The following is a 57671-nucleotide window of genomic DNA, read 5'->3' as shown; positions in this document are numbered from 1 at the left end:
GACGAGGTCCTCGTCGATCTAGGAACCAGTAGTCTTAAAGACGGATCAGCAAGCACGCAGTCTTCTCCCCGAGCGCCCTGATACTGACCGCGATTGTTTACAAAAAGCTTTTCAAGCAGCATCAAATTTAATGCCTCAAAATGACGAGCTTTTTAATCGTTTTGTGATTGACTGCTCATCGCGCAACGCTTGCCGATGCAAGGTTGGCAATCGAACTCTACGTCAAGGTGATTGGTATGTTGCGATTTGAATCTCTCTATCGGTCAAAGTTCTTCGCATTTGCTTGCGCGGCCGTTGTTGCGGTCGGTATTGTCGAGCCTGTCCGGGCTGCGGAAAACGATAGAATCCGCATAGCTGTCGAGGGCGCATTTCCTCCTTTCAACTATCTCGATTCTAATAACCAGCTTCAGGGCTTCGATGTCGATATCGCCAACGCCCTTTGCGAGGCGGCGAAATTAAAGTGCGAATTTGTCATCCAGGAATGGACGGCGATGATCCCGAACCTGCTCGACAACAAGTATGACGCAATCATTTCGTCGATGTCGATGAGCGCAGAGCGGCGCCAAAAGGTTGCCTTCACCCAGAAATATTATGACAGCCCCACGGTCTTCATCGCGCCCAAAAAATCAAACATCACCGGCACGTCACCCGATGATCTGAAGAAACTGCGGCTCGGCGTGACGGCTGCGACCTCACAAGAATCCTACGCCAAGAAATTCTATGGCGATCTCGAAACGACCGTGTTTCATGCGTCTCCGGATCTTTACAAAGGTCTTGCCGACGGCAAGGTCGATATCATCCTGGAAGACAAGCTCGCGGTCTACGATTGGTTGGCAAACACAAAGGCCGGGAGCTGCTGCGAATTCAAGGGCGAGGATATCAAGAACACCGAATATTTCGGTGACGGAGCCGGCATCGCCGTGCGCCCGACCGACAAGCCGTTGCTGGACAAGTTCAATGCTGCGCTTAAAGAGATCGAGGCTAACGAGATCTACGATACGATCAACGCGAAATACTTTCCGTTCAGCATCCGTTGAGGGCACCGGGGCGAGTTACCTTCATCCCTGCGGCTGACCCAAGATCTGCCGCAGCATTGTCTGCCGCTTACGAGCCATGTTCCCACTGTTTGCGGGCGCGCCACAAAACCGTCTCGTCCGCATAGCCCAAGATTTGCGCCACTTCTTTCATTCTGACCGCGCCGTTCTGTCTCTGCAGCTGAAGGATACTCTGGCGGTATTCCCGCATTAGATCCCTCAATGAGGTTCCCTGCTCGGAGAGCCGTCGTTGCAAGGTTCGCGGCGAAAGGGCGAGTTCCTGCGAAAGTCCGACGAGCGTGATCGGTTTGTGTCCCAGATAGATTCCGATCAATGATCGCACATGATCGACAGTCGAATCCGACTGCAACAGCTTGCCGCTCAGATCCTCGATATGGCGCTCCAGGACCGCCGCCAAGTCGGGCTGCTCCTGCCGATAGATGCGGCGTGCGTCTTGCCCTGAAACCACGATGCGATTGGCAGACTCGCCAAATTTTAAGGGCGCACGGAAGATCCGTTGCAAGGTCGTCAAGTCACGAGGCGCACGATGTTCGAAATGAACTTCGACGGGTCTCCATCCGCGTGCGAAGCAGGCGCGGACGAGCTGGCAGGATGCGGCAAGCGTGAACTCGCTGTCCTGCCGCCTCGGCCAGAGCCTGGTATCGTCGAGGCGATAGCTCCAGACCAGATTGTCGTCTTCCTGAAAGACACCGGAATTGGTGCCGCTCTGGACGGTGTTCACATATTTCGCCAATCGTTCGAAGCCGGCGCGGATGGTGCTCGATATGGAAAACAGCACGCCGATCGGCCCGATGTCGCTCGGCTTAAACAGGGTTCCAAGCAATGCCCCGATCGCCGGATCTCCGACGATCGATGCCGCATCTTCGAAGATAGCCATATATCGGTTCATGGGGATCATGGCATAGGGATCGTCAAACTGGCTGCGCAGAAGACCGTGAAGGGCGAGTAAAACGTCAGCCTTGCCGGATTTCCGGTCGATTTGTTCGATGAGCGGCAGCAGCACAGAGGCGCGAATTGAAGCAAATATCTGCGCGGATGTGCCGGTTTGCTGGGCAGATGACATGTTTTTGTTCCCCGCCGTCAGTGATGGCGCAAATTATCGATTCATTGGCATGAACTGCAATTTCGAGGCCAATCGGCCGTGGCTACCGTGTTGATGAAAATCAAAAGCAGGGGTTCTCATGACATCGCACACCACTTTGGGAGGTCCTCCCGACCGCCTCGCCAAAAACTCCGTCGGCCTTGCCCATATCGTCTTCTTCGTTGTGGCAGCGGCAGCACCGCTCACCGCCGTTGTCGGCGCGACGCCCGCCGCTTTTGCTTTCGGCAATGGACCCGGCGTGCCGGGTGCCTTCGTTCTGGCGGGGATTTTCTATCTCATCTTCTCGGTCGGCTTCACGGCGATGAGCCGGCATGTCGGCGGAACAGGCGCCTTTTATACCTACATCACGCATGGCATCGGCAAGCCGGCCGGTGTCGGCGGTGCGCTGATGGCGCTTTTGACCTATTCATCGGTACAGATCGCCATCTACGGATTGTTCGGTGTCTTCATCAGCGGCGCCGTTGAAACGATTATGGCGCTTCCGTGGTGGGCGTGGTCGTTTGCGGCGCTGGTGGCAGTCCACCTTTGCGGCCAGCGAAATATTGCCTTTTCAGGCACGATCCTCGGCATCTGCATGCTGGCTGAGGTCGCAATCCTGCTGCTTCTCGACATCGCCATCATGCTGACCGGCGGTGGGCCGGAAGGCTTCAGCCTCTCCTCCTTCAGTCCGACAACCGTGTTTTCGCCGGGCCTCGGTGTGGCGCTGGTCTTCGTGGTTGGCTCATTCATCGGTTTCGAGGCCACCGCCATCTTCGGAGAAGAGGCGGAAAACCCGGAAAAGACGATCCCGCGGGCAACCTATGCCGCCGTCCTGCTGATCACGGTCTTCTACGCGCTATCGACCTGGGCCATCGTGCAGTTCTATGGCCCTTCGAAGGTGCAGGCGACTGCCGGCAGCGGCTTGGAAACTTTCTATTTTGTCGCCTCCGACGCCGTCCTCGGGCAATGGTCGTCGCAAGTCATGAATATCCTGCTGATCACCAGCCTCTTTGCCTGCATCCTGTCTTTCCACAACATGCTGAACCGGTATTTCTACGCGCTGGGACGCGAAGGGCTCGTTGTAAGGGCACTGGGCAAGGTTCATCCTGTTCACGGCTCGCCATATATCGCGGGCGCCGTCCAGAGCGCCATTGCTGCCCTTGCGCTTGTCTGCTTCATCGCAGCTGGTGCCGATCCTTATACGGTCGTCTTTGCCTGGATGTCTGCTCTGGCCGTTCTCGGGATCCTGGCTGTTCAGGCCCTCGTCTGCGTGGCAATCGTTCTGTTCTTTCGGGGATTGCCGCATCGCTACGGTCTATGGACCACGGCGGTGGCACCGGTTCTGGCGCTACTCGGTATCCTCGGCGCGATCGTCCTCGTCATCGTCAACCTGCCGCTCTTATCGGGATCGGAAAGCGTGATCGTGAAATCCTTTCCGCTGCTGGTAGTGCTGACCGGCCTGATCGGGGCGGCCTTTGCGGTGCGCATCAGGACCGTGAAGCCTGAACTCTATGCTTCGCTCGGGAAGGCATTCGAATGACGAGACTTCAACCTTTGACCCTCGTCGACCGAATGTCGTTGATGACGCTTATGGTATTAACGACAGCCACAATCCTGGTGGCGGCAGAGGCACACGTAATTTGCTCTGTCTTCTGTATCCATGGTGATCGCACCCTCGAAATGGATATCTGCTCCGGCCGCTGACGGCTGAGCCCAGCAGTGTGTGCAGCCAGATGCGCACTGTCCACCACCCAAAGCATATGAAGGACTGACAATGGACGCCGTTGTAGAAACGCTCGCCTATCCGCTCCACCCGCTGAGCCTGACCGAGATCTCGGAAGCCGTCGCAATACTGAAGGACGAAAAGCAACTGCCACAATCGATCCGCTTCCCGATCATTCGTCTGGAGGAGCCGACCAAATCCGACATGGCCATGCACCGCGAAGGAAAGAAGCTTCCCCGGCTGGCATTTGTCCTGTCGCTGGATTCCAGCTCGGGCGAGGTTCATGAATCGATCGTTGACCTGTCGAAAAAAGCTGTTGTCGAGCACAGGAGGCTGCCGCTTGGATCAGCGCCTTATGGGCAGCCCCCGGTCATGCTTTGCGAGTTCGAGACCGTCGAGGCAACCGTCAAATCGGACCCCCGCTGGATTGCCGCGGTCAAGAAGCGCGGTATCACCGAGGAGGATATTCCGCTCGTCCAGATCGACCCGTTTTCCTCTGGTTTTTTCGGACGGGAGTTCGAAAAGGGCGCCCGGATCGTTCGCGCCGTCTCCTATTGGCGCGGGGATATTCGTGACAATGGCTACGCCCATCCGATCGAAGGGGTCGTCGCCGTCGTCGACCTGATCAGCAACAAAGTGGTCGATCTCGTCGACGACGAGACCGCCATCCCGGTTCCGAAGAAGAAGCGGAACTACGGGCAGGAGTCCTTTCGCGATGTCCGTCAGGATGTAAAGCCGCTCAACATCGTGCAGCCGCAGGGACCGAGCTTCTCGGTCGATGGCTGGACGGTGCAATGGCAGGACTGGTCGTTTCGTGTCGGCTTTACGCCCCGCGAAGGTCTCGTCTTGCACGAGCTTGGTATTAACAACGGTGGCAAGCTGCGTCCCGTGATCTTCCGCGCCTCGGTGACCGAAATGGTCGTGCCCTATGCCGATCCGACCGCCAACCACTATTGGAAGAGCGCTTTCGACGCCGGGGAATATGGGCTGGGGCGGCTCGCCAATAGCCTTGAGCTCGGCTGCGATTGCCTAGGCCAGATACATTATTTCGATATCCCGTCGGCCGATGATTTCGGTCGGCCGGTGATCATGAAGAACGCCGTCTGCATGCATGAAGAGGATTTTGGGATCCTCTGGAAGCACTACGAGTTCAGAAACGGTATTTTTGAAGTGAGGAGATCGCGCCGTCTCGTCATTTCCTTCTTCGCGACTGTCGGCAATTATGACTATGGCTTCTACTGGTATCTCTATCAGGATGGCACCATCCAGCTCGAAGCAAAATTGACCGGCATCATTCAGACGGCGGCTGTTGCAAGCGGTCAAAAATATGCCTGGGGCGGGATGGTCGACGACAATCTCGGTGGCCCGACCCACCAACATTTCTTCAATGCGCGCCTGCACATGGATATCGATGGCGGCGGGAACACCGTCAGCGAACACGAGTTCCAGCCACGCCCATGGGGCGAGGACAACCCTTACGGCAACGTCTTCGATACGAAGACGAGAATCTTGAAACGGGAGCTCGATAGTCCTGCTGTCGCCAATGGCGAGACCGGCAGGTATTGGAAGGTCCAGAACCCCAACGAGCAAAATTCCGTCGGCAATGCGCCAGGCTATAAAATGGTGGTCATGCCAAGTCCGCTGATGCTCGCCCAGGACGGGTCGACCGTTGCTCAGCGTGGCGGCTTTGCCAAGAAGCACATCTGGGTGACGGCGTTTGACGCGAAGGAAAAATATGCGTCCGGCGATTATCCGAATGTGCATGCAGGTGGGGACGGCTTGGCGAAATACGTCGAGAACAACCGGAATATCGAAAACGCCGATATCGTGCTTTGGCACTCCTTCGGGCATACGCATGTCTGCAAACCGGAGGATTTTCCGATCATGCCGGTGGAATATGCAGGCTTTACCCTGAAACCGAACGGTTTCTTCGACAGCAACATCGCCATGAACCTCCCTGCTGCCCGCAACGAGCACAGCCGCGACAATCACAGCTCGGCTCCCTTCGATCAGGGGGACAAAGCCAGCGCCAGTTGCTGCGGGCATTGACGGGGGATCGGATGCAGCGTTGAGGGCGACTGTAAAGGTCGCACCTTAACTGCAATCTACCCCTAACTCTCCGTCATGCGCCGATCCTCGTCGGATCCGACGGAGAGCTGCTTCCAGTCCAGGTCTTCCTGCAATTCCAGATATTGCGTCGGGCCGATCTTATCGTTGTCGCGCAGCTCTTCGAGGCGCTGGCGCTGGGCGATGACGGCCGCGATCGTCAGCTTGCGGCGTCTCTCGATCGGTGAGGTCCGGCTCGGGTTCGGCGCTGCGGTCCAATGATCCCGGCAGATCGTGCGGATCGCTTCAGCTTCCGCGCCTCCTTCCTTCTCCAGCCGTTGAAATGCGGCCTCGGCGAGTGATCGCCTGGCCGCTTCCAGTTCTCGGCGGCTCTCTGATTGCCGTCCGAGTTTCAGGAAATGGATCATCGGGGCAAGGCTCGCCCCCTGGATGACAAGGGTTGCCAGTACCACTGAAAAGGCCGTCAGCACGACGAGGTTTCGTTCGGGAAAATCGGCAGGCAGGGCAAAGGCGGTTGCAAGTGTCACGAGGCCGCGCATGCCGGACCAGCCGACCAGAAAGGTCTCCCCATGCCTGAAAGGTGCGAGCAGCTTGCCGCGCCGGTGGCGCAAGATGACGTATGCATGCAGCAGGAAGGCCATTGCCAGGCGCGCAAGGATGACACCAACCACCACGATGGCGGCAAAACCGAGCGCTCTTTCAAGTTCGCTCGCGGACATGGATTCGAGGATGCTGCGCGCCTGCAGGCCCATAAGCAGGAAAGCCACGACATTCAGCAGGAAAACCACCGTCGTCCAGACGGCGAAAGAATGCACGCGCATGCGCGGCGAATCCTCCACCGTCGACAGCCTGGCGATGGTCATGGCGCTCGCGACTGTCGCGAGCACCGCTGAAAGGTGCAGATGCTCGGCGATCAGCCAGGTCGAGAAGGCATAGACGAATTGAAGCAGCGTTCCGCCGACGGTATTTTCGGTCACCGGCCGAAGGCGCGAAACGAGGAAGCCGAAGACGATGCCGAAGATGATACCGCCGGGAGCGGCAAAGCCGATCTGAAGCGCGGTCGCGATATCGAGCCCGCCACGCGCCTGAACCGTGAGAGCCGCACCGAACAGCAACAGCGCCGTCGCGTCGTTGAAAAGGCTTTCGCCCTTGAGCAACGTATCCACGCGGCGGTCTACCGGCAGAGTGGAAAGAACGGCTGTCGCCGCCGCAGCGTCCGGTGGCGCAACGATGGCGCCAAGCGTGACGGCTACCGCAAGCGGCAGCCCGACAGTCAGGATGCTGATCGACACGACCACGCCTGTCGTTACCAGAACCGCGATAACGGCATAGAAGACCAGCGGCAGCAGCATGCGCCGCGCCGCGCCCGTGGGGAAGTCATAGGCCGAGTCGACGAGAACCGGCGCGATGAACAGAGCAAGCGCTGTTGGCGGATCGATCGGGATGACAGGCGCACCCGGCAGCATCGCCACGGCGACGCCGCCGGCAGCCAGAATGCCGGGATAGGGCAGGTGCGTACGTCGGGTGATCTGCAAGAGCAGGATAGCGACAGCCAGAAGTGCAACGAGCGTTTCAAAGAAGGTCATGCGAGCATAGTAGCAGGCTTTCGGACGCATTGAAGCGGGTGCAGCTCCCGTGTAAAGCTTAAGCCTATCAAGATGATGACGAAGCGCGGGGCGTGGCGGTGGCGATGGACTACGATGTGGCAGTTATCGGCGCCGGTGCGGCGGGCATTGCCGCGGCGCGAAAACTGGCAGACGCCGGACGCTCCGTCATCATTCTCGAAGCCAGCAACCGCGTTGGCGGTCGGGCCTGGACGATCGACCTATCAGGCATGCCGCTCGATATGGGTTGCGGCTGGCTGCATTCGGCCGAGCGCAATCCGCTCGTTGCCATCGGCCGCGAGGCCGGCTTCACGATCGAGCGCGGCCAGACGGCCTGGCAGAACCAGTGGCGTGATCTCGGATTCTCACCGGATGAACGGCTTGCTGCCGCTGCCGCGTGGGGGGCTTTGGAAGAACGCTTGCGGGCCGATCCACCGCCGAGCGACCGCGCTTCGGACGCGCTGGAGCCGGATGGCGAATGGACCGCCTATTGCCAGTCGCTGAGCGGCTACCTGAACGGCACTCCGCTGGAGCGGCTGTCGGTCGCCGACTTTCTTGCCTACGATAATGCCGCGACCGATGCCAACTGGCGGGTCCATGAAGGCTATGGAAGCCTGATCGGCGCTGCCGTTCCCGATGTGACACTGCGGCTTTCAACGCCGGTCCGTCGCGTTGCACTGACCGGCAAGCACGTCAGGCTGGAGACCGACCGCGGCCCGATGACTGCGGATGCGGCGATCGTTACGGTCTCGACCAATGTTCTTGCCCGCGGCACCATCGCCTTCGACGCCGGGGTGGATGATCATTTGCACGCCGCCAGCCAGCTGCCGCTCGGCCTTGCCGAAAAGCTGTTCATGCAGCTCAGCGGCAATCATGGCCTCGAACCGGAAACCCATCTGCTTGGGGATGCGAGGAACGACGAGACCGGCAGCTATTATATAAGGCCGCTCGGTCGCCCGGTCATTGAAGGTTTTTTCGGCGGAAAGGGCGCCGTCGTCATTGATGAGGCCGGTCTTGTCGACGCCTTCGCATTCGCGCTCGACCAGCTGTCATCACTTCTTGGAAACAGTATCCGCCGCCACCTGCGGCCCTTCGCAGCGTCCTCCTGGTGTCATACCGATTGGGTTCGCGGTTCCTACAGCCATGCGCTTCCGGGCCATGCGGGGGCGCGACTGACGCTGGCGCGACCGGTCGGCGACCGGCTGTTTTTTGCCGGCGAAGCGACCCACCAAACCGACTTCTCGACGGCGCATGGGGCCTGGGAAAGCGGAATAAGGGCCGCGGACGAGGTGATTGAAGTGTTCGTCTAGATCTGCTTCATGCGCATATTGACGATCTTCCGACTTTCGCCCGTGCCGGCGCCTCACTGCAGCGTGCGGGTCTGCTCTTTTATCGGCGCAAACTCCTGCACGGCGGCCGCCTGGCCGGCGCCGTCAAGGCCAGTTGCGACGACCGAGACGCGGAACCTGCCGTCCAGGCTGCGGTCGAAGATCGCGCCGACGACGATTTCGGCATCGTCCTGCACTTCGTCGCGAATCCGGCTTGCGGCTTCGTCGACCTCGAAGAGCGTCATGTCCGAGCCGCCGGAGATCGAGATCAGCACGCCTTTAGCGCCCTTCATCGAGATATCGTCGAGCAGCGGGTTGGCAATGGCAGCTTCCGCAGCTTTCATCGCCCGCGCCTCGCCGGCTGCTTCGCCCGTGCCCATCATTGCCCGGCCCATGCCGCGCATGACGGATTTGACGTCGGCGAAATCGAGATTGATCAGGCCTTCCTTGACGATGAGATCGGTAATGCAGCCGACACCGGAATAGAGCACGCGATCTGCCGTCATGAAGGCATCGGCGAAGGTGGTCTTGGCGTCGGCAATGCGGAAGAGGTTCTGGTTGGGGATGACGATGACGGTATCGGCCGCCTGGCGCAGCGCCTCGATGCCGGCTTCGGCCATCTTCATGCGGCGGTTGCCTTCGAACGTGAAGGGCTTGGTGACGACGCCGACCGTCAGGATACCGGCCGAGCGGGCTGCATGCGCGATGACGGGTGCTGCACCCGTGCCCGTGCCGCCGCCCATACCGGCTGTGACGAAGCACATGTGCGAGCCGCTCAGGTGATCCATGATCTCGTCGAGCGATTCTTCCGCCGCGGCACGCCCGACCTCCGGCAGGGAGCCGGCGCCCAGACCCTCGGTGACATGGGCGCCGAGCTGGATGCGGCGCGTCGCCTTAGAGGTTGCTAGTACCTGGGCATCCGTGTTGGCGGCGATGAAATCGACGCCCGCCAGTTTCTCGGCGATCATATTGTTGATCGCGTTTCCGCCACCTCCGCCGACGCCAATCACCGTAATCTGCGGCCGCAGCCCCGTAATGCCGCTTTTGGCGTCTGTCATCGAACTCTCCTTTTGTCCCTCGTGCATGCTCGCCCCGTCGCGGATAGCGAATCGCATCATACGTTAAGCGCGCAACAAGGCAGAGGCGGGGCGGGTTTTGCAATATCCAAAGGGATTTCAGCACTCGATCATGTTTCGATGGAGCGCATGTCGCGATTGCCTTTAGCCTCGCACCAGCAGCGATTGCTTTGCCATAAACCGAAGTTTCGCTAAAGATGAAAACGAAACGAAGGAGGGCGCGCATGTTTCTATCGGATCGTCAGGGGAAGATCGTGGCGCTTGCGAAATCCACGGGCCGAGTGCTGGTCGATGATCTGGCAACGCAGTTTGCGGTGACACCGCAGACTATCCGCAAGGACCTGAACGATCTTTGCGATGCGCAGCTCCTGACGCGCATCCACGGCGGCGCAACTTTCCCGCGCGGCACGGAAAACGTCCGCTACGATGCGCGGCGCCAGATCGCAGCGACCGAAAAACAGGCAATTGGCATTGCTGCCGCAGATCTCATCCCCAACAATAGCTCCCTCTTCATCAATATCGGCACGACGACGGAAGCAGTGGGCGAAGCCCTCTCCAATCATCATGAACTGATGGTGATTACCAATAATATCAACGTTGCCAATAGATTGCGCCTGATTGACAATATCGAGGTGGTGATTGCCGGCGGCGTGGTGCGCCAATCAGACGGCGGCATCGTCGGCGAAGCGGCCGTGGATTTCATAAGGCAGTTCAAGGTCGATTATGCCGTGATCGGGGCTTCGGCGATCGATCCGGATGGTGCGCTTCTCGATTATGATTTCCGCGAGGTGAAGGTGGCACAGGCCATCATCGCAAATGCCAGGCACGTCATTCTGGTTGCGGATTCGACCAAGTTCGAACGCACAGCACCGGTGCGGATCGGCCAGATTTCGCAGGTCCACACCTTCATTACCGATCAATGCGATTCACCATCCATCCGCAATATCTGTCAGCAGAGCGGCGTCGTTCTGGTCGAGGCGGCGAAAGCAAACCGCTGATTTCGGCGGCGGAAAACATTCGTTTGACATTCGAAAAATTTTCGATTTAATCGCTCTCACTTTCGGGTTTGGAGGGAACCGTTGCGCTGCCCTGGTGCAACGAGGGGGAATATGGACGGTATCCACGATATTTTCGTCATCGGCGGCGGGATCAACGGCTGTGGCATTGCGCGCGATGCGGTGGGTCGCGGATATACGGTGGCGCTTGCCGAGATGAACGATTTCGCCTCCGGCACCTCGTCAGGCGCCACCAAGCTCATCCACGGCGGCCTGCGCTACCTCGAACACTACGAGTTCCGCCTGGTGCGCGAATCGCTGATGGAGCGCGAGATCCTCTGGGCCATGGCTCCGCACATCATCTGGCCGCTGCGCTTCGTGCTGCCCTATCACAAGGGGGGGGTAAGGCCGGCCTGGATGATCCGCCTTGGCCTCTTTCTCTATGACCACCTCGGCGGCCGCAAGCTGTTGCCGCCGACTTCGGTGCTTAACATGCGCACCGATCCGGCCGCCAAGCCGCTGAAGGCACTCTTCACCAAAGCTTTCGAATATTCCGACGGCTGGGTCGACGATGCCCGAATGGTGGTGCTGAATGCGCGGGATGCCGCCGACAAGGGGGCGCTGATCATGCCGCGCACCAAGGTCGTCTCTGCCCGACAGGAGGGTGGCGTCTGGCAGATCAAGACGATCAATAGCCTCACGGGCAAGAGCGAGACCCATCAGGCCCGCATGCTGATCAATGCCGCCGGTCCGTGGGTCGACCATGTCATCCGTTCCACTTTCGGCCAGAATGAGGCCCACCATGTGCGCCTCGTCCAGGGCAGTCACATCATCGTCAGGAAGAAGTTCGAAGGCCCGCGCGCCTATTTCTTCCAGAACCCCGACAACCGCATCATCTTTGCCATTCCCTACGAGACCGACTTTACCCTGATCGGCACGACCGACCGCGACTACACAGCCGATCCGAAGGATGTGAAGATCTCCGAGGAGGAAATCGTCTATCTCTGCAATGCGGCGTCGGAATATTTCAACGAGCCGGTGAAGCCCGAGGATATCGTCTGGACCTATTCGGCGGTCAGGCCGCTCTTCGATGACGGCGCCTCGAAGGCGCAGGAAGCGACCCGTGACTACGTGCTGAAGGTCGAGGGCAAGGCGGGCGAGGCCCCGCTTCTCAATGTCTTCGGCGGCAAGCTCACCACCTATCGGCGGCTGTCGGAACATGCGCTCGAAAAGATCGGCGAAGCGATCGGCGTCAAGGGCCGGCCGTGGACGGCGGGCAGCCACCTGCCGGGCGGGGATTTTCCGGTGCAGGGCTATGAGGGTGAAGTGGCCAAGCTCAAGGCCCGCTATCCGTTCCTGGCCGACGCCCATTCCCGAAGGCTTGTTCGCCGATACGGTACGAAGGCAACCACGCTTCTCGGCAATGCCGCAAAGATCGACGATCTCGGAAGGCTGTTCGGAGCCAACCTCTACGAGGCCGAGGTCCGCTACCTGATCGACAATGAATGGGCCGTTTCCGCTGACGATGTGCTCTGGCGGAGAACCAAGGCCGGTTTGCACATGACACCACAACAGATGCATATTTTGGAGGAGTACATCGCCGCTCTGCCCGCAAAACTCGCAGGCTAAGCCGGCATGTGGTCCCCGTCTTGAGGAGGCACGGGAACCGGAATGCTCGAATTGCGCAATGCCGCAAAGATGGTCGGCGGTGAATATCACATCCACCCGACGGACCTGACATTTGAACGGGGATCGCTGAACGTCCTGCTCGGACCGACGCTCTCCGGCAAGACATCGTTGATGCGGCTGATGGCCGGTCTTGATCGGCCGACCAGTGGTTCGATCTATTTCGACGGCGCCGATGTTACCGGCATGCCGGTGCAGAAGCGCAATGTCGCGATGGTTTACCAGCAGTTCATCAATTATCCCGCACTCAGCGTCTACGAGAATATCGCCTCGCCGATGCGCATTGCCGGACGAGACCAGAAGACCATCGATTTCGAAGTGCGCAAGGCGGCCGAGCTTCTGAAGCTCACGCCCTATCTGGACCGCACGCCGCTCAATCTCTCCGGTGGTCAGCAGCAGCGCACGGCCCTTGCCCGCGCACTCGTCAAGAATGCAAGCCTTGTTTTGATGGATGAGCCGCTCGCCAATCTCGATTACAAGCTGCGTGAAGAACTACGGCAGGAATTGCCGCGAATCTTCGCCCAGTCCGGCGCGATCTTCGTTTATGCCACGACGGAACCCTCCGAAGCGCTGTTACTCGGCGGCAATACTGCAACGCTCGCCGAGGGCCGGATCACGCAGTTCGGCCCGACGATCGAGGTCTATCGCAATCCCCTCGATCTCACGACGGCGAAAACATTTGCCGATCCGCCACTGAATTTTATCGACCTCGTCAAATCGCAAGGCACTTTCCTCCGCGACGGCGCTGTGATTTTTGCCGTGCCGCCGCACCTTCAGAATGTGCCGGACGGGCCGGCAACGATCGCGTTTCATCCGCATCATCTTGCACCGACCGCCCAGACAGCCGATTCGGCGCGGCTCACAGCACGGACACAGATTTCAGAGATCACAGGGTCGGAAAGTTTCGTGCATCTGCAATTTGTCGACACCCGCTGGGTGATGCTTGCGCATGGCATCCACAATATCGACCCGGACGCGGACCTCTCCGTTTTCATCGATACGCGCCACCTGATGGCGTTCGGCGCGGACGGCCGGGCGATCACCACCGCTAGGCACGGGGGCTAGGAGAAAATCATGGCACGTATCACCCTCGATCATATTCGACATGCCTATGGGCCAAACCCGAAGAGCGAGAAGGACTACGCTCTCAAGGCAGTTCACCACGAGTGGAACGATGGCGGCGCCTATGCGCTGCTCGGCCCTTCAGGCTGCGGAAAGACCTCGCTACTCAATATCATTTCCGGCCTTATTCAGCCGTCCGAAGGTCGGATTCTTTTCGACGGACGGGATGTTACGAACCTGCCGACGCAGCAGCGAAATATTGCCCAGGTATTCCAATTTCCGGTGATCTACGACACGATGACCGTCTATGACAATCTGGCTTTCCCCTTGCGCAATCGCGGAGTGGCGGAACCCGACGTTGATCGTCGTGTCCATGAAATATTGGAAATGATCGATCTTGCAGGCTGGGCCAAGCGGCGTGCTCGCGGTTTGACGGCGGACCAAAAGCAGAAGATTTCGCTCGGCCGCGGCCTCGTGCGCTCGGATGTGAACGCAATTCTCTTCGACGAGCCGCTCACTGTTATCGATCCGCATATGAAATGGGTGCTGCGATCGCAACTGAAGCGGCTCCATAAGCAGTTCGGTTTTACGATGGTCTATGTCACGCATGACCAGACGGAGGCGCTGACCTTCGCCGACAAAGTCGTGGTGATGTATGATGGCGAGATCGTGCAGATAGGCACGCCGGCCGAGCTCTTCGAGCGTCCGAGCCATACTTTCGTCGGATACTTCATCGGTTCGCCGGGCATGAACTTCATGCCGGCCAAGGTGGAAGGCCGCACCGTTCGGGTCGGTGAACACGCGCTGACGCTCGATTATGCGCCAAAGACTTCGGCCGCGGCCAAGGTAGAGCTCGGAATCCGGCCAGAGTTTATTCGGGTCGGTCGCGTGGGCATGCCTGTCACCGTCAGCAAGGTGGAGGATATCGGCCGGCAGAAGATCCTTCGCGCGCAGTTTGCCGGCCAGCCGATCGCGATTGTCGTTCCTGAAGACGGAGACATTCCGGCTGATCCACGGGTCACCTTCGAGACGTCGGGTATCAGTATCTATGCCGACTCTTGGCGCGCCGGACCGGAGGCTTGATCATGGAAAAAACCTGGAACAATAAAGGCTGGTTTCTGGTCCTGCCGGTCCTCGTGCTGGTGGCATTCTCGGCCGTCATTCCCTTGATGACGGTTGTGAACTATTCCGTTCAGGACACTTTCGGAAACAACCAGTTCTTCTGGAACGGAACGGACTGGTTTACCCAGGTCCTGCATTCCGATCGTTTCTGGGCCGCCCTGCAGCGAAATTTGATTTTTTCGTTGATCATTCTCGCTCTTGAGATCCCCCTCGGTATCTTCATTGCACTCAACATGCCGAAATCGGGCATCGGCGTGCCCGTGTGCCTGGTGTTGATGGCGCTACCGCTGCTGATCCCGTGGAACGTTGTCGGCACGATCTGGCAGGTGTTCGGCCGCAACGACATTGGTTTGTTCGGCTATTACCTCAATGCCATCGGCATCGATTACAACTACGTGCAGGATCCGCTCGACGCCTGGGTGACGATCATCATCATGGATGTCTGGCATTGGACGAGCCTGGTTGTGCTTCTCTGCTATGCCGGTCTCGTTTCCATCCCTGATGCTTTCTATCAGGCAGCCAAGATCGACGGAGCGTCTCGTTGGGCTGTGTTCCGCTATATCCAGCTGCCGAAGATGAAGCGCGTTCTTCTGATCGCCGTGCTGTTGCGTTTCATGGATAGTTTCATGATCTACACTGAGCCCTTCGTCGTCACCGGCGGCGGTCCGGGCAATTCGACCACGTTCTTGTCGATCGATCTGGTCAAGACCGCGCTCGGACAGTTTGACCTCGGTCCCGCCGCCGCCATGTCGCTGATCTATTTCCTGATCATCCTGCTGCTTTCATGGGTGTTCTACACCGTCATGACAAGCCACGACGCGGAGAATTGAAATGAGCGCCTCCAACGAAACGACAGCGAGCCGAAAGATTTCAGGCATTACCAGTGTCGCAAGCGGTCTGTCTTCGGACGAAGTCAGTCGTCTGATGCGCCGGCGCGGGGAGGAATCGCGCTGGTGGTGGCTGGTTCCGACGATCTACATCATCGTGCTCCTGCTGCCGATCTATTGGCTCGTCAACATGAGCTTCAAGACCAACGCGGAGATCGTCAATTCCCTGACGCTTTATCCTCATAACCCGACGATCGCCAATTACGTGACGATCTTTACGGAGAAGGCGTGGTATTCCGGCTACATCAATTCAATCACCTATGTCGTGATCAACATGGTGATCTCGGTGGCAGTCGCGCTGCCGGCGGCCTATGCTTTCTCCCGTTACCGGTTCCTCGGTGACAAGCATCTTTTCTTCTGGCTGCTCACCAATCGAATGGCGCCCCCAGCCGTGTTCGCGCTGCCGTTCTTCCAGCTCTATTCAGCCTTTGGGCTGATCGATACGCACATCGCCGTTGCCTTGGCGCACTGCCTCTTTAACGTGCCGCTTGCGGTCTGGATCCTTGAAGGCTTCATGTCGGGCGTGCCGAAGGAGATCGACGAGACGGCCTATATTGACGGCTATTCTTTCCCGCGCTTCTTCGTGAAGATCTTCATGCCCCTGATTGCAAGCGGCATCGGCGTCGCTGCCTTCTTTTGCTTCATGTTCTCCTGGGTGGAACTGCTGCTTGCCCGCACTTTGACGACGACCGACGCAAAGCCGATCGCTGCCACCATGACCCGCACCGTCTCTGCATCCGGCATGGATTGGGGCCTGCTTGCCGCCGCCGGTGTTCTGACCCTGATCCCAGGGGCGCTTGTGATCTGGTTTGTCCGCAATTACATCGCCAAGGGCTTCGCCCTGGGGAGGGTTTGATGAGCTTGTCGCTTCCCGATTTTTCATGGATGGCATGGACCTGGCCGACGGCCGCTTTCTTCATCGTCATCGTATTGCTGCTGATCGGTATGGGGATCTGGGAGTATGCCGTGCCGGGGGGCAGCCCGCGGATCGGTATCCTGCGCTTCGAGACCACGCGCGGTGACCGGCTTTTCCTTTCGCTGCTCGGCAGCGCCTTTATCCATCTTGCCTGGCTTGGTCTCGCCGGATCAAGCCTCTGGTGGGCTCTTGCTCTCTCCGTTGTCTACGCCGTCGGCGTATTCCGTTACGTGTGAGGCAAACTGATGCAGATGGCCGGGGGTATTTCTGGCCGCCTGAGACGTGAAAACTGCAATCGCAAACCCTGGGAGGATATCATGCGAAGGCATTTATTGACGACGACAGCAGCGGTACTGCTGGCCATGACAGGGTCGGCCTATGCCGGCATGGATGAGGCAAAGACTTTCCTGGATAAAGAGATCGGCGACATGTCGACGCTCTCTCGCGCCGACCAGGAAAAGGAAATGCAGTGGTTCATCGATGCTGCCAAGCCCTTCAAGGGTATGGAGATCAAGGTTGTTTCGGAAACCTTGACCACCCACAAATATGAGTCGGAGGTTCTGGCTCCGGCCTTCACTGCGATCACCGGCATCAAAGTAACGCACGACGTCATTCAAGAGGGCGACGTTGTCGAGAAGATCCAAACGCAGATGCAGACCGGGCAGAACCTTTATGACGGCTGGGTCAATGACTCCGACCTGATTGGTACTCACTGGCGCTATCAGCAGGTGCGCAACCTGACCGACTGGATGGCCGGCGAAGGCAAGGACGTTACCAACCCCGGCCTCGATATCGACGACTTTATCGGCACCAAGTTCACGACCGCGCCGGACAAGAAGCTCTATCAGCTTCCCGACCAGCAGTTCGCCAACCTCTACTGGTTCCGCTACGACTGGTTCAACGACGAGAAGAACAAGGCCGATTTCAAGGCGAAATACGGCTACGATCTCGGCGTTCCGGTCAACTGGTCGGCCTATGAAGACATTGCCGAATTCTTCACAGGACGTGACGTCAACGGCAAGAAGGTCTTCGGCCACATGGACTACGGCAAGAAGGACCCGTCGCTCGGCTGGCGCTTCACCGACGCCTGGCTGTCGATGGCCGGCAACGGCGACAAGGGCCTGCCGAACGGTCTTCCGGTGGACGAATGGGGTATCAAGGTCGACGAGAAGTCGCGTCCCGTCGGTTCGTGCGTCGCGCGTGGCGGCGACACCAACGGCCCGGCAGCGGTCTATTCGATCCAGAAGTATCTCGATTGGTTGAAGGCATACGCACCGGCGGAAGCTCAGGGCATGACCTTTTCGGAATCCGGTCCGGTGCCGGCACAGGGTGCCGTCGCCCAGCAGATCTTCTGGTACACCGCGTTTACCGCAGACATGGTCAAGCCCGGCCTGCCTGTTATGAACGAGGATGGTACGCCGAAGTGGCGCATGGCGCCGAGCCCGCATGGCGTTTACTGGAAAGACGGCATGAAGCTCGGTTATCAGGACGTCGGCTCGTGGACGCTGATGAAATCGACCCCGACGGACCGCGCAAAAGCTGCTTGGCTCTATGCACAGTTCGTGACCTCCAAAACGGTTGACGTTAAGAAGAGCCAGGTCGGTCTCACCTTCATCCGCGAATCCACCATTCGCGACAAGAGCTTCACGGAGCGCGCTCCGAAGCTCGGCGGTCTGATCGAGTTCTATCGTTCGCCGGCTCGCGTTCAGTGGTCGCCTACCGGGACCAACGTTCCCGACTATCCGAAGCTGGCTCAGCTTTGGTGGCAGGCAATTGGCGATGCCTCTTCCGGCGCCAAGACACCGCAGGAGGCCATGGATTCTCTTTGCAGTGAACAGGAGAAGGTCATGGGCCGTATCGAGAAATCGAAGGTCCAGGGCGATATCGGCCCGAAACTCGCCGAAGAACATGATCTCGCTTATTGGAACGCAGATGCTGTGAAGAAGGGTAACCTCGCGCCGCAGCTGAAGATCGAGAACGAGAAGGAAAAACCCATCACCGTCAACTATGACGAGCTCGTCAAGAGCTGGGCAGACGCCAAGAAATAAGCGTCAGATCGGCCGGGCGCGCGCCGCCCGGCCGTCTTCCATTTCCATAGAATCAACGGGGACAGAGCTGCCGTTCCGGCGGAACGATGGCTGCTGCGCAGGAAGAGATGTCATGAGCGGCCATATCCTTGCCATCGACCAGGGCACGACGTCGTCGCGCGCGATCATTTTCGACCCTCAGATGCGGATCGCAGGGTCGGCCCAGACGGAAATCGCCCAATATTTCCCGCAGACAGGCTGGGTGGAGCATGATGCGGCCGAAATCTGGGACACGGTGCTTTCGACCGCCCGCGATGCATTGGCAAAGAGCGGCGTGGGGGCGGGCGCGATCGCTGCCATCGGCATCACCAATCAGCGGGAAACGACCGTCGTCTGGGAAAGGGCGACCGGCCAGCCGCTTCACAAGGCAATCGTCTGGCAGGACCGGCGCACGGCGGAAATGTGCGACCGGCTGAAGGTGGATGGCTATGAAAAGCTCTTCACCGCCAAGACTGGTCTGTTGCTCGATCCTTATTTTTCCGGCACGAAGCTGCGCTGGCTGCTTGACAATATAGAGGGACTGCGTGCCCGCGCCGAAGCGGGCGAAGTCTGTTTCGGGACCATCGACAGCTGGATCATCTACAAGCTGACCGGCGGACGCGCGCATCTTACCGATGCAACCAATGCCTCGCGAACCCTGCTCTACAATATCGCCGAGAATCGCTGGGACGAGGAGCTTCTTGAAATCCTGCGCATCCCGCGCGCAGTGCTGCCCGAGGTCAAGGACAGCGCTGATGATTTCGGCACGGTCGATCCTTACATCTTCGGCGCTGGTATCCCGATCCTCGGTGTCGCCGGTGATCAGCAGGCGGCGACGATCGGCAATGCCTGTTTCGAACCGGGCATGGTGAAATCGACCTACGGCACCGGCTGCTTTGCGCTCTTGAACACTGGCGATGACCGCGTCCGTTCGAAGAACCGGCTGCTGACGACAATCGCCTATCGCTTGAATGGCAAAACCACCTATGCGCTGGAAGGATCGATATTCATTGCCGGTGCTGCCGTGCAGTGGCTGCGTGACGGTCTCGGCATTATCGGGAAGGCATCGGAAACCAGCGCGCTCGCTGACAGAGCCGATCCGCAGCAAAGGGTCTATGTCGTGCCTGCCTTCACCGGGCTTGGCGCTCCCTATTGGGATCCGGAGGCGCGTGGGGCGATCTTCGGCCTGACGCGCAACAGCGGTCCGGCCGAACTGGCCCGGGCCGTCCTGGAATCGGTCGCCTACCAGACGCTCGACCTCCTGGTGGCGATGCGCAGCGATTGGGGCGATCACCCGATTGAAACCGTTCTGCGCGTCGATGGCGGCATGTCGGCCTCCGAATGGACGATGCAGCATCTCGCCAACATTCTCTCGAGCCCCGTCGAGCGGGCGGCGACCTTGGAGACGACGGCGCTCGGTGCAGCCTGGCTCGCCGGATCGAAGGCCGGCGTCTGGCCGGAAAGGGAGGAGTTCGCGCGCGCTTGGGCAAGCGACCGCAGCTTTGAGCCGGATATGACGGACACGGACAGGCAGGCGAGAATCGTCGGTTGGCGCAATGCGATCGCACGGACACTCAGCACAGTGGCCTGACCCGGGGGGAGGACCCACCACCGTGAAGTGAGCCGGCCGGTCTCAGGCCCCCCGGCTCTTCGATCCATCCATAGGCCGGTCGTAAGCGCAGATCCGGTCCGATAGCGCGCCGATGATACAGCGTCATCTGTCAGCGCGATTGCGATAAGGCCGGCCAATGCCGCGAGCGGGCTCGTCGTGACGCGCGCAGCTGAGATGTCGCATCCAGCAACAGATCTCACGGCATTTTTCAGTCCGATTGCGCGATGCTCAAACCGGAAGCAACAATCAGCTGCGAGGCTGCAGCAAGGCCAGGGCGACGGTCGATGCGGCTAGGACGGCCGTAAGGGTCAAGGGTCCTGCAGCACCATAGTGGTCGACGACATAGCCGCCGAAAACCGCGCCGATACTGATGGCGACCTGAAACGAGACGACCATCAGGCTGCCCGCCGCTTCAAGAGCTTCTGGTGCCGCGCGGGAAAGATTGGTCGGCAGCACCACCGGGCCCATTCCGAAGGCGAAGCCCCAAAGTGTAACGAGGGCGAACGCGATGCCGGCATGAGTGCCTGCAAGGACGAGAACGAGCGCCGCAAACGCCATCATCGCGGCGGTGACAGCGAGCGCCAGACGAATACTCGCGTCGGCAATTCGGCCACCGGCAACATTTCCGATCACGGAAGCGACGCCAAACCCGAGAAGCGCCAGGGCGATCGAATTGGTTTCAAGGAGCGTCACCTGTTCGAGGAAGGGGCGCACATAGACCGAGCCGGCAAAATGCCCTGTCATCAGCAAAAGAATGGCAAGCATTCCCAGTTGAACCGCCCGTCGTCGTGTCAGCCGGAAGACATCGGCGAGACTGTTGCTTGTGCTTGCAGGCAGTGTCGGCAAGCTGAGCAGCTGCAGCAGCATAGCGACGGCGGCAAGCCCGGCGGTCATCGCCATGGCGATGCGCCATCCCAGCCAATCGCTGATCAAAGCACCCACCGATGGTGCAGCTATGGTGGCGAGCGAGACGCCGAGGGTGACGATGGCCATACCACGACCTGTCGCATTGGCGCCCACCAACCTCGCTACTACCGCAACTGAAAGCGCCCAGAAACCGCTGAGCGCGATGCCGAGCCCAGCCCGGCCCAACAACAAGAGCCAAAAATCGGTCGCAAAAGATGCTAAAACATTGGAGCCCACCGCCAAGGCGCTGAGACCGACGAGCACGGTTTTGCGGTTCAGTCTGCCGATGAGAACATTGCTCAAAAGAGCCGTCACGGCGCCGACGGAAGCGGTAGCCGTAACGACCTGTCCGGCGGTTCCCTCGGTAACCCCGAGATCGCGCGCCATTGGCGTCAAGAGACCTGCTGGCAAGAACTCAGCTGATACAAGCGCGAAACTGGTGGCCGCCATCGAAAGAACGGCAAACCACGTAGACGCGGTCCAGACAGATTGCTCGGTCTCCAGGCCAATTGTAGCTTCGTCAAGCTGTGATGTTGTGTCCGTCATTTGAAATATCTCCTACGCTCGGAGATGTCATAGACGAAGTTTTCCAGATGATATGTATCCTAAAATCCGAAATCCATGCCCATTCGTCCGGAATTTGTGCGACGCACAACGCCTGGTGGGACGCTTGTGACGCGCTTGAAGGCGCGCGCGAAGGACGCCTCCGACTCGTAGCCCAGCCGGGAGGCAACCTCGGCGACCGACATGCCGCTTTGTCCTAACAGCTCCCGGGCAAGCTGCATGCGAAGGCGGATGAGATAATGTGCCGCGCCTTCTCCCAAAATAGCGCTGAAGCGCTCGGCGAAGATCGAGCGCGACTGGCCTGCCACACCGGCGAGGCTTTCGAGGGTCCAGTTATGACCGGGGTTCCTGTGCATGGCCGCCAAGGCGCGACCGATGTGGGCATCGCGGATAGCGGCGAGCCAGCCCGTGGTCGAGGTTCCGCTGCAATTGACCCAGCAGCGGATAAGCCGGGCTGCAAGTAAGTCCGCCATCCGCGACAGGACGGTCGCGCTTCCCATCTGGGGCTGGGTCGCTTCCGCCGACATAGCCGTCAGCAGGGGGCCAACAATCGGGTCGTTGCCGGCCACATCGCAGCCCTTGATGATTGGCGGCATCAGAGCGATCAAAGGGTTAAGTGCATGTGCCCCCAAAGCCATGGAGCCGCAGAAGAGGGTGCTGGTCGAGCCCGTTCCTTCCCGCAGCACTTCGCAGACATTGCTTCCCAAGCTCGTTATCTGACAGCTTTTAAGGCAGTCGCCCTCAACGTCTGGCGCGCTGGCCAATCGGTGTGCGATCCCTTGCGGCAGCAGCACCAGATCGCCATCGTTCAGCTCCTGCCATCCTTCGACCTCGGTATGGATCCAGCACGGACCTTGGCTCACAAAGTGAAAACGAAGCAGTTGTTGTTGCGGAAAAGCGATGCTCCACGGATGTCTGAGTTCGCAACGCCCATAGTTGACGCCACTCAGGCGAAAGTCTTGCAGGACTTCGCTCAGGGCATCCACGGGGATAGTTGACTGCGACAATGGTCGAGACGAATGGTCAAGCATTCTGGCAATTTAGGTCTCGAGCGTATGGCATTCAAGCCGGCTGAACTGGCAATGCGGCCTTTTGCGATTTAAGGAGTGACGGTCGCCAGCACTGCGTCGCGCGGTGAGGATATCGAAGGACGGTATCTCGGCTCGACGTTATTTCTCCCCCAGTATTGTTACCGGTCGGTCCCATTGGATGAGCACGACACAGCCGGTATCGCTCCAGACCGAGTGTTCGGTGCCCGGTGCGTTGACGATGTAGCTGCCGCGGGCGTAGTCGCCCGCTTCATCGGACTGAACTCCATCGAGCACGAGAATGGTCTCCAGTCCTTCGTGCCGGTGGCGGGGGACGGAAGCGCCGGCTTCATATTTCAGCAGCGCTACGCCGGGATGCTCGCCGTCGAAGGGGCGAATCCAATGGATTGTCACGTCATCGCGGAAAGGACCGAATTCCAGTTCTTTCCAGCCACCACTAGTGAGCAGTTCGCGGGTCGTCTCAGGCATTGGCGATGCTCTCCAGGATATCGTCGACATGGGCCGTCCAGCCGACGATCGCACCTTGGGCGCGGATCATGGCAATGGCGGCCGCCTTGAACTCGGGAAAATAGCTTTCCGTCGCCTCCTCGGCGAGCACGCATTCGTAACCGCGATCGTTTGCCTCGCGCATTGTGGTCTGCACGCAGACTTCTGTCGTTACACCTGCGAAGACCAGCTGTTTGATGCCCCTCTGCTGCAGCACTTTTCCAAGTTCCGTGGCGTAGAAGGCGCCTTTGCCGGGTTTTTCGATGACAACCTCTCCCTTGACTGGGGCAAGCTCCGGCAGGATCGCTGTGCCAGGTTCGCCGGAGATAAGTATTCGGCCCATCGGACCTTCGTCACCGATCCGCAGCGTCGGGTTGCCGCGGTTTCGTTTTGCCGGCGGCAGGTCCGAGAGATCGGGCCTGTGGCATTCCATCGTATGGATGACCGGCAGGCCGGCATTTCGGAAGCCCTGGATGAGGCGTTTGACGTCAGGCACGATCCTTGTGATGCGGCTGACATCATTGCCGAGGCTGGCGCCGAAACCGCCGGGCTCGGCGAAATCGCGCTGCATGTCGATGACGATAAGGGCGAGCTGGTCGTGCACCACCGGGAAAGCGAAGGGTTCTGCCTTGATCCTAGCCATCAGTGGTGCCCCGCCATATGGGCGCCGATGACGCCGATATCGGCCGAGCGCGCCGGTGTCTCATAAACCAGCTTGCCTTCGGAGATGACCATGATGCGGTCGGACATTTCGAGTAGCTCGTCGAGGTCTTCCGAAAGGAGCAGCACGGCCGTCCCGGAATTTCGGGCCTTCATGATGCGGGCGCGGATCTCGGCCACGGCCGAGAAGTCAAGGCCGAAACAGGGGTTCGAGACGATCAGCAGGTCCACCTCGCCGGTCAGTTCGCGGGCAAGCACGGCCCGCTGTACGTTGCCACCCGAAAGAGCCGCGATGGGCGAGGAGGAGGAAGCCGTTTTCACCTTGAAATCGGAGATCAGCGCCGTAGCGCGCTTCTTCATCTTGCCCTTGTTCAGCCAGACCGCGTCCTTTCCGTCCGCCTTCAGGTCGAAGGTCCGGAAGGCGAGGTTTTCGCTGACCGTCATGCGCGGCGCGCAGGCATTCTGCAGCGGCTCCTCGGGAATGAAGCGGACATTATTCTTCCGGGTTTCAGGGCGCGTCGCGCCGTAGATCTGGCCTTTGACGCTGACGCGGCCACTGTCCGTCGGCCGCTGGCCGGCGAGGATTTCGGTCAGCTCCTTCTGGCCGTTGCCGGATATCCCGGCAATGCCGACGATTTCGCCGGAGCGGACCAAGAGACTGTCGATCTCGATGGTCTTGAGGCCGGAACGATCGGGAGCCTTGATCTGCTCGACGGTGAGGATCGGCTTGGCGCTTTCGGAAACCGGAACGCGGGTGTCGAGTTCGGCGAGCTTGACGTCGCCGATCATCATCGCCGCCATGTCGGCGGTGGAGAGTTCGCCGACCTTGCCGGTGCCGACGAGCTTGCCCCGCCGCAGGATGGAGAGGTTATCGGCGAATTTCGTCACCTCGTGGAACTTGTGGGAGATCATCAGCACCGTCAGTTCGCCGCGTTGCGTCATGGCGCGCACGAGGCCAAGCATTTCGTCGGCTTCTGCCGGCGTCAGCACCGAGGTTGGCTCGTCCAGCACGAGAAAGGAGCGGCCGAGGTAGAGTTGCTTGACGATCTCCAGCTTCTGCTTCTCACCGGCGGCAAGCTCACTGACCGGCCTGTCGAGCGGGATCTTGAAAGGCATGCGTTCCATGAAGGCTGCAAGATCCCTGCGCTCCTTCGCCCAATCGATGATAGCAGGCACTTCGTCGCGGCTGATGACGAGGTTTTCGGCACCCGTCAGTGAAGGGACCAGCGTGAAATGCTGGTAGACCATGCCGAGGCCGTAGGTCGCCGCGTCCTTCGGCGACGCGATCGCCACTTCGCGGCCGTCGACGGAAAGCGCGCCCGATGTCGCGTGATAGAAGCCCATGATACATTTGACGAGCGTCGATTTGCCGGCGCCGTTTTCGCCAAGCAGGGCGTGGAAACTGCCCGCAGGCACATTTATCGAAACCTGGTCGAGCGCGGTGAAGCTGCCGAAGCGCATCGTCATGTCGATCGTATCAATGCCGACAGCCTTGCCGGGTTGCGGGAGGGGGGTGTCGCGGACCGTGCTCATGGCAACTGGCTCACAAACGTCTCGGAATTGGAGACCGAGCCGAAGACGCCGCCCTGCATCTTCACCATCTTGATGGCGGCAAGGTGGTTGCCGTAGTCGGTTGCACCGCAGCAGTCCTCCAGAAGCAGGCATTCGTAGCCGCGGTCGTTTGCCTCGCGCATGGTCGTGGAAACACAGACGTCAGTGGTGATGCCGGTCAGAATGATGTTTTCGATCCGCTTCTGGTTGAGGATCAGTTCCAGATCAGTGGCACAGAAGGAACCCTTGCCCGGCTTGTCGATGATCGTCTCGCCCTCGGTCGGGTAGAGTTCGGGAATGATGTCCCAGCCGGGTTCGCCACGTGTGAGGATGCGTCCGCAAGGCCCCGGATCGCCGATGCCGGCGCCGATGCGCTGCGAGCGCCAGCGCTTGTTGGCTGGCAGGTCGGCGAGATCGGGCCGATGGCCCTCGCGGGTGTGAATGATATGGTAGCCCTTGGCGCGCATGGTCGCCAACACCTTCTTGATCGGCTCGATCGGCGCTTGGACCAGCGACAGGTCGTAACCCATGTGGTCGACATAACCGCCTTTGCCGCAGAAATCCGTCTGCATGTCGATGATAACAAGCGCGGTATTGTCCGGCCGCAGGGCGCCGTTATAGGGCCAGGCATAGGGGTCGGCGTCGATATATTGTCCTTTGGTTTCGACCATGGCGTCCATCGTCTTCCTCTCCTATTCGCTCGCGAGTTTGAATGTCCTTCGGTAACGGTTCGGCCGCTTCGACCGGCTCAGTCGCTTGACGTGGACCGCGCTCGTCATTTCGTGAGCGACAGCGCGCCGGGCGCGCCGGCGAGCGAACGGGTCGGTGATGAGGTCGCGATCATGATGACCAGAGTGAGCACGTAAGGGGCAGCATAGAAGAGGTAATAGCCCTGTGTGACGCCGACGGACTGCAACGCCGGGCCCAGCGCACCGGCGCCGCCGAAGAGCAGGGCAGCCAGGAAGCAGCCGATCGGGTTCCAGCGGGCGAAGATGACGAGCGCCACTGCCATCAGGCCCTGACCGGAGGAAATACGCTCGTTCCAGGAACCGGGATAATAGAGCGACAGATAGGCGCCGCCGATTGCCGCAAGCGAACCGCCGACTGCGGTGGCAAGCAGTCGCACGCGATCCGGATCGATACCCATGGCGCGCGCTGCGTCGGTACTGTCGCCGACGACACGCAGGATCAGGCCGATACGGGTGTTCTTGAAAGCCCACCAGAGGATAAGGGCGAGGGCCGCGCCAAAGAGGAAGAGCACGTTGATGTTCAGCGCCGCCTGGATCTGCGGCATGCCGGACCAAAAACCGAGCGGAATTGCCGGCAGATGCGGTGCCGCAGGCTGGATGAAAGGCTTGCCGAGGAAGAAGGCAAGGCCGAGCCCGAACTGCATCATGGCGATGCCGATTGCGATATCGTTGACCTTTGGCCACTTGCAGATCCAGCCGTGGACGAGGCCGAAGATTGCGCCTGTTGCCATGGCTGCGAACACGCCGAGCCAGGGCGAGCTGGTCATGACGGCGACGGCGTAAGCCGTCATGGCGCCGAAGACGAGCGTTCCTTCAAGCCCGAGATTGATACGGCCGGACCGCTCGGTGATCGTCTCGCCGAGGCTGACGAAGATGAAGGGCGTGGAAACGCGAATGGCGCCTGCGAGGATGGCGAGGGGCACGCCCCACATGCCGATGCCTGTCTCTTCCATCAGAGGCTCCTTTTCCAGAGGTCGGGATTGAAGATCTTGAAGCGGCCGTAGAACGTCTCGCAGAAGAGGATGACGATGAAGAGCGTGCCCTGCAGCACCAGCACGGTGGCATCGGGCAGACCCATGCGGCGCTGGATCAGGCCGCCTGAGGCACCGATGCCGCCGAGCAGGATCGCGACGGGAATGATCGCCAGCGGATTGTGGCGTGCGAGAAAGGCGACGAGGATGCCGGTATAACCGTACCCTGCGGCGAGCGAGGCATTGGCGCTGCCCTGTACCGCTGCGACTTCGATCATGCCGGCAAGCCCCGCAAAACTGCCGGCGATCGCCGTAAAGCAGGCAATCAGCTTACCGACAGGCAGACCCTGGATCTGGGCGGCGCGCACATTCCCGCCGGCAATGCGGGCAGCAAAGCCGAAGCTCGTCACCTCGATGAGTATCCAGGAGAGGATGCAGGCGACGATGCCGATGACGAGGCCCCAATGCACATCCATGCCCGGAATATTGCCGAGCATATAGTCTGGCGGCAGCGGCTTGGTCGAAGGCTTGTTGAGGCTGGCGGGATCGCGCAAAGGTCCTTCGACGAACTGGTTCATCAGGGCAATGGCGATATAGGAGAGCAGCAGCGAGGAGATTGTCTCGTTGACGCCGCGATAGTGGCGCAAGAAGCCGGCCAGGCCGATCCATATGCCGCCAACCACCATTGCGGCCATTCCCATAAGAACGAGGGTCAGGAAAACCGGTGCTGCGCCGGTAAGCGGCATGGCCATGGCTGCGGCGGCAACGCCGCCCAGCACGACCGCTCCTTCCCCGCCGATAATGACGAGGCCGAGACGGGCGGGCAGGGCGACGCAGAGTGCCGTCAGGAGAAGGGGTGCGGCACGACTTAAGCTGTTCTGCATCGAAAACCAGCTGCCGAAGCCGCCGGCATACATAAGCTGGAAAAGCATCGCTGGCGATTTGCCGATCGCCAGGATGAAGAGGGAAAAGAGCGCAAGACCAATCAGGATGGCCGCAAGGCCGATGACGATGGGTTCAGCCCGTCGCGCGATCCATTCGAGGATGGGGCGCAGCGACGCCGGTCTTTCGGAAGCGACTGAGATTGCGGGATCATTGGCCTGGATCGTCATGGCGCGTCTCCCTCTGCGTGTTAAGCCGTGGACCCGACGACACCCTCAACCAGATAATTCATGCTTTCGAGTTCGATTGCGTCTTCGGCGTAGCTCTTGTCGGCGGCGACGACCGCGTTGCCCTTGTTATCCTTGAGCGGTCCCTTGAAGACAGAGAAGCCGCCCTTCATCATCTCGGCATGGGTCGTTTCGAAAGCCTTCCGACCTGCCTCGGAAACGGCAGGCCCGAGCGCACTCATCTTGACGAACCCGTCCTTCAGGCCGCCGCGCACGAAATTGCCGAGCTTTTCGCCGCCCTGCGCCTTTTTGACGAAATCGCTGTAGACATTGCCCCAGGCCCATTCAGCGCCGGTGAGGTACTTTTCGGGGGCAAGCGGGCTCTGATTGGCGTGATAGCCGCAGACAAAGGCGCCGCGGCCGGCGGCCGTTTCGACGACGACCTTGGGGCTGTCGACGTGGCAGGTGATGACGTCGGCGCCCTGATCGACGAGCGCGTTGGTGGCTTCTGCCTCCTTGACGGCAAGCGACCATTCGCCGGTGAAGATCACCTGGCAGGTGATGGCCGGATCGACGGAGCGGGCGCCGAGCAGGAAGGCATTGATATTCTGCAGAACCTGCGGAATCGGCTTGGCGGCAACAAAGCCGAGCTTCTTGCTCTTCGTTGCATGGCCGGCGGCGATGCCATTCAGATATTGTCCCTGGAAGATATAACCGAAATAGGAGCCCGTATTGGCGGGGTTCTTGCCTTCTTGCCACAGGCCGCCGCAATGACGGAACTGGATATCGGGATATTTGGCGGCCATCGCCAGCATGTGCGGGTCGAAGTAGCCGAAGGAGGTTGGGAAGAGCAGGGTCGCGCCATCGAGATTGATCATCGATTCCATCGTCTTTTGAACGTCTACCGTCTCCGGGACGTTCTCTTCTTCAACGACGGTGATGCCGGGCAAGGCCTTGATGGCGGCCGCACCCTCGGCATGCGCCTGGTTATAGCCGTAGTCATCCTTGGGGCCGACATAGATGAAGCCGACGGTCAGAGCCGTCTGCGCAAATGCGCGAGAGGAGAGAAGACCTGGCGCTGCGCCAACGACAGCGGCGGCCGCAGAAACCTGAAGGAAATGGCGTCGTTTCATGGAAAGGAGTCTGGTCATCGGAATGCTCCCCTTGCGGCGATTTTGCCGTTTCAAATTGGTTACGGGAAAGTGTATGCAATGCCCGTGCCAGATTTTAATTACTTGATAATAAAGAGAAAATTTTTGACAACTAATAGAAAATCGAAATGTGCATGCAATTTCAGCTCAAAATCAGATTAAAATTTATCCATAGCCTATAAAACCGTCATATATTTGTATCAACGAGCGGGTTTTGCAATACAGCCTTACAATGGAATAGATTTTCGTGTTGTAAATCAATAATATATGGTGAAATTTGACTTTGCTCGCTTGAGCGGGCATGTGTATGCAAAGACAACGATGCAGAATCACCCCTTGAAGCAAATCAGGCGCAGAGAGATCATCAGGGCAGGGACGACCGTCGAGCAGATGGTGCGGGCGATTGCCGACATGATCGTGACCGGCCAGATGCTGCCGGGAGAGAAGCTCGACGAAGTCTCGTTGGCGGCCCGTTTTGAAGTGTCGCGCACACCGGTGCGTGAGGCCCTTCGCGAACTCGGGGCGATGGGGCTTATCGATCGTGAGCCGAACCGCAGCGCGGTCGTTACCAACGTCACCGAAACTTATCTGCATTCGATGTTCGAAGCGATGGCGGAACTCGAAGCGATCTGCGCCAGGCTATCGGCCGAGCGCATGACAGTCGACGAGCGGCGCACGCTTGAACTGGAGCACAAGGCGTCGATGAGGCTCGTGCATGCCGGCGCGCAAGAGGAATATGCGGCGCACAACACCGAATTCCATACCCGCCTTTATCGCGGCGCGCATAACGATCATATTTCTGAGATGGTGACGCAGACGCGGGCGCGGTTAGCGCCCTTTCGGCGCGCACAATTCCGTCTGCCTGGACGCCTGGCAAAATCCTATGAGGAGCACGGCCGGATCGTGAGCGCGATCATGCGCGCTGATGGCGCTGCCGCTGCGCAGGCGGCCTATTCCCATGTGGAGATGGTCAGCGATGCCAGTGCGGTGTTTGCAACCGGCATGGAGCCGGGCGCGCGCAACGCCTGAAATCAGCCACCTGAGATCCGCCGGAAGGACAGGCCACAGGAGCCAGCAAGCGTGGCTGTGCGGCCTACTCGGCAGCCTCGATGAAGCGATGGCGTTCATAGAGAAACTTCAGCACGGCCTCACGGCATTTGAGATATGTCCGGTCGGAGGTGAGTCCGATGCGGTTGCGGGGGCGAGGAATCGCTACATCGAGCACTTCGCCGATGCGGGCCGCCGGGCCGTTGGTCATCATCACGATGCGGTCGGACAGCAGCACTGCTTCATCGACATCATGGGTGATCATCACCATCGTGTTGCCGAGCCGGCTATGGATCTCCATCACCGCGTCCTGGAGATGGGCGCGCGTCAGAGCGTCGAGGGCGCCGAACGGTTCGTCGAGCAGCAGGATCTTCGGCTCCATTGATAGCGCGCGGGCAATGCCGACGCGCTGCTTCATGCCGCCCGATATTTCCGAAGGCCGTTTGTCTTTGGCATGTGCCATCTGCACGAGGTCGAGATTGGTCATGACCCAGTCGTGCCGCTCGGCCTTGCTCTTCGTTTTATTGAAGACCTTGGAGACGGCGAGATTGACGTTCTCATAGACCGTCAGCCAGGGTAGGAGCGAGTGGTTCTGGAAGACGACGGCGCGTTCCGGACCCGGTTCGTTGACCTCCCGGTTTTCAAGGAGCACGGCGCCTGCGGAAACTGGGGTCAGACCGGCGATGAGATTGAGCAAGGTGGACTTGCCGCAGCCTGAATGGCCGATGATCGAGACGAACTCGCCTTCGGAAATCGTTAGATTGATGTCCTTCAGGATCTCGGCGCGCACACCGCTACGGTCGAAATGCTTGTCGATGCGATCGAGCTTCAGATAGGCGTTCATAGGTCGCGCCCCTCAATTGGCCATGGCGCCGTGGGTGACGATTTTGCCGAGCGCTGCCACCAGCTTGTCGAGGGCAAAGCCGACAACGCCGATATAGGCCAGCGCCACGATGATGTCCGGGAGGCGCGACGAATTCCATGCGTCCCAGATGAAGAAGCCGATGCCGACGCCGCCGGTCAGCATTTCGGCTGCGACGATCGCGAGCCAGGAGAGGCCGACGCCGATCCTGAGGCCAGTGAAGACGTAGGGTGCTGCCGAAGGCAGCATGATCTTGAAGAAGAATTCGAACTGATTGAGGCGCAGCACCTCGGCGACGTTGCGGTAGTCCTGCGGTATGTTGCGCACGCCGACGGCGGTGTTGATGATGACCGGCCAGATCGAGGTGATGAAGATGACGAAGATTGCCGACGGGCTGGAATCCTGAAAGGCTGCAAGCGACAGCGGCAACCAGGCGAGCGGCGGAACGGTGCGCAGCACCTGGAAGATCGGGTCGAGGCCGCGCATTGCCCAGACCGACTGTCCGATGATCGCGCCGATGATGACGCCGGCCACCCCGGCAAGCCCGAAGCCATAAGCGACACGTTGCAGCGAAACGAGCACGCGCCAGCCGAGCCCAATATCCTGGGAGCCGTAATTGAAGAAGGGATAGGCGATCAGGTCATAGCTGTCCTGCCACACCTGATGCGGCGAGGGCAAAGACGCGTCGGCCGAAGAGCACAGAACCTGCCAGACCAGCAGGAGAAGTGCCAGTACGACCGTTGGCGGAACGAGATTGCGAAATGCGGTCAGGCCCGCGCGGCGAAAGTCGATCCTCGGACTATGCCCTCCGGAAAACGGCAGAACCTTTACTGCCCGCTTGACGGAGACGGTCGTGGAGGAATTTTGTTTATTTGCCAGGGCGGACATCGCTCGCTCCTCACGTGAGAAAGGGCCGGCGCGCGGGTTGCGCGCCGGAAGGCGGGTCAGGAAACGGCCTTGATCGAGAGGCTGTCGAGATAGGCCGAAGGATTTTCAGGATCGAAGACCTTGCCGTCGAAGAAGGTTTCCTTGCCGCGAGACGACGATGCAGGAATGTCGGCGGCAGCGACGCCGAGATCCTTGGCGGCCTCGCGCCAGATGTCTTCGCGGTTCACCTGGTTGACCAATGTCTTCACATCCGTCGTCGCCGGCAGATTTCCCCAGCGGATGTTTTCCGTGATGAACCAGCTATCGTGGCTCTTGAACGGATAGGAGGTGCCGTTCTTCCAGAACTTCATATAGAGGTCAGTCGCCTTGACCTCGCGGCCGTTGCCGTAGTTGATGTCGCCCTTGAGGCGGCCGAGAACGTCCTTCGTCGGCACGTTGAACCATTGACGCTTGCCGAGAATGTCGGCCATCTCCGCCTTGTTATCCATGCTGTCGCACCACTGCTGAGCTTCCATGACGGCCATCAGCAGGGCCTTGGTGGCATTGGGGTTCTTTTCGATCCACACGGCGCGAAGCCCCAGCGCCTTTTCAGGATGGCCCTTCCAAAGTTCGCCGGTGGTGGCTGCGGTGAAACCGATGCCCTGGTTGACGAGCTGCTCGTTCCACGGCTCGCCCACACAGAAAACGTCCATGTTGCCGACCTTCATATTGGCCACCATCTGCGGTGGTGGCACGACGATGGTCGAAACTTCCTTGTTCGGGTCGATGCCGCCAGCGGCGAGCCAGTAGCGGATCCAGAGGTCGTGGGTGCCGCCCGGGAAGGTCATGGCGGCCTTGATCTCCTTGCCTTCAGCCTTCTTTTTCTCGAAGGCCGCCTTCAGCTTCGAGGCGTCGAGCTGCACGCCGGTTTCGGCATATTCCTTGGCGACGGAAATGCCCTGGCTGTCGAGATTGAGGCGGGCGAGGATCGCCATTGGAACCGGCTTGTTGTTCTGCGTCACCTTGCCAGTGTGCATGAGATAGGGGAGCGGCGAGAGGATATGGGCGCCGTCGATGCCATTCGCGGCGCCACCCAGCACGAGATTGTCACGGGTCGCACCCCAGGACGCCTGTTTGGCGACATCGGTTTCCGGCAGGCCGTATTTGTCGAAAAGACCTTTCTCCTTGGCGATAATCAGCGGCGCAGAATCCGTGAGCGCGATGAAGCCCAGCTTGATCCCCTTCACCTCAGGGCCCGGCCCGGCGGCAAAGGCGCCGGACGGAAAGGCAGTCTTGACGGCGCCGACGAGGGCGGCAGTCGCAGTCGTCTTGAGCATGCTGCGGCGAGTGAAGCCGGGTGTCGAATTCTTCGTCATGCGCAGGTTCCCTCTGCTGGCTGAATCTGGACATAAAAAAACGCCGCCGGAATGCGCCCGCGGGATGGGAGTCCCGGATGGCAATCCTTGCGACGTCGATGTCTGATGTAAGCGCTTATGCCGCGCCTATCTGCATCGGTCTTCGTTGAGCGATGCATCTTTGGGATCTGCAATCAGCGTGCCAGTTTCGGCCTGGTCGCAGTAACCACTGAAAAGAATGGGAAATTCGGAGTTCTCGCCTCTGCCTAATTATTGTTCATTTGCAAGATCGGCTGATATTTTAAGCGAAAGGTGCTGCGATTGCGTGCGTGGGAGCACCTTATTGTGCAGCGCAATCAAACCGGAAACCTTCCGCACCCCCAGCAGGCGACGAAAGGATAGATCTAAGATCGATTACCGTCTCGTGCGACTGAGTCGTCGGGAGTTGCTTCGTGCTTCAAGGCTCGCGAATATCGCCTGGAGGATTCTTTTGAGATGATGCCTCGCGCTCATTTCATTTCTGGATCCTTTGATCCGCGATGTAAGCGCGCCAACTACCCAACTCGGTGATTTCGCGCGCACCTTCGATGGCATAGGTCTCGCAGAGAAAACCGGAAATTTGAGAGCCGTCATCGAGCGTTATTTTGCCGATTCCGAGCGGGGCAGGAATGTTCTGTACAAAGCGTCCGAAAGCTTCCGGAGTGACTTTCCACACTTCGACTTCGAGGCCCTTGCCGTCAAAGCCGGGTTCGCGAACCAGACCTGGCTTTGGTGGGATGGTATTTGGCAGAACGAAGAGCCGGTAATCCGGTGCGGTACGGCAGGATTTGATGCGCCTGCCGCCCGGCTTGGTCAATTCGTGGTTGAGAGGCATGCCGGTGAGATGCGCCCCAACGACGACGATCGGCACGAGGCCGTCATCGGCCGGCACGATGCGGCTTGCTTCCGGTATTGTGGCCAGGCGGTCCTTTCCCATCCCCGCGTTCAAGGTCCGATGCATAGCATCGGCGAAGGGGGCGAGGGCGTCATCGGTAAACGCGGGGCCGATCAGCGTCACGCCGGCCGGGAGGTGGCCACTAGTGTCGAAGCCGGCTGGAACGGCGATGGCCGCGCAATCGAGCAAATTGACGAAATTGGTGTAGCGGCCGAAATGGCCGTTTTTAACGATCGGATCGGCCATCATCTCCTCGACCGTGTAGGTGGTCGGCGAGGTCGGCAGCATCAGGATATCAGCTTTCTCCCATTCCTTTGCGGTCTGTTGGCGCAGCGCTTCGAGCCTATATCTGCCTTCGAAAGCGGCGACGGCGTCATAGGTTTTCGCGCCCTCGATAATGGTGCGGACTGTGGGGTCGAAGTCGCCGGCATTCGTGGCGAGAAAATCCTTCACTGCCGCCAGCCGTTCGGCGACCCAGGGGCCGTTGTACAGCAATTCGGCCGCCTGCCGGAACGGAGCATAATCGAAAGGAACGATCGTGGCGCCGAGCGCGCGCGCTCTTTCGATCGCGGCGTCGTAGAGAGCTTCGACCTGCCTGTTGCCGAAGAATTCCCGCTCGGCTCCGGCGAGCACGCCAATCCGCAGGCCGGAGGCGGGCAGACTGGCTGGAACGGCCTTGCGCGAAAACGGATCGGCGGCATCGTAGCCCTCCATCACCTTGCGGATCGCGACGCCGTCGCCGACCGTTGGGGCAAAGACGGTGACGACATCGACGCTGCGGCAGGCTGGCACGACCCCGACATTCGGCACCAGCCCCGGTGTCGGCTTGATGCCGACGAGGTTGTTGAAGGCGGCCGGTACGCGTCCGGAGCCGGCCGTATCGGTGCCGAGCGCGAAGCTTGCCAGGCCCGAGGCGACGGCAACCGCCGAGCCGGAGCTCGAGCCGCCCGACACATAGTTCTCGTCGAAGACCGAGCGCGGCGCTCCGTAGGGCGAGCGTGTGCCGTTGAGACCGGTTGCAAACTGGTCGAGATTGGTCTTGCCGATGACGATGGCGCCGGCAGCCCGCAGCCTCGCGACGACCATTGCGTCCTTGTCTGGCTGATAGGCGAAGGCAGGACAGGCAGCTGTCGTCGGCAGGCCCGCCACGTCGATATTGTCCTTGACCGCGAAAGGAATGCCCCAAAGCGGCAGACTGTTCGGCTCAGGCGCCCGGTCCATCAGAGCTCGCGCTTCGGCCCGCATCACGTCGTCGGGCATTGGCGTGATAAAGATGGCGGGATCCGTCGAGGCGGCGCGCCGAGCGATGACGATCTCGATGATATCGAGGGGGCTTTTGCCTGCCTCATAGGCTGCGCGAAGGCTGGTCAGATCGAGAATGGTCGGCAGCATGGGTCAGCATTCCTCCAGAACAACAATGATATCGCCCGCTTTGACGTTTCGTCCGGGGCCGGCGCGCAAGTCGCGGACGCGGCCTGGCGCATGTGCGGTAACGTTGATTTCCATTTTCATGGATTCGATGATCGCAAGTGTGTCGCCCGCCGCAACCGGTGCGCCCGGCTCGACCAGCAGCTTCCAGATATTGCCAGGCACGGCACTGGCAACGCCGAAGCAGCCCTCGGGAATATCTCCGTCAGGGCTTTCGCCGGTGCCCTCGTCGGTGACAAAGCTGTCGAGCCCTGCCTCCTTCCAGCGCTGGCGCTCGGCGTCGAAAGCAGACTGCTGCCGCGCCTTGAAGGTCGCGATCGAGGCCGCATTTGCCAGCAATTCCTGCTCGTAGGCCGCGTAGGAAAATTCCGTCTCCTCGATGCGGACGGGATAGCCACCGTACGGGAAGGCTCTGCGGGCCTCCGCCAGTTCCTGGTGGCTGACCGGGAAGAAGCGGATCTGATCGAAGAAATCGAGCAGCCAGGGTTTGTTCTTGAATACAGGCGTCTGCCGCCAGGTATTCCATACCTGTATGGTGCGGCCGAAGAGCTGATAGCCGCCAGGGCCCTCCATGCCGTAGATGCACATGTAGGCCCCACCGATGCCGACGGCATTTTCAGGCGTCCAGGTGCGGGCCGGATTGTACTTGGTCGTCACCAGTCGATGGCGCGGATCGACCGGGGTCGCGACCGGCGCGCCGAGATAGACGTCGCCAAGGCCGAGCACGAGGTAGCTCGCGTCGAAGACGATGTCGCGGACGGCCTGTTCATTCGCCAGCCCGTTGATGCGGCGGATGAACTCGATGTTATCAGGGCACCAGGGTGCGTTCGGCCGCACGAGTTCCTGGTACTTGCGCATGGCAAGCTGCGCATCCGGATCGTTCCAGGAAAGCGGTAGATGCACGATGCGGCTCGGTACCTTGACGTCCTGGGCTGCCGGCAGGCTTATCTCGATCTCGGCGAGCAGGCCGAGCAGGCGTTTGCGGGTCAGCGACGTACCGTCATAATGGATCTGCAGCGAGCGGATACCAGGGGTGAGATCGATGATGCCGGGCAGGCGCGCCTGCGAAACGGCCTGCATCAACAGATGCACCCTCAGCCGCAGGGCGATATCGAGCGACATCGGCCCATATTCGACCAGCAGGTTGTCATCACCCTGACGGCGATAGACGACAGAGACTGGCCCGCCTTCACTCTTGCCGATAACGGGCGAGCCCGTCTCTTCCTTCACTCGATGCACGACCGGTCCGGCAATCGGATCGTCCGGCCGTGCAACAGGATGGAAACGGATGAGGTCACCCGGCTTGAACTGGCCCATTTTCCACTGTTCGTCGCGAGCGATCACTGCCGGGCAGACGAAGCCACCGAGGCTCGGCCCGTCGGGTCCGAGGACGATCGGCATGTCGCCGGTAAAATCGATCGCGCCGATCGCATAGGCGTTGTCATGCAGGTTGGAGGGATGAAGGCCGGCCTCGCCGCCGTCACTGCGCGCCCATTTCGGTGCGGGACCGATCAGGCGCACACCCGTGCGGGCACTGTTGAAATGTACCTCGTAGCTCGTTGAAAACAGCGTCTCGATATCGCCGTCCTGAAAGAAATCAGGCGCGCCATGGGGGCCGTAGAGGACGCCGACCTCCCATTCGCGGGTCAGCTCTGCCGGCTCGACTGCCGGGTTCCGCGGTTCGGCGGCGGCGTGGCGGGCAAGATGCAGCACATGGCCTGTTTTCAGCGTGCCTGTGGCATTGCCGCCGAATTGGCCGAGGCCGAACGTGGCGCGCGAGCCGAGCACGACCGGGGCGGCAAAGCCACCCGCAACGGCGAGATAGGAGCGCTGCCCCGGCCCATCGATGCTGCCGATCGAAAGGATCTGGCCGGCGCGGATAGTGGCGGCTTCATCATGCGGCAGTTTTTCGCCATCGACGCTCATCGCCATCCTGGCGCCGGCAAGGGCGACAACAGTATCGGTATGGAATTTCAGGACCGGGCCGGAAACCGTCAGTTCGAGTGCCGCGACCATGTCGTCATTGCCGACGAGGCGGTTGGCGTGGCGGAAGGAGCGTTCGTCCATCGGGCCGCTCGGCGGTACACCGACATGCCAGAGGCCAAGCCTGCCCGGCAGTTCCTGGATGCTCGACTGAGCGCCCGGCGCGATCACCTCGATAACGTCAGGTACGAAGGAAAAGTCGCGCAGCGCCGTCGTCGCCACCTTGCCGCTGGCAAGCAACTCGGAGCCGGCGATGGCGCGAAGATAGTCGAGATTGGTCTCGATCCCGGATATCGCTGTTGCGGCAAGAGCTGTCTTCAGCTTCTCGATCGCCGCCGGGCGGTCTTCGGCTGATACGATCACCTTGGCCAGCATCGGATCGTAGAAGGGTGTCACCTCCGTACCCGTCTCGATCCAGCCGTCGATACGCGCGTCCTCGGGAAAGGCGACTTCTGTCAGCAGGCCAGCGCTTGGCCGGAAATCGGCATGCGGCATCTCGGCATAGACGCGCACTTCGATCGCCGCTCCTTTCGGCTGCAGTGTTTCCGCATCCGAGAGCACATCCTCGCTCGCAGCCTGACGGATCATCCACTCGACAAGGTCGATGCCGAAGACGGTCTCGGTGACGGGATGTTCAACCTGCAGGCGGGTGTTGACCTCAAGGAAATAGAATTCCTCGCGCATGGGATCGTAGATGAATTCGACTGTACCGGCGGACTCGTAGGAGACGGCTGAGCCGAGATCGACGGCTGCCTTGTGCAGACGGGTACGGGTTGCTGCCGAGAGGCCAGGGGCAGGGGTCTCCTCGACCACCTTCTGGTTCCGTCGCTGTAGCGAGCAATCGCGCTCGCCAAGCGCGATTACCTTGCCTTTGCCGTCGCCGAAGATTTGCACCTCGACATGCCGGGCCTCCGCCACAAAACGTTCGATATAGACGCGCGCGTCGCCGAAGCTTGCCCGCGCGGTGCGCTGCACGCTTTCGAACGAGGCCGTCAGGCTTTTCGGATCGGCGCAGAGCTGCATGCCGATACCGCCGCCGCCGGCCGTGCTTTTCAGCATGACGGGATAGCCGATGGATTCGGCCGCCGCGAGCGCTTCATCGGCGCTTGCAAGCAGGTTGGTGCCAGGCAGGAGCGGCACGCCACTCGCCTTGGCAAGTTCACGCGCCGTGTGTTTCAGACCAAAAGCCGAGAGATGTTCGGGACGAGGGCCGATGAAGGCAATGCCCTCGGCGGCGAGTCGCTCGGCAAAACCGATATTTTCCGACAGGAATCCATAGCCGGGATGCACGGCTTCGGCTCCCGTCGCCTTGCAGGCGGCAATGACGGCGTCAATATTGAGATAGCTTTCGCTGGCCGGTGCCGGACCTAGGCGGAACGCTTCATCCGCCATCATCGCGGGCTTGGCGAAGCGATCGGCATCGGAGTAGACAGCGACAGAGGCAATGCCCATCCGCCTCAGTGTCTTGATGACGCGGACGGCGATTTCGCCCCGGTTGGCGATCAGGACTTTCTTGAACATGCTCAATCCTCGCCATCCCAGATCAACACCCGGATCGGCGTCGGGTCGAAGCCGTTGCAGGGATTATTGATCTGCGGGCAGTTGGAGATGACGCAGAGCACGTCCATCTCGGCGACGAGTTCCACATAGTCTCCGGGTGCGGAAATGCCGTCGACGATGGTCATTTCGCCATTCGGCTTGATCGGCACATTCATGAAGAAGTTGATGTTCGGCACGATATCGCGCTTGCCCATGCCGTATTTCGAAACTTCGAGCACGAAATTGTCGCGGCAGGCATGCAGGTATTTCGTGCCATGGCCGAAGCGCACCGTATTGCTCTCGCAGGAGCAGGCCCCAGCAGACGTGTCGTGACGGCCGCAGCTGTCGGCCGTCATGATCAGCATGACATTGCCCTCGTTCGACATGATCTTGGTGTCGATGCCGATATAGGCGGCACCCTGCATGCGCATCGTATCCTGATTGGAATAGCGCTCGGCAAAATCATCGGCACGGTAGAAGAGCGTGTCGATCGCTTGCTGGCCGTAGCTGTCCTCGATGCGGATCGTCTGGCCCTTACGCACGACGCCCGACCATGGGGCTTCGGCCGGAATAAAATGGTCCTGCGCGGCATTCTGCAGGCTGCGGGCAGGGGAGGTCTGGATGAAATCGGACATGATCTTCTCCTCAGGCCTGCATAAGCGCGTTGTTCTCGAACCCGCGCGCGGCTTCGGCAGTTGCTGTGCGGCAAAGATCATCGGCCGCAGGGATCGCCGCCTTGTAGCGGGTGATGACGACAGGCTTCGGCCGATAGCTGGGATCTGGATCGAGCGGATGCGGGCAATTGGAAAAGCCGACGAGCATATCCATCTCGGCCCGCAGTTCGACATAATCGCCACTGTTGGAGCGCTTGCCCTGCCAGCCGAAACCGCCGGCTTCTGCGACGCGGACGGGGGCGAAGAGATTGAGGATGCCGGGAATATCGCGACGGTCGAGACCGAGCTTGACGGCGGTAAGGATTAGGTTGTCGCGGGTGTTGCGCGTCTTCTCGTCGGGATATTTCGCGGCATTCGAGGCAGAGGTCGAGCCACCCGTCAGGCAGTCATGGGCGCCGGAACTATCCTCTGTTATCGAAAACATGACTCGCCCCATGTCGGAAAAGATCACCCGTCCCTTGCCGAAGGCCGTCGTCCACTGAACCTTTGCGGTATCGACGAGATTGATCCGCTCGCTCGTGTCGTCGGCATTCCAGGCGACGAGCGCCACCGTGGAATTGCCCTCGGCCTGATCGATACGAACTGCTTCGCCGCGCAGAAGCTTCGTCGACCAATACCAGCCGCCCGGTATAGTCTCCTGGTGGACGATCGCCGCGGCATCGATGGCCGGTGCCGGCAATGGGCTCGGGCCAGGCAGGACCTTGGGCGCGAATTCCAGACCCTTCTTCTCGTGCTCTTCGTAGCGAGCGCGATTGGCGGCGATCTCTTCCGGTGAGCGTCTCACATGCATCATAGCATCTCTCCTGACGGTGCCAGGTCGTCCCGGCCATGCCCCAGGGAAGCGACCGGGCCGTCCCGGTCGGGGCTGAAGATCGATGACTGGCCGGCAAGGCGCGGCGGCCAGATGGAAATATCCTTGGTGATGGTGGCGCCGTAGCGCTCCTTCTCTTCCGGCCGGTCGCGGCGGCGTTCAAAGGCGACGACGCGGCTTGCCAGCGTGAAGGCCTCGCGCATGTCGTGCGTGACCATGACGACGGTCATCTGCGTCTCGTGCCAGAGCCGCTTCATCAGCGTGTGGATTTCGGCGCGAATACCGGGGTCGAGCGCACCGAAGGGTTCGTCGAGAAGCAGCACTTTCGGCTTCATGATGAGCGCTTGGGCAAGAGCCAGGCGCTGCTGCATGCCCCCGGAGAGCTGCGCTGGATATTTGCTTTCCGAACCGTCAAGCCCAACCTCAGCGATCAGTTCTCGCGCTTCGTCGATGGCGCTGCGGCGCGCAGCACCGAAAAGCCTGGCCTTGTAGCGGGCAGCGGAAAATTCCTTGCCGAGCAGCACATTGCCGAGCACCGTCAGGTGCGGAAAGACCGAATAGCGCTGGAAAACGACGCCGCGATCCGCTCGCGGCTCCGGCGGCAGCGGTTCGCCATCGAGCAGGATCTTACCCCTTGTCGGTTGCTCCTGGCCGAGCAGCATGCGCAGGAAGGTGGTCTTGCCGCAGCCGGAAGGACCGACAAGGGCGACGAAGGCGCGCGAGGCGACGGTCAGCGATACGTCCTCGAGCACGATCTGGTCGCCATACTCCTTCCAGACCCTTTCGATCGTCAGTTCGCTCATGCCTGCTTCTCCAGTTCCGACCAAGGGAAGACCGCAATGCGCAGGCGATCGAGCAGGGCATTCATCACCACGGCAAGCACGGTGATCCAGACGACATAGGGAAAGATGATGTCCATCGAGAGATAGCGGCGGACGAGAAAGATGCGGTAGCCTAGGCCGGAATCCGACGAGATCGCCTCGGCCGCGATCAGGAACAGCCAGGCCGGGCCGAGCTGCAATCTAAGGCAGGTGATCAGCCGTGGCAGGATCTGCGGCAGGACGACACGCAGTCCGATCTGCCAGGAGGAGCCGCCGAGCGTCTCGGCCTTGACGATCTGCTCACGCGGCAGTTCGAGTGCCTTCAGCGCCAGGTCACGGATCATCGTCGGGGCAACACCGATGACGATGAGTGCGATCTTCGATGTCTCGCCAAGCCCCATGATGATGAAGAGGATCGGCAGCAGCGCCAGCGGCGGCACCATGGAAATGACGGCGATGAAAGGGGCGAGCAGCGCCCTGAGATAAGGCAGCATGCCGATCAGCATGCCGATAACAAGTGCGATCGCCGTCGAGATGCCAAGGCCGGAGAGCAGCCGGATGAGGCTCGCGCCCGTATCCGACCAGAGCAGGAATTCGCCGGTGCGCGGATCGGCGACGAAGGCCAGACGGTTGATCGCATCGGCAAAGCCGGCAAGGCTCGGCAGAAGCTTGTCATTGGCGTTATCAGCAAGTCGCGCGGCCGAGCCGAACGCATAGGCAAGGGCGAGCAGCACGAATGGCAACAGCATCAGGGCAAACTGCGCGCCCCGGCTCGGCCTCGTGTTGATCCAACGCATGGGAAATGCTCCGCTGGTGAAGGAAAGGGGCGGCGCGCCTGGCTGCGCCGCCTGTTGCGATCAGAGCGAACCGTCGGCGGCGGCCTTCATGTAGGTCTCGGTGAAGCGCAGCTTCACATTGCCGGTATCGCCCAGCACCTTGCCATCAGGCATTTCGATCCCGATGACATCGGCAGACGGCGCGCCATTGCCGAGCAGGCCCTTATCGAAGAGGAAGTTGCGCACCAGATCCATGGTCTTCGGCAGATTGGGCGAGGCGGTGAAGGCAACGGCATCGGCCGGCTTGTCGAAAAGCTTGGTGGCAGCAAGCTGGGCTTCGAAGCCGACGAGATCAGTGCCCGAAGCCGAACCCATGGCCTCGCGGGCCGCTTTGCCTTCGGCGGTATCAGCACGCAGCAGGGCGGCCGTCTCGTACCAGATGCCGGCGAGCGCCTTGCCGAAATTCGGATTGTCCTTTAGCACGCCGCTATTGGCGACCATCAGGTCGATGATTTCGCCCGGCACCTGCGAACTGTCGAAAACCTTCTTGGCCGTGGGATCTTCGAGGATGGTGGAGACCAGCGGGTTCCAGGTGACGACAGCGGAAACATCGGGCGTCTTGTAGGCTGCGACCATGTCGGCGTCGGAGGTGTTGACCACCTTCACGTCGCGCTCCGTCAGCTTGATGCTTTCGAGTGCGCGGGCGAGGAGGTAATGGGAGACTGAAAACTCGACGAGGTTGACGTTCTGGCCCTTGATGTCGGCGAGGCTTGTCTTGTCCTTCAGAATGACGGCGTCATTGCCGTTCGAGAAGTCGCCGACGATCACGGCGGTGGTGTCGACGCCGCCGGCTGCCGGAATTGATAACCCGTCCATATTGGTCAGCGTCACGGCATCGAAGGCGCCTGCCGTGTACTGGTTCATCGACTCCACATAGTCGTTGAACTGAGTGACATCGATCTTGATGCCGTATTTGTCTGCCCATTTCTTGACGATGCCGTGGTCAGCGGCATAGCCCCAGGGCATCCAGCCGACATAGATGGACCAGGCGACCTTGAACTCTGTCTTCTGCTCGGCCTTGGCGATGGAGCTCAGGCCGAGCGCCAGCGAAGCGGTCAGCGCTGTGATGGAAAGGATCTTCGAAAAAGTCTGCATGAAATTCCCCCTTTGCTTTTCTTCAAAAGGGATCGGCAATGACCATCGTGCCGCCAATCCCTTGGCTTACGAGGTCTCCCGGGCTTTTGTCCCGCCGTGCACCCGGCGGGATGTCTCCCTCGCCGGTGGCAGCTCTCGGACCAGTCACGCCTTACTCAGCGCCGGAACCCTAGCCGCCAACTCTGCTCATACCGAAGCAAGCACCATGCCAATTGTTTATGGTGTTGATTTTTAAGCATTAATGCTGGTTCCTGGTGGGGTGTTGCTTAAAAACTGTATTCAGTTGCTCAATGAAAGGGCATTTTCGAAACAGAATTGACGGACATTACCAAATCGACTGCGCTCGCTGAGCAGTCGGTTTCGACGATGTATCGGCGGGACTATGGCCTGAGTTCTACGATGCCGCGGCCCATGACCCGAAGGCCATAAAAGGCGAAGGCAAGCGCGGGTCCGGCTTCAAGCGAGATGGTGCTAGAGATTTGCGATCAGTCTTAAATGCTCGGCAGTCGTCGCCGCAAATCCGAAAAACTCGAGGTATGCTGGTATCTGCTCAAACAGCATATCGGTCCCCACCTGAAATCGGCAGCCTCTCTCCCGTGCCGCTGCCAGAAACGGCGTGATTTCCTCCTTCATCACCACTTCGCCGACGAAATTACCGGGCGAGAGCCGCGTCACATCCAGCGGCAGGGGGTCACTCTCGCGCATACCGAGGGGCGTGGCGTTGATGACGATGTCGAATCCCGTCGGATCGTTTGAACCTGTCGTGACCTGCATGGCCGGATAGTAGGTGGCGAGGCGAGCCTTCAGGCCGTCGAGTGCGGCCTTATCATCGTCGTGGAGAGCGAGGTGGGCGAGACCCGCGCTGGCGAGCGACGCGGCAATGGCCGAGCCGACACCGCCCGCGCCGATCATCAGGGCTTTGGCGCCTGAGATCGCCTGCTCTTTGCGTTTGAGGCCGCGCACGAAGCCCTCGCCGTCGAACATGTCGCCGATCAACTTGCCGCCTGAGCCGAGCTTGACGGCGTTGCAAGAGCCGGCCACGCGGGCGTTCGTGGAGATCTCGTCCAGAAGACCCATTGTTGCGATCTTGTGGGGCATGGTGATAAGGGCGCCGTGGATGTTCGACAGGCGAAAAAGAAGCTTTAAGAAGGCTGGAAAATCCTCCGGCTTGCAGCCCATCGGCACGACGACGGCGTCGATGCCCTGTTTTTCAAAATAGGGATTGTAGATCAGCGGCGCCTTGAAGCTCTCCGTCGGGTAGCCGAGATGAGCGATCAGCCTTGTGGTGCCGCTAATCATGGGATTTGCCTTTAAGGAACATGGTCCTTCCGGTGGTTGCCGAGCCCTTGATCGCCTCGATGACCGAAAGCGTGGCGAGACCTTCCCGGCCGCTAACGAGGGGCGTGGCCGTGCCTTCGATGACATCGCAGAAATGCTGAAGCTGCAGGGTGAGCGGATCGGCATGGGTGACGGGCAGGTGCTCTTTTGTAAGCTTTTGGCGCCAGTCGGGGCGCCCCTCGTTGGTCCAGAGGGTGAGATTGGGGATGGTCAACGCACCTTCGGTGCCGCCAATCTGGTAGCAGGACTGGTCTTCTCGTGGGAAACTTGGGTTTTCGCCCGAGCTGCGCTCCCAGCTCCAGGGCGCGGGCACGGCGTCGCTGGCATTGAACGTAGCGAGCGCGCCATTTTCGAAACGTAGGAGCACGACAGCGGTATCTTCGACCGCATGGCCGCGGGCGGCATTGCTTTCCATTGCATGCACGCTTTCGATTTCGCCGATAAGATGCCGGAGAAGATCGACATCGTGGATGAGGTTGATGAAGATCGGACCGGCGCCGGCCTCGCGGCGCCATTTGACCTCGAAATAGTCATCGGGCTTGGCGACCCAGAAGCTGCCATTGATCGAGCGGATGCGGCCGAGCTTGCCGCTTTCTATCAGGCGCTTGGCCTCCCGGATGATCGGGTTATGGCGGCGGTGGTGGCCGACAAGAATGGGCACGCCGGCTTCCTCCGCACGGCTGACAAGGCCGGCTGCGGCCGCCGCATCGTCCGCGATCGGCTTTTCGATGAGGACGGGGATGCCTGCTGCCACCACATCACCAGCGTTTGCCACGTGCAGCTGGTTGGGTGTGGCGACGATTACGCCATCCGGGCCGGACTTGGTCAACGCTTCGGCAAGGTTTGCAAACCAGGGCAAGCCGTTTGTGCGCGCTTCGTCCCGCGCCGCGGGCGAGGGGTCGATGATGGCGGCAAGGGCGGTGCGCGGTTCAGACAGGACGCCTTCGATATGGCGCCTGCCGATCAGCCCGGCGCCCATCACCGCTATTGCAAGGGGGCGTTTTGACATGATGCTTCTTCCATCTTCTCGTCAGCGGGCTAGTGGCGTAGGATTTCCCCGAGGAACTTGCGGGTGCGCTCGTGGCGGGGACTGGTGAAGAATTCCGCCGGGTGCGCCTCTTCTACGATCGAGCCGCTTGCCATGAAGATCACCCGGTTGGCGACCTGGCGGGCAAAGCCCATTTCGTGGGTTACGCAGATCATCGTCATGCCTTCCTCGGCGAGGCTGATCATCGTATCCAGCACTTCCTTGACCATCTCAGGGTCGAGTGCCGAGGTCGGCTCGTCGAAGAGCATCACCTTGGGGCGCATGCAGAGGGCACGCGCGATTGCCACGCGCTGCTGCTGGCCGCCCGAAAGCTGCACCGGATATTTCTCCGCCTGTTCGGATATCTTGACGCGGGCCAGAAGCGTGCGGGCGCGGTCTTCGGCTTCGGCCTTGGTAACGCCGAGCGCGCGTATCGGGGCGAGCATGCAGTTCTGCAGCACCGTCAGATGCGGGAAGAGGTTGAACTGCTGGAAGACCATGCCGACCTCGCGCCTGATCGCGTCGATCGCCTTGGCTTGGTTGCCGAGCAGAATGCCGCCGACGCGGATCTCGCCCTTTTCGTAGGTTTCCAGATGGTTGATGCAGCGGATCAGCGTCGATTTTCCGCTTCCCGAGGGGCCGCAGAGCACGATGCGTTCGCCCTTATGCACATCGATATTGATATCGCGCAGGGCCTGGAAGGCGCCGTACCATTTCTCCACATTGCTCATGCTGATCATGGTTTCGGATGATGGAGTGGGAACATTGGTCATGGTCTTTGGATCCAATTCGTGAGGCGCTGCATCAGCGCGCGTGGGCCGCGTTGAAGCGACGCTCCAGGCGGGCGCCGAAGATGGTCAGCGGGCAGCACATCAGGAAATAGAGGGCGCCGACGATGCCGAAGACGGTGAGCGGCTGGAAGATCTGATTGGAGATGATGTTGCCGGCCCGCGTCAGCTCCGTGAAGCCGACGATCGAAGCGAGCGACGTGCCCTTGATGAGCTGCACCAGGAAGCCGATGGTCGCCGGTAGCGAGATGCGGATTGCCTGCGGCAGGATCACATCCTTCATGCGCGAGACATATTTGAGGCTGAGCGCTTTGGCCGCCTCCGTCTGGCCGCGCGGCACAGCTTCGATTGCGCCGCGCCAGATCTCGCCCAGATAGGCGCTGGCATGCAGCGTGAGCCCGATTGCCACCGCCTCCCAGGCATCGAGCTTCAGGCCGATCAAGGCCAGACCGTAATAGGTGACGAAGAGCTGCATGAGCAGCGGCGTGCCCTGGAAGATTGCGATATAGGTTGCCATCGCCCGCTCAAGGAGCGGCCTGCCCGAGGTGCGCGCCAGCGCCACGACAAGGCCGGCAATGCAGCCGCAGACGAAGCCGACGGCAGACAGAAGCACGGTCCATTTCAGGCCGATCAGAAGGAAGACGAATTCGTCGCTGCCCATGGCTCCCTCACTTGACCGGATAATTGAAATAGCGGGCCGAGAAGAGCGCGAAGAGGCGCATCATCAGCCAGGAGATGGCGAGGTAGAAGATCGTAATGGTGAAATAGACCTCGAAGCTGCGGAAGCTGTCGGATTCGATGCGCTGCGCGACAGACGTCAGCTCATAGGCCGAGATTGCCGAGCAGATGCTGGTGGAGAGCGTCAAGAGCACAAACTGGCTGGTCAACGAGGGATAGATCGCCCTCAGCGCCGGCTTCAGGATGATCAGCCGGAAGACCTGCACGTTGTGCAGGCCGAGCGCTAGGCCCGCTTCCATCTGGCCCCTGGGAATGGATTGCACGCCTCCCCTGATGATCTCGATCGCATAGGCGCCGCCATTGATGCCGAGCGCGATAATCGCCGTCGGCGTCGGGTCGAGCCTGATGCCGATCAGCGGCAAGGCGAAGAAAAGAAAGAAGATCTGCACCAGGAAAGGCGTGTTGCGGATGAGCTCGACAAAGCCTATCACCAGCCAGCGCACCGGCTTGATATGCGAATCCCTCAGCGCCACGCCGCCGACGCCGATGATGATGGCGAACGCCATGCCGCAGATTGCCAGCAGGAAGGTGCCGAGACAGCCGAGCAGCAGGCTCGGCAGGCCATCGAGGACGGGCGTGAAATCCAGTTGATAATTCATGCTGTCTTTGCTGCTCCGACCATGCCCGCCCCAACCATTCCGGCCATCGCTTCGATCGCCAGCTCGTAACCGCGCGCGCCAAAACCGATCATGATGGCAGTAGCGATGCGCGAGACGAGAGATTTGTGGTAAATCTCCTCGCGGGCATGGACGTTGGAAATGTGCAGCTCGATCTTTGGCGGATCGAAGGTCTTCAATGCATCAAGCAGCGCGATTGAGGTGAACGTATAGGCTGCGGGATTGATGATGATGCCGCAGGCCTCTTTCCGCGCCTGATGGATGCTTTCCACCAGTTCGCCCTCGAAATTCGTCTGGCGGAAATCGATCTCGAAGCCGAGGCTTTCGGCTTTCGCGAGGCACATCTGCCTGATATCGCCCAGCGTCGTAGAGCCGTAGATATGCGGCTCGCGCTCGCCGAGCAGATTGAGGTTCGGTCCGTTGAGGACGAAGATGGTTCTGGTCATGTCGCACACCTCAAACGGGGCAGCTTAGTTGCTTGGTCTTTGGCATAGGGCGCCGTCGACGAGCGACGGAATGCCCGGCTTCAGTCTTGTATTTATCTAGGCGTCGGCCCATCCCTCTGGCGTCATCCTCGGGGCGAGGATCTAATCACGCATCGGCAAGTGCACGGCTCAGGCCCGTATGTTGGAGAAGAGAGCGCCGTCGGCGGTTTTGCCTCTCACGTCTTTTTCGCACCGGGCGTCGGCAGATCCTTGGGACAAGCCCGAGGATGACGGAGGTGGGAGTGGCGGCCTCGTCACCAGCAGGAAGGCCGGTCTGGTTCCGCCATGCATCCATCAGCCCGCCGTAAACGGGATGCCCTCGAGCTTTTCGGGGAATTCCGGAACCGGCACCTTCATCCACTTGTCGTAGATTTTCTTGAGCTCGCCGTTGGCCTTGATCTTGTCGATGAAGGCATTGATCGACGCGTTGATTTCCTTCTCGCCGAGCCGCGTGCAGGCACCGTTATAGAGTTTTTGGAATTCAAGCTTGTTTTCGAATTCTCCGGGTCGGGCCTTTTCGACGCGATCCATATAGAAGATGTTGCCGCCGAGCGCCTGCACCTGGCCGGAGACCAGCGCCTGTACGCTTGCCGCGTCACCATCGAACCGGCGGATCGTGGCGGTGGACGGCGCATTCTTCGTCACCTGCGTATCTTGGGCGGCACCCTTGGCGACGCCGATCGTCAGGTTTGCCATATCCTCATTGGTCTTGATCGAGGCGGACTTTGCGCCGATCAGGACGATGGCGTTGGCGACATAGGGCTTGGAAAACTGCACGGCCTTGGCGCGGTCCGGCAGCATGGCCATGGTGGCGAAGAGCACGTCGACGCGGCCGGTGGTCAGCGCCGGAATGCGGTTGTTGACCTCGAGCGGCACGAATTCGACTTCGACACCGAGTTCCTTGGCGTAGAGCGTGGCAATATCCGCATCAAGGCCATCCTGCTTGCCGGCGCTGGTCACGAAGCCCCACGGCGGGTTGTCGCCCTGGATGCCGACGATCAGCTTGCCGCGGGCCTTGATTTCATCGGGGGTGACTGCAGCGGCCGGGTTTGCAAGTCCGACTGCGGCCACGAGAGCGGCGGCACCCAGCATGGCGCGACGCCGCGTCAGCAACGACTTAAGCATTGGAACTCTCCTCCTTTTGACGGCCGCCAGACGATGTCATGGGCGGCCTAGCAGTCATCCTCTCCCGACTGCACGCATTATGTTTGCCAGAGCAGTGCTCATAAATCAACATAGTATTCTAAAATCGTATGAGATTTTTCGATTGATCAATTGAATTGAAATCTTCACTACATTCGCCATAATGCCATCAGGAAGGTCTGTGGCTTTGTCCGTCGCGGGCTGAACGAGGAGGATTTGGTAACATGAAGACCTCGATTGCGACGGTGACGCTCTCAGGCGAATTGCCGGAGAAACTCGAAGCGATTGCACGGGCCGGCTTCGAAGGCGTGGAGATTTTCGAGAACGATTTCCTGGCCTTTGACGGCAGTCCCGCCGATGTCGGCCGCATGGCGCGCGATCTCGGCCTCACGATCACGCTCTTCCAGCCCTTCCGCGACTTCGAGGGAATGCCGGATGCCTTGCGCAGCCGCACCTTCGACCGGGCCGAGCGCAAGTTCGACATCATGCAGGAGCTCGGCACCGATATGGTGCTGGTCTGCTCCAATGTGTCGCAGGCGGCACTTGGCGGCATAGACCGGGCTGCGGCAGATTTCCGCGAGCTCGGGGAGCGAGCGGCAAAGCGCGGGCTGAAAGTGGGATACGAGGCGCTCGCCTGGGGCCGCTTCGTCAACGACCATCGGGACGCTTGGGAGATCGTGCGTCGCGCCGATCACGAAAATGTCGGACTGATCCTCGACAGTTTCCACTCGCTGTCGCGCAAGATCGATATCAACTCCATCCGCTCAATCCCCAAGGAGAAGATCTTCATCGTGCAGCTTGCCGATGCGCCGCTGATCGATATGGACCTGCTCTACTGGTCGAGGCATTTCCGCAACATGCCGGGCGAGGGGGATCTCCCCGTCACCGAATTTGCCGAGGCCGTCGCCTCCACAGGTTATGACGGCTTCTTCTCGCTGGAGATCTTCAACGACCAGTTCCGCGGCGGCTCGACACGAGCGATCGCTGCCGATGGCCATCGCTCGCTGATCTATCTGGCGGACCAGATCCGCCGCAAGGTAGACACGTCAGTCGGCATCGACATGCCTGACCGAGCCGTTGTCAAAGGGGTCGGCTTCATTGAATTTGCGACCGATGACGACGAGGCGGTGGAGCTTATTCGCATTCTCGAAGCGCTTGGCTTTCGCAAGGCGGCCATTCATCGCTCCAAGAAAGTGACGCTGTTCCAGCAAGGCAATATCCGCGTCCTCATCAATGTCGATCCTGAGGGGTTTGCCAATGCCGCCTATGCCGTGCACGGCACATTCGCCTATGCCATGGCGCTCGTCGTCGAGGATGCGGCTGAAGCCTATGCCCGAGCGCTGGCGCTCGATGCCGAGCCTTTCACCCAAGCCGTCGTGGAGGGCGAATTGCAGCTTCCGGCGATCCGTGGTGTCGGCGGCGGGCTGATCTACCTGATCGACGAGAAAAGCCCGCTCGGGCGCTTCTCAGAAATCGATTTTGAGTCGGTGGAACAGGTCGGGGAAGCCATCGATGCTGGCCTCGTGCAGGTCGACCATATCGCTCAGACGGTCGCCTATGACGAGATGCTGACATGGCTGCTTTTTTATACTTCGATCTTCGAAACCCGCAAAACACCCATGGTCGACATCATCGACCCCGCTGGCGTGGTACGCAGCCAAGTGATCGAAAACCACTCGGGCACATTGCGCATCACCATGAATGGTGCGGAAAACCGCCGCACGCTCGCCGGCCATTTCATCGCCGAAAAATTCGGCTCCGGCATCCAGCATCTGGCCTTTTCCACGGATGATATTTTCGCCACCGCCGAGCGCCTGCGTGAAAAAGGCTTTACGCCGCTGCCGATCTCGCCCAATTATTACGACGATGTGGAGGCCCGTTTTGGGCTGAAGCCGGAGCTGACGGAGCGGCTGAAGGCGGAAAACATTCTCTACGATCGGGATGGGGAGGGTGAGTATTTCCAGCTCTATAGCGGGACCTATGGCGAAGGATTCTTCTTCGAGGTGGTGGAACGACGGGCCTACCGCGGCTATGGGGCGCCGAACGCCATCTTTCGGATTGCCGCGCTGAAGAAGCAGATGCGGCCGGAGGGGATCCCGAAAGATGCGGTTTGAGCCTAGTTAACCCGCCCGCTTGTCAGCACATGTTCGACGCCGCTCTGGATATGTCTGCGAATGACCGCTCTTGCGCCTTCGACGTCGCGTTTCAGCGCAAGCTCGAAGAGCAGCTTATGGTCGTCGACGACGGCCTTGCCGCGAAAGCTTTGTGCCAGCATGTGATAACGCAGGAAGCGGTCGAAGACGGAGGAGAGCGTCGTCATCAGCGTGGCTGAATTGCACGCCGAAACGATCGCCTGATGAAACTCCCAATCATAACGCACCCAGTCGACGGTGCGCGAGGCATCCCCCGCAAGCAGCTTTCGCTCGGCCGCCGCCAGCTTGTGATGGGCGGCGACGATACGGCCTTCCCATTCCAGGTTGCCGGCAGCAAAGGAAAGGCCGATCGCGTGGGTTTCGAGCACTGTCCTGAGATCTGCAAGTTCCTGAAGTTCCTTGACCGAGGCTGGGCTCACCTCGAAGCCGCGCTGTCCCTCGGCAAGCACGAGGTTTTCCATGGCAAGGCGGCTCAGAATTTCGCGCAGCGACGAGACGCTGATCGAGTAATGGTCTCTCGCCTGCTCGAGCTTGATTTTGGCTCCGGGCGCCAGTGCTCCCGAGATGATATCCTGCCGGACCTGCCGGAAGACGACATCGCTGATCGTCTCGGAGGCTTCGCCTGCCACCTTCGGCGTGGTTTTTTCGCTGTGCATCAGGCTGTCATCCCACCTGATCTGGCCTGCGCCGGGCGGGCCGACAGCAGCCCCCTGCCAAGCGCATGTTCGACGCCCGCCTGAATATGGCGCTGCAGGATCTCCTTGGCGGTCTTGCTGTCGCGCTTGAGAGCAGTCTCAAGAAGCTGGCGGTGCTCCTCTTCCGCCACGCTGCCACGATAGGAGAGGGCAACCATCTGATAGCGCAGATATTTGTCGAAAACGGCTGAGTGCGTTTCCATCAGAAGGCGCGAGCCGCAGGCGGCGATCAGCGCCTGATGAAACTCCCAGTCGTAGCGCTTCCAGTTCTCGGCCTGACTGGTGTCGCCCGTCGCCATCACCTTTTCCAAGCGCGCCAGCTTGTAATGGGCGGAGACCAACTGCGCTTCCCATTCCACATCCCCCTGTTCGAAGGATTGTTCCAGCGCATGCTCCTCGAGCAGCAGCCGGAGTGCGGCAATCTCCTTTAGATCGGCGACGGAAACGCCAGCCACTTCAAAGCCGCGCTGCCCTTCGGCGACCACGAGGCCCTCGGAGGTCAGACGGTTCAGAATCTCACGCAACGTGCTGACGCTCGTGCCGTAAGCCCCTTTCAGATTTTCCAGCTTCAGCTTTTGTCCGGGTGCAAGCCGCCCGAAAATGATATCTGCGCGGATCTGCCGGTAGCCGCTCTCCGCGACGGTTTCGCTCACAGCTTTCTGCAGCAAGATGATCTCCGACATTTTTGATTTTATCATATATATCGTCGGCGCAGACAGGATGCAACGCGGCGCGACCGACGTCGGCACGATGACGTCGCGCCGCTATTGTCAGGTGAGGATCGGCAGATCCGCCGCATGCACATAGAGGGGTGCTGCGAGACGTCAGCGTCTGCATTTCGGTACCGCCATCGACGTAGCTGGTTGACCAAGCCAGCAGGTTCGTCCGGTGCCAGGCCTTGCTGTTCTTGTCGATCCGCGAAATTCCAGATCCGCTGGCCTGCTGCACCCGCTACAGCGTGCGCGTCCGCCCGAATGAGCGCAGCAAAAGATTAAGGGAAATGGCGACCTTGTCGATGTCGCGAATGTCCTGCGAATACTGGCCGGTATAGAGTTTAACAATCATGTTGTCGCGGGCAGAGCCGCTGAGTTGGAAATAGAGGTGCAGGTAATAGGCCTGCTTGTCGCCGCCGCGGGCCATGCTCCTCCGTCTTTGAGTGACCTGTCTGAGCTCTGTTTTGAACGGGGCGAAGCCGGCGAGTTTCAGCATGACCGATTTGGACTGGAATCGGGCCGTAGTCGGGACCGCAATAACCGCCTTGTCGAGCGCCAGACTTATGACCCGCCCCGGGACATCGTCGACCGTTGCGGCTTCGTCGAGTTTGAATGCATGAAACAGGCGCCGAGGTTTTTCGAAGCAGATGAGGGACGCGATCAGCAGGACGACGATATTGATACCTGACCAGCATGCCGCCACCACCGAAAACTGACCTTGTATATGCGACGTTTCCGGTACGATATTGAGTAGCAGGCCAAGGACGGTAATCGCGATGAGACACGTGATCCAGGCGAAACTGTAACGGTCGAACAGGTTCGATTCGTTGCCGCTGCCCTTCGGCGTCACCCTGAACGGCTTGCCGAACGGCCTTACCAAGCTCGAGACGACGGTAGGCAACATGCGGAATGTCGCAAAGGTTCCGACGGCGCTGGAAACGACAGGCAGATAACGCGTCGGCGTGATCCACAGCATAAGCAGAAAATAGGCTGCAAGCAGCGGCACCTGATGCGACACGTAATCAGCTACATCCGTGAAATAGAGCGGGAGCAGGCCGATCCACAAATACACAATAGGCACAAGCAATATCGTGAAGCGGACGAGATACTGTACCAGCCATGATATTGGCAGGAACATGATCCTCTGAAAGAGCGTCAGCCCGGGTCCGCGCAGCGGGCCATTGTACAGGTAAAGAGTTTGAATGCCCCCCTGACACCACCGCTCGCGCTGCACGAAATAACCGGTCAGATTTTCAGCGGCCAGTCCCATCGACAACCGCTCATTCAGATAGCGCGTTTTGTAGCCTTTATTGAGCATTGAAAGCGTTGTCAGCAGGTCTTCTGTAATCGACTCCGTCGGAAATCCGCCTATGGCGTCGACGGCCTTACGGCGCGCAATGGAGCATGACCCGCAGCAGAAACTGACATCCCAGCCATCTCGGCTGGGCGCGATCTCGTCAAAAAACAGGCGCTGCTCGTCCGGCCAGATATTCTCCAGGCCCAAGTTCGACTGCACCGGGTCGACATTGAAGAAATGTTGGGGCGTCTGCACGATGCCCACGCTTTCATCGCTGAAGAAGGGCAGCGTCCGGCGAAGAAAATGTCGATAGGGAACAAAATCCGCGTCGAAGATCGCGATAAACTCGCCCGAGCTGACCTTTAGCCCATTGTTCATATTGCCTGCTTTGGCATGCTCATTGTCGCCGCGCGTGACGTGAATGGCGTTCTTCTCTTCGCAATAGGCCTTGAGCCAGCCCCGACGTTGGTCGTCAAGCACATATACGTTCAATTTATCGGCGGGATAATCCAGCGCGCGCGCGCCGATGATGGTCCGCTCAAGCACGTCGAGCGGCTCGTTATAGGTAGGGATGAAAACATCTACAGTCGGAAGTTCACGCTCATCGCGCGCAAAGAACGCGCCAGCCAATCTGTCCGCTTCTGCGCTACGATCGACGTAGCGACTCATCAATATCAGAAAGAGAACCACTTCGACGCAAGCCAGGAGCTCCACGACGAAGAGGGACCAGACCCAATAGAAATTCAGACCATCGTTCGGATAGGGAAGGACGGTCTCGGTCAGGCGCCAAAACATATATCGCAATGCCACCGTCGCGACAAATGCGCAGGTAACCGCACGCGTCCAGGTGCGATGACGCGACCAATTGAACGGCCCCAGGAAAAAGAAGGCCAAAACCAGAAGTGTTGGGACCAGCGCTACAAGATACTGAACCACAGGTTCTTGACCCAATTGGACACGCCGAAGCCGTGTTTGGAAAACCGCACCTGCACTGTACGCCCCACCTGGCAGGAGTTCGCAAAGTCGTCGTTCATGAAGGATGGCGCAAGGAGAACCCGAATGCGGGCATTACGTTGTGTCGACGGCGGTAAGCTGGCTGCAAAGGAATCGGCTTCGACAGCCGCTGAACTGCCTCTTACAGAAATGACCGTACCGCTGAAGACATCACTGCGGCCGAACAAGCGCACCTGCGCAACGAGTCCCGGATAGATCTGGTCATAGTCGACCTCGGGAACAAGGATGTCCACAAACAGCTCTCGACAGTCGAGGAGACGCATCAGCTCGTTGTTAAGCACGACGTTCGAACCGTTGACGATACTCCTGCTCCAGACAACGCCGTCAAACGGCGCTGTTGCTATTGCAGATTCAAGACTTCTGACGCGGTTTTCCTCTTCGGTCAGCTGTTTTTGAGCTTCGGCGGCTCGTGTCTCATTTTCCGCTATGCGTGAGTTCAAGTCGTTGATGCGAACGATAACTTCATCCTCTCGCTGTCGCGAATAAGGTACATCATTCTGTCCGTCGCCGAAGACAAAGATACCTTGGCGGACGGCATCGAGCCTTTGTTGCAACTGTTCGACCGTTAAATTGCTGATTTCGACCTCGCCGCCAGTCGCAGCTCCGGCGGCGCGCGCAGCCTCAACCAGCTTCTGCGTGAGAATGCCTTTCGACTCGAGCTCCATTCGCCGGTTCAAGTCGACCTGCGCGACCAGATCCTGGGCTTGTGACACTTCAACTTTCTTCCGCAGGATTTCGACTTCGCGCTCAAGATTGGCAATCGTGGTCTGCCGGTAGACTTCCAATCGGGCAGATAGCTCTGCGCGAAGTTGGGAGAGCTCATCTCGCTCCCTTTTCAGCGCTGCGACCCGGTCGAGCGCCGTGTTGCGATCTGCTTCCAGTGAGGCGAGGATTGCGCGATTGACGCGCGGGTTTCTGATCTCTGCAAGCACCTCGCCCCCTTTTACCTGGCTGCCGACCTTAAGAGGCTCGTCTGCGATCGTGCCGTCGATCGGGGCGTTGACGACAGCGAAACGCGCATTGACCGTACCGTCAAGGCTCGTAAAGCCGGTGATCGCTGGCAACAAAACGATGATCACGAGCGCAAGCAGCAACAGACCGACAGCAATGCGTGTGATGCGATGGTTCCAGATCATCTCAGCATCCGAAGGTATCGCCCAGCATCATTGTATCCATCAAGCTGGGACAAGGATGCAACCAATTATTGCACATTTAACCCACTGAAAGTAAAAAGACAAGCGATGGTCGCAGCCCGCGCCCCTTTGTAATGCGGTGCAATTGGCTTCGGAGTTAATCATTGCCTAAAAGAACAGGACGCAACCGTATCATCATCGCATCCTGAAATTGTCGCCCGCATACATTTCTGCTCGGAAAAGAATATGATAAGTAGCTCATACACGTGACGTGCAGCAGGCGTCTCCTTTAGAGGCTGTGCGGAGATTTCAACCGCGGCAATTGTTTCTCTCAATTTCAACAACCCGGATCGGCCTCAGCGCTGGAGGGATTGGATGGATACGGAGTCTGGATCTGGAGATGACCTCCCTGTGGGGCCGGATTGGCCGGCCCACATGGAGCGACGGCGCTGGCCGCGTGAACAGACCGCACAGAAAGAAGGCCGCCCGGATGGCCCGCCTGCGCTCGTGCCGTTGCGTTTCTCAACGCAGGATCTGCCGCGGGAAGAACAATTTCAGGCCTGGCGCGCGCATATGGCACCGCTCGTCGATGTCCATCTGCCAGACGACAAATCGTCGGACGACGGCTTCCTTGCCGAACAGATCGGCTGGCGTCTCGGCGACATACTCATCATCCAACAGCGCGCGCAGGCTTATAGCTATATTCGCGATCAAGCCATGCTGCGATCGAGCCCGATTGACCACTGGAACGTCGGCCTGCTTCGCAGCGGTCGCGTCTGGACCGAGGTCAGCCGTGACGTTA

At 59.9% G+C, this 57671-nt stretch carries 50 protein-coding genes and 1 riboswitch (2 of these 51 only partly in view); of the genes, 16 read left to right on the top strand and 34 right to left on the bottom strand.

Translation table 11 applies throughout. From position 1 onward, the window contains the following. Positions 1-56: the beginning of an EAL domain-containing protein gene (locus FHX15_RS21595; protein WP_312861877.1), read on the bottom strand. 2251 nt of this gene lie to the left of the window's left edge; 56 of the gene's 2307 nt are visible here — the first part of the coding sequence; its start codon is at positions 54-56; the stop codon falls past the left edge of the window. A gap of 180 nt (positions 57-236) precedes the next feature. Here FHX15_RS21595 and FHX15_RS21590 point away from each other — a divergent pair, with 180 nt between their 5' ends. Further along, a complete protein-coding gene (locus FHX15_RS21590) occupies positions 237-1037 on the top strand; it encodes a transporter substrate-binding domain-containing protein (RefSeq protein ID WP_184400404.1) in 801 nt (266 codons plus the stop codon). A 67-nt stretch (positions 1038-1104) separates the two neighbouring features. Here the strand turns inward: FHX15_RS21590 and FHX15_RS21585 are convergent, their stop codons facing one another. Continuing rightward, complete coding sequence (locus FHX15_RS21585) at positions 1105-2118, bottom strand: AraC family transcriptional regulator (RefSeq protein ID WP_184400403.1); 1014 nt, start codon at positions 2116-2118, stop codon at positions 1105-1107. Positions 2119-2236: 118 nt separating this feature from the next. Here FHX15_RS21585 and FHX15_RS21580 point away from each other — a divergent pair, with 118 nt between their 5' ends. Beyond that, the gene (locus tag FHX15_RS21580) at positions 2237-3676 is read left to right on the top strand and encodes an APC family permease (RefSeq protein ID WP_184400402.1); all 1440 of its coding nucleotides are present in this window, start codon (positions 2237-2239) and stop codon (positions 3674-3676) included. Between the two features lie 234 nt (positions 3677-3910). Continuing rightward, positions 3911-5908: a primary-amine oxidase gene (locus FHX15_RS21575; RefSeq protein WP_184400401.1), complete on the top strand. Its 1998-nt coding sequence runs from the start codon at positions 3911-3913 to the stop codon at positions 5906-5908. 62 nt (positions 5909-5970) lie between these two features. On the opposite strand, the gene FHX15_RS21570 is transcribed toward FHX15_RS21575, so the two are convergent. Further along, a complete protein-coding gene (locus FHX15_RS21570) occupies positions 5971-7512 on the bottom strand; it encodes a sodium:proton antiporter (protein WP_184400465.1) in 1542 nt (513 codons plus the stop codon). A 104-nt stretch (positions 7513-7616) separates the two neighbouring features. Between FHX15_RS21570 and FHX15_RS21565 the strand changes: the two genes are divergently transcribed. Next, positions 7617-8840 (top strand): NAD(P)/FAD-dependent oxidoreductase, encoded by a 1224-nt coding sequence (locus FHX15_RS21565; protein WP_184400400.1) that lies wholly within the window; start codon positions 7617-7619, stop codon positions 8838-8840. A 53-nt stretch (positions 8841-8893) separates the two neighbouring features. Here the strand turns inward: FHX15_RS21565 and ftsZ are convergent, their stop codons facing one another. Beyond that, positions 8894-9916, bottom strand: coding sequence for a cell division protein FtsZ (gene ftsZ, locus FHX15_RS21560; protein WP_184400399.1), 1023 nt, complete (start codon positions 9914-9916; stop codon positions 8894-8896). A gap of 242 nt (positions 9917-10158) precedes the next feature. Here ftsZ and FHX15_RS21555 point away from each other — a divergent pair, with 242 nt between their 5' ends. The 9 genes from FHX15_RS21555 (at position 10159) to glpK (ending at position 20259) form a co-directional block, all read left to right on the top strand. Continuing rightward, entirely contained in the window at positions 10159-10932 is a 774-nt protein-coding gene (locus FHX15_RS21555; protein WP_184400398.1) for a DeoR/GlpR family DNA-binding transcription regulator, read from the top strand. Positions 10933-11043: 111 nt separating this feature from the next. Beyond that, positions 11044-12558: a glycerol-3-phosphate dehydrogenase gene (gene glpD / locus FHX15_RS21550; RefSeq protein ID WP_184400397.1), complete on the top strand. Its 1515-nt coding sequence runs from the start codon at positions 11044-11046 to the stop codon at positions 12556-12558. A 42-nt stretch (positions 12559-12600) separates the two neighbouring features. Continuing rightward, entirely contained in the window at positions 12601-13680 is a 1080-nt protein-coding gene (locus tag FHX15_RS21545) for an ABC transporter ATP-binding protein (protein ID WP_184400396.1), read from the top strand. 9 nt (positions 13681-13689) lie between these two features. Beyond that, positions 13690-14760, top strand: coding sequence for an ABC transporter ATP-binding protein (locus tag FHX15_RS21540; protein ID WP_184400395.1), 1071 nt, complete (start codon positions 13690-13692; stop codon positions 14758-14760). A 2-nt stretch (positions 14761-14762) separates the two neighbouring features. After that, on the top strand, positions 14763-15629 hold the full coding sequence (locus tag FHX15_RS21535) for a carbohydrate ABC transporter permease (protein ID WP_184400394.1): 867 nt from the start codon (positions 14763-14765) through the stop codon (positions 15627-15629). Position 15630: 1 nt separating this feature from the next. Further along, positions 15631-16542 carry a carbohydrate ABC transporter permease gene (locus FHX15_RS21530; RefSeq protein ID WP_184400393.1) on the top strand — a complete coding sequence of 304 codons (912 nt, stop codon included), beginning with the start codon at positions 15631-15633 and terminating at the stop codon, positions 16540-16542. Then, entirely contained in the window at positions 16542-16838 is a 297-nt protein-coding gene (locus FHX15_RS21525) for a DUF2160 domain-containing protein (RefSeq protein WP_184400392.1), read from the top strand. Before FHX15_RS21530 ends, FHX15_RS21525 begins: the two co-directional genes overlap by 1 nt. An 81-nt stretch (positions 16839-16919) precedes the next feature. Continuing rightward, positions 16920-18650: an ABC transporter substrate-binding protein gene (locus FHX15_RS21520; protein ID WP_184400391.1), complete on the top strand. Its 1731-nt coding sequence runs from the start codon at positions 16920-16922 to the stop codon at positions 18648-18650. A 112-nt stretch (positions 18651-18762) separates the two neighbouring features. Next, on the top strand, positions 18763-20259 hold the full coding sequence (glpK, locus tag FHX15_RS21515; protein ID WP_184400390.1) for a glycerol kinase GlpK: 1497 nt from the start codon (positions 18763-18765) through the stop codon (positions 20257-20259). Between the two features lie 267 nt (positions 20260-20526). Here the strand turns inward: glpK and FHX15_RS21510 are convergent, their stop codons facing one another. From FHX15_RS21510 to FHX15_RS21470, 9 genes are all read right to left on the bottom strand, one after another. After that, entirely contained in the window at positions 20527-21732 is a 1206-nt protein-coding gene (locus tag FHX15_RS21510) for an MFS transporter (RefSeq protein WP_184400389.1), read from the bottom strand. 59 nt (positions 21733-21791) lie between these two features. Next, positions 21792-22781 carry an AraC family transcriptional regulator gene (locus tag FHX15_RS21505; RefSeq protein WP_184400388.1) on the bottom strand — a complete coding sequence of 330 codons (990 nt, stop codon included), beginning with the start codon at positions 22779-22781 and terminating at the stop codon, positions 21792-21794. A gap of 138 nt (positions 22782-22919) precedes the next feature. Further along, entirely contained in the window at positions 22920-23267 is a 348-nt protein-coding gene (locus tag FHX15_RS21500) for a cupin domain-containing protein (RefSeq protein ID WP_184400387.1), read from the bottom strand. Further along, the gene (locus FHX15_RS21495; protein WP_184400386.1) at positions 23260-23928 is read right to left on the bottom strand and encodes a cysteine hydrolase family protein; all 669 of its coding nucleotides are present in this window, start codon (positions 23926-23928) and stop codon (positions 23260-23262) included. Before FHX15_RS21495 ends, FHX15_RS21500 begins: the two co-directional genes overlap by 8 nt. Next, a complete protein-coding gene (locus FHX15_RS21490) occupies positions 23928-25478 on the bottom strand; it encodes an ABC transporter ATP-binding protein (protein ID WP_184400385.1) in 1551 nt (516 codons plus the stop codon). The genes FHX15_RS21495 and FHX15_RS21490 overlap by 1 nt, the downstream gene beginning before the upstream one ends. Beyond that, positions 25475-26176 (bottom strand): cysteine hydrolase family protein, encoded by a 702-nt coding sequence (locus FHX15_RS21485; protein WP_184400384.1) that lies wholly within the window; start codon positions 26174-26176, stop codon positions 25475-25477. Before FHX15_RS21485 ends, FHX15_RS21490 begins: the two co-directional genes overlap by 4 nt. A 95-nt stretch (positions 26177-26271) precedes the next feature. Continuing rightward, on the bottom strand, positions 26272-27198 hold the full coding sequence (locus tag FHX15_RS21480; RefSeq protein WP_184400383.1) for an ABC transporter permease: 927 nt from the start codon (positions 27196-27198) through the stop codon (positions 26272-26274). Next, positions 27198-28328 (bottom strand): ABC transporter permease, encoded by a 1131-nt coding sequence (locus FHX15_RS21475; RefSeq protein WP_184400382.1) that lies wholly within the window; start codon positions 28326-28328, stop codon positions 27198-27200. The genes FHX15_RS21480 and FHX15_RS21475 overlap by 1 nt, the downstream gene beginning before the upstream one ends. 20 nt (positions 28329-28348) lie before the next feature. Beyond that, entirely contained in the window at positions 28349-29476 is a 1128-nt protein-coding gene (locus FHX15_RS21470) for a BMP family ABC transporter substrate-binding protein (RefSeq protein ID WP_184400381.1), read from the bottom strand. A gap of 336 nt (positions 29477-29812) precedes the next feature. On the opposite strand from FHX15_RS21470, the gene FHX15_RS21465 reads away from it, so the two are divergent. After that, complete coding sequence (locus FHX15_RS21465) at positions 29813-30505, top strand: GntR family transcriptional regulator (RefSeq protein ID WP_184400380.1); 693 nt, start codon at positions 29813-29815, stop codon at positions 30503-30505. A 64-nt stretch (positions 30506-30569) separates the two neighbouring features. Here FHX15_RS21465 and FHX15_RS21460 read toward each other — a convergent pair whose 3' ends face one another. The 17 genes from FHX15_RS21460 to FHX15_RS21380 form a co-directional block, all read right to left on the bottom strand. Further along, positions 30570-31367, bottom strand: coding sequence for an ABC transporter ATP-binding protein (locus tag FHX15_RS21460; RefSeq protein ID WP_184400379.1), 798 nt, complete (start codon positions 31365-31367; stop codon positions 30570-30572). Positions 31368-31379: 12 nt separating this feature from the next. Beyond that, positions 31380-32273 carry a nitrate ABC transporter permease gene (ntrB, locus tag FHX15_RS21455; protein ID WP_184400378.1) on the bottom strand — a complete coding sequence of 298 codons (894 nt, stop codon included), beginning with the start codon at positions 32271-32273 and terminating at the stop codon, positions 31380-31382. A 56-nt stretch (positions 32274-32329) separates the two neighbouring features. After that, complete coding sequence (locus FHX15_RS21450; protein ID WP_184400377.1) at positions 32330-33628, bottom strand: CmpA/NrtA family ABC transporter substrate-binding protein; 1299 nt, start codon at positions 33626-33628, stop codon at positions 32330-32332. A 493-nt stretch (positions 33629-34121) separates the two neighbouring features. Next, positions 34122-35933 carry an allophanate hydrolase gene (atzF, locus tag FHX15_RS21445; RefSeq protein ID WP_184400376.1) on the bottom strand — a complete coding sequence of 604 codons (1812 nt, stop codon included), beginning with the start codon at positions 35931-35933 and terminating at the stop codon, positions 34122-34124. Between the two features lie 3 nt (positions 35934-35936). Continuing rightward, positions 35937-39473: an urea carboxylase gene (uca, locus tag FHX15_RS21440; RefSeq protein ID WP_184400375.1), complete on the bottom strand. Its 3537-nt coding sequence runs from the start codon at positions 39471-39473 to the stop codon at positions 35937-35939. A 2-nt stretch (positions 39474-39475) separates the two neighbouring features. Continuing rightward, positions 39476-40126: an urea amidolyase associated protein UAAP2 gene (locus FHX15_RS21435; protein ID WP_184400374.1), complete on the bottom strand. Its 651-nt coding sequence runs from the start codon at positions 40124-40126 to the stop codon at positions 39476-39478. A 10-nt stretch (positions 40127-40136) separates the two neighbouring features. Then, the gene (locus FHX15_RS21430) at positions 40137-40958 is read right to left on the bottom strand and encodes an urea amidolyase associated protein UAAP1 (protein ID WP_184400373.1); all 822 of its coding nucleotides are present in this window, start codon (positions 40956-40958) and stop codon (positions 40137-40139) included. Continuing rightward, a complete protein-coding gene (locus FHX15_RS21425; protein WP_184400372.1) occupies positions 40955-41779 on the bottom strand; it encodes an ABC transporter ATP-binding protein in 825 nt (274 codons plus the stop codon). Before FHX15_RS21425 ends, FHX15_RS21430 begins: the two co-directional genes overlap by 4 nt. Then, a complete protein-coding gene (locus FHX15_RS21420; RefSeq protein ID WP_184400371.1) occupies positions 41776-42594 on the bottom strand; it encodes an ABC transporter permease in 819 nt (272 codons plus the stop codon). Before FHX15_RS21420 ends, FHX15_RS21425 begins: the two co-directional genes overlap by 4 nt. A gap of 60 nt (positions 42595-42654) precedes the next feature. Further along, the gene (locus tag FHX15_RS21415; protein WP_184400370.1) at positions 42655-43728 is read right to left on the bottom strand and encodes a putative urea ABC transporter substrate-binding protein; all 1074 of its coding nucleotides are present in this window, start codon (positions 43726-43728) and stop codon (positions 42655-42657) included. 73 nt (positions 43729-43801) lie between these two features. Continuing rightward, a riboswitch (guanidine-I (ykkC/yxkD leader) is annotated at positions 43802-43912 on the bottom strand. 287 nt (positions 43913-44199) lie between these two features. Further along, on the bottom strand, positions 44200-45027 hold the full coding sequence (locus tag FHX15_RS21410; protein WP_184400369.1) for a shikimate dehydrogenase family protein: 828 nt from the start codon (positions 45025-45027) through the stop codon (positions 44200-44202). Continuing rightward, complete coding sequence (locus tag FHX15_RS21405) at positions 45020-46075, bottom strand: Gfo/Idh/MocA family protein (protein WP_184400368.1); 1056 nt, start codon at positions 46073-46075, stop codon at positions 45020-45022. The genes FHX15_RS21410 and FHX15_RS21405 overlap by 8 nt, the downstream gene beginning before the upstream one ends. Before the next feature lie 29 nt (positions 46076-46104). Further along, positions 46105-46833: an amino acid ABC transporter ATP-binding protein gene (locus tag FHX15_RS21400; RefSeq protein WP_184400464.1), complete on the bottom strand. Its 729-nt coding sequence runs from the start codon at positions 46831-46833 to the stop codon at positions 46105-46107. Positions 46834-46897: 64 nt separating this feature from the next. Then, on the bottom strand, positions 46898-47542 hold the full coding sequence (locus FHX15_RS21395; protein WP_184400367.1) for an amino acid ABC transporter permease: 645 nt from the start codon (positions 47540-47542) through the stop codon (positions 46898-46900). A gap of 7 nt (positions 47543-47549) precedes the next feature. Beyond that, positions 47550-48218: an amino acid ABC transporter permease gene (locus tag FHX15_RS21390; protein ID WP_184400366.1), complete on the bottom strand. Its 669-nt coding sequence runs from the start codon at positions 48216-48218 to the stop codon at positions 47550-47552. Then, complete coding sequence (gene aroQ / locus FHX15_RS21385; protein ID WP_184400365.1) at positions 48215-48682, bottom strand: type II 3-dehydroquinate dehydratase; 468 nt, start codon at positions 48680-48682, stop codon at positions 48215-48217. Before aroQ ends, FHX15_RS21390 begins: the two co-directional genes overlap by 4 nt. Before the next feature lie 333 nt (positions 48683-49015). Further along, the gene (locus FHX15_RS21380) at positions 49016-49846 is read right to left on the bottom strand and encodes a transporter substrate-binding domain-containing protein (RefSeq protein WP_184400364.1); all 831 of its coding nucleotides are present in this window, start codon (positions 49844-49846) and stop codon (positions 49016-49018) included. A 242-nt stretch (positions 49847-50088) separates the two neighbouring features. Between FHX15_RS21380 and FHX15_RS21375 the strand changes: the two genes are divergently transcribed. After that, entirely contained in the window at positions 50089-51978 is a 1890-nt protein-coding gene (locus tag FHX15_RS21375; protein WP_184400363.1) for a bifunctional sugar phosphate isomerase/epimerase/4-hydroxyphenylpyruvate dioxygenase family protein, read from the top strand. Between the two features lie 2 nt (positions 51979-51980). On the opposite strand, the gene FHX15_RS21370 is transcribed toward FHX15_RS21375, so the two are convergent. From FHX15_RS21370 to FHX15_RS21355, 4 genes are all read right to left on the bottom strand, one after another. After that, positions 51981-52673, bottom strand: a complete 693-nt coding sequence (locus FHX15_RS21370) for a GntR family transcriptional regulator (RefSeq protein ID WP_184400362.1) — start codon at positions 52671-52673, stop codon at positions 51981-51983. Beyond that, complete coding sequence (locus tag FHX15_RS21365; protein ID WP_184400361.1) at positions 52673-53380, bottom strand: GntR family transcriptional regulator; 708 nt, start codon at positions 53378-53380, stop codon at positions 52673-52675. Before FHX15_RS21365 ends, FHX15_RS21370 begins: the two co-directional genes overlap by 1 nt. Before the next feature lie 283 nt (positions 53381-53663). Then, positions 53664-55658: a glycosyltransferase gene (locus FHX15_RS21360; protein ID WP_184400463.1), complete on the bottom strand. Its 1995-nt coding sequence runs from the start codon at positions 55656-55658 to the stop codon at positions 53664-53666. Continuing rightward, entirely contained in the window at positions 55640-56872 is a 1233-nt protein-coding gene (locus tag FHX15_RS21355; protein ID WP_184400360.1) for an HlyD family secretion protein, read from the bottom strand. The genes FHX15_RS21360 and FHX15_RS21355 overlap by 19 nt, the downstream gene beginning before the upstream one ends. Before the next feature lie 372 nt (positions 56873-57244). Here FHX15_RS21355 and FHX15_RS21350 point away from each other — a divergent pair, with 372 nt between their 5' ends. Next, on the top strand, positions 57245-57671 hold the beginning of the coding sequence (locus tag FHX15_RS21350) for a helix-turn-helix transcriptional regulator (protein ID WP_184400359.1). Its footprint extends 719 nt past the window's final position; only the first 427 of its 1146 coding nucleotides appear in the window; the start codon lies at positions 57245-57247; the stop codon falls past the right edge of the window.

It is taken from the genome of Rhizobium sp. BK650 (assembly GCF_014195325.1).
GTDB lineage: Bacteria > Pseudomonadota > Alphaproteobacteria > Rhizobiales > Rhizobiaceae > Rhizobium.
This window is presented reverse-complemented; position numbering and strand designations above follow the sequence as displayed.

Coding starts and splice junctions, on each gene's coding strand:
- FHX15_RS21470 (WP_184400381.1), bottom strand. CDS start 29,476: ATGACCAGACTCCTTTCCATGAAACGACGCCATTTCCTTCAGGTTTCT.
- ftsZ (WP_184400399.1), bottom strand. CDS start 9,916: ATGACAGACGCCAAAAGCGGCATTACGGGGCTGCGGCCGCAGATTACG.
- aroQ (WP_184400365.1), bottom strand. CDS start 48,682: ATGACCAGAACCATCTTCGTCCTCAACGGACCGAACCTCAATCTGCTC.
- FHX15_RS21535 (WP_184400394.1), top strand. CDS start 14,763: ATGGAAAAAACCTGGAACAATAAAGGCTGGTTTCTGGTCCTGCCGGTC.
- atzF (WP_184400376.1), bottom strand. CDS start 35,933: ATGCTGCCGACCATTCTCGATCTGACCAGCCTTCGCGCAGCCTATGAG.
- FHX15_RS21485 (WP_184400384.1), bottom strand. CDS start 26,176: ATGGACGCCATGGTCGAAACCAAAGGACAATATATCGACGCCGACCCC.
- FHX15_RS21490 (WP_184400385.1), bottom strand. CDS start 25,478: ATGAGCACGGTCCGCGACACCCCCCTCCCGCAACCCGGCAAGGCTGTC.
- FHX15_RS21420 (WP_184400371.1), bottom strand. CDS start 42,594: ATGCGTTGGATCAACACGAGGCCGAGCCGGGGCGCGCAGTTTGCCCTG.
- FHX15_RS21390 (WP_184400366.1), bottom strand. CDS start 48,218: ATGAATTATCAACTGGATTTCACGCCCGTCCTCGATGGCCTGCCGAGC.
- FHX15_RS21355 (WP_184400360.1), bottom strand. CDS start 56,872: ATGATCTGGAACCATCGCATCACACGCATTGCTGTCGGTCTGTTGCTG.
- FHX15_RS21415 (WP_184400370.1), bottom strand. CDS start 43,728: ATGCAGACTTTTTCGAAGATCCTTTCCATCACAGCGCTGACCGCTTCG.
- FHX15_RS21580 (WP_184400402.1), top strand. CDS start 2,237: ATGACATCGCACACCACTTTGGGAGGTCCTCCCGACCGCCTCGCCAAA.
- FHX15_RS21565 (WP_184400400.1), top strand. CDS start 7,617: ATGGACTACGATGTGGCAGTTATCGGCGCCGGTGCGGCGGGCATTGCC.
- FHX15_RS21575 (WP_184400401.1), top strand. CDS start 3,911: ATGGACGCCGTTGTAGAAACGCTCGCCTATCCGCTCCACCCGCTGAGC.
- FHX15_RS21530 (WP_184400393.1), top strand. CDS start 15,631: ATGAGCGCCTCCAACGAAACGACAGCGAGCCGAAAGATTTCAGGCATT.
- FHX15_RS21510 (WP_184400389.1), bottom strand. CDS start 21,732: ATGACGGACACAACATCACAGCTTGACGAAGCTACAATTGGCCTGGAG.
- FHX15_RS21545 (WP_184400396.1), top strand. CDS start 12,601: ATGCTCGAATTGCGCAATGCCGCAAAGATGGTCGGCGGTGAATATCAC.
- FHX15_RS21450 (WP_184400377.1), bottom strand. CDS start 33,628: ATGACGAAGAATTCGACACCCGGCTTCACTCGCCGCAGCATGCTCAAG.
- FHX15_RS21590 (WP_184400404.1), top strand. CDS start 237: ATGTTGCGATTTGAATCTCTCTATCGGTCAAAGTTCTTCGCATTTGCT.
- FHX15_RS21460 (WP_184400379.1), bottom strand. CDS start 31,367: ATGAACGCCTATCTGAAGCTCGATCGCATCGACAAGCATTTCGACCGT.
- FHX15_RS21410 (WP_184400369.1), bottom strand. CDS start 45,027: ATGATTAGCGGCACCACAAGGCTGATCGCTCATCTCGGCTACCCGACG.
- FHX15_RS21375 (WP_184400363.1), top strand. CDS start 50,089: ATGAAGACCTCGATTGCGACGGTGACGCTCTCAGGCGAATTGCCGGAG.
- FHX15_RS21425 (WP_184400372.1), bottom strand. CDS start 41,779: ATGAGCGAACTGACGATCGAAAGGGTCTGGAAGGAGTATGGCGACCAG.
- glpK (WP_184400390.1), top strand. CDS start 18,763: ATGAGCGGCCATATCCTTGCCATCGACCAGGGCACGACGTCGTCGCGC.
- FHX15_RS21435 (WP_184400374.1), bottom strand. CDS start 40,126: ATGTCCGATTTCATCCAGACCTCCCCTGCCCGCAGCCTGCAGAATGCC.
- FHX15_RS21500 (WP_184400387.1), bottom strand. CDS start 23,267: ATGCCTGAGACGACCCGCGAACTGCTCACTAGTGGTGGCTGGAAAGAA.
- FHX15_RS21505 (WP_184400388.1), bottom strand. CDS start 22,781: ATGCTTGACCATTCGTCTCGACCATTGTCGCAGTCAACTATCCCCGTG.
- FHX15_RS21480 (WP_184400383.1), bottom strand. CDS start 27,198: ATGGAAGAGACAGGCATCGGCATGTGGGGCGTGCCCCTCGCCATCCTC.
- FHX15_RS21475 (WP_184400382.1), bottom strand. CDS start 28,328: ATGACGATCCAGGCCAATGATCCCGCAATCTCAGTCGCTTCCGAAAGA.
- FHX15_RS21540 (WP_184400395.1), top strand. CDS start 13,690: ATGGCACGTATCACCCTCGATCATATTCGACATGCCTATGGGCCAAAC.
- FHX15_RS21370 (WP_184400362.1), bottom strand. CDS start 52,673: ATGCACAGCGAAAAAACCACGCCGAAGGTGGCAGGCGAAGCCTCCGAG.
- glpD (WP_184400397.1), top strand. CDS start 11,044: ATGGACGGTATCCACGATATTTTCGTCATCGGCGGCGGGATCAACGGC.
- FHX15_RS21400 (WP_184400464.1), bottom strand. CDS start 46,833: ATGATCAGCATGAGCAATGTGGAGAAATGGTACGGCGCCTTCCAGGCC.
- FHX15_RS21525 (WP_184400392.1), top strand. CDS start 16,542: ATGAGCTTGTCGCTTCCCGATTTTTCATGGATGGCATGGACCTGGCCG.
- FHX15_RS21570 (WP_184400465.1), bottom strand. CDS start 7,512: ATGACCTTCTTTGAAACGCTCGTTGCACTTCTGGCTGTCGCTATCCTG.
- FHX15_RS21520 (WP_184400391.1), top strand. CDS start 16,920: ATGCGAAGGCATTTATTGACGACGACAGCAGCGGTACTGCTGGCCATG.
- FHX15_RS21430 (WP_184400373.1), bottom strand. CDS start 40,958: ATGATGCATGTGAGACGCTCACCGGAAGAGATCGCCGCCAATCGCGCT.
- uca (WP_184400375.1), bottom strand. CDS start 39,473: ATGTTCAAGAAAGTCCTGATCGCCAACCGGGGCGAAATCGCCGTCCGC.
- FHX15_RS21395 (WP_184400367.1), bottom strand. CDS start 47,542: ATGGGCAGCGACGAATTCGTCTTCCTTCTGATCGGCCTGAAATGGACC.
- ntrB (WP_184400378.1), bottom strand. CDS start 32,273: ATGTCCGCCCTGGCAAATAAACAAAATTCCTCCACGACCGTCTCCGTC.
- FHX15_RS21585 (WP_184400403.1), bottom strand. CDS start 2,118: ATGTCATCTGCCCAGCAAACCGGCACATCCGCGCAGATATTTGCTTCA.
- FHX15_RS21495 (WP_184400386.1), bottom strand. CDS start 23,928: ATGGCTAGGATCAAGGCAGAACCCTTCGCTTTCCCGGTGGTGCACGAC.
- FHX15_RS21405 (WP_184400368.1), bottom strand. CDS start 46,075: ATGTCAAAACGCCCCCTTGCAATAGCGGTGATGGGCGCCGGGCTGATC.
- FHX15_RS21380 (WP_184400364.1), bottom strand. CDS start 49,846: ATGCTTAAGTCGTTGCTGACGCGGCGTCGCGCCATGCTGGGTGCCGCC.
- FHX15_RS21555 (WP_184400398.1), top strand. CDS start 10,159: ATGTTTCTATCGGATCGTCAGGGGAAGATCGTGGCGCTTGCGAAATCC.